The organism is Streptomyces sp. NPDC059009 (assembly GCF_042740175.1).
In the GTDB taxonomy this organism is placed as follows: domain Bacteria; phylum Actinomycetota; class Actinomycetes; order Streptomycetales; family Streptomycetaceae; genus Streptomyces.
On record NZ_JBHYJB010000016.1, the window covers coordinates 56,676 to 111,579 of the forward strand.

General features: G+C 72.3%; 53 protein-coding genes, 1 other RNA gene and 1 pseudogene (1 of these 55 running past the window's edge). 26 read left to right on the forward strand and 29 right to left on the reverse strand.

Annotated elements, in window-relative coordinates; translation table 11 throughout:
- From ACFWYM_RS17895 to ACFWYM_RS17910, 4 genes are all read right to left on the reverse strand, one after another.
- Positions 1–620 carry the 5' portion of an MFS transporter gene (locus ACFWYM_RS17895; RefSeq protein ID WP_384837296.1) on the reverse strand. Its footprint begins 610 nt before the window's first position, so the window shows 620 of its 1,230 coding nt (coding positions 1–620); it begins with the start codon at positions 618–620; the stop codon falls past the left edge of the window.
- A gap of 53 nt (positions 621–673) precedes the next feature.
- Positions 674–1,705, reverse strand: coding sequence for an endonuclease/exonuclease/phosphatase family protein (locus ACFWYM_RS17900; protein WP_384837299.1), 1,032 nt, complete (start codon positions 1,703–1,705; stop codon positions 674–676).
- A gap of 216 nt (positions 1,706–1,921) precedes the next feature.
- On the reverse strand, positions 1,922–2,536 hold the full coding sequence (locus tag ACFWYM_RS17905) for a TetR/AcrR family transcriptional regulator (protein WP_384837302.1): 615 nt from the start codon (positions 2,534–2,536) through the stop codon (positions 1,922–1,924).
- A gap of 88 nt (positions 2,537–2,624) precedes the next feature.
- The gene (locus tag ACFWYM_RS17910; protein WP_384837305.1) at positions 2,625–4,220 is read right to left on the reverse strand and encodes an MFS transporter; all 1,596 of its coding nucleotides are present in this window, start codon (positions 4,218–4,220) and stop codon (positions 2,625–2,627) included.
- A gap of 169 nt (positions 4,221–4,389) precedes the next feature.
- Between ACFWYM_RS17910 and panB the strand changes: the two genes are divergently transcribed.
- From panB to ACFWYM_RS17925, 3 genes are all read left to right on the forward strand, one after another.
- The gene (gene panB / locus ACFWYM_RS17915; RefSeq protein ID WP_384837308.1) at positions 4,390–5,274 is read left to right on the forward strand and encodes a 3-methyl-2-oxobutanoate hydroxymethyltransferase; all 885 of its coding nucleotides are present in this window, start codon (positions 4,390–4,392) and stop codon (positions 5,272–5,274) included.
- Positions 5,275–5,406: 132 nt separating this feature from the next.
- Positions 5,407–6,426, forward strand: a complete 1,020-nt coding sequence (locus tag ACFWYM_RS17920) for an ATP-binding cassette domain-containing protein (protein WP_384837311.1) — start codon at positions 5,407–5,409, stop codon at positions 6,424–6,426.
- The gene (locus tag ACFWYM_RS17925; protein ID WP_384837314.1) at positions 6,423–7,280 is read left to right on the forward strand and encodes an ABC transporter permease; all 858 of its coding nucleotides are present in this window, start codon (positions 6,423–6,425) and stop codon (positions 7,278–7,280) included. The genes ACFWYM_RS17920 and ACFWYM_RS17925 overlap by 4 nt, the downstream gene beginning before the upstream one ends.
- A 66-nt stretch (positions 7,281–7,346) precedes the next feature.
- On the opposite strand, the gene ACFWYM_RS17930 is transcribed toward ACFWYM_RS17925, so the two are convergent.
- Positions 7,347–10,736 (reverse strand): BTAD domain-containing putative transcriptional regulator, encoded by a 3,390-nt coding sequence (locus ACFWYM_RS17930; RefSeq protein WP_384837317.1) that lies wholly within the window; start codon positions 10,734–10,736, stop codon positions 7,347–7,349.
- A 54-nt stretch (positions 10,737–10,790) separates the two neighbouring features.
- Entirely contained in the window at positions 10,791–11,567 is a 777-nt protein-coding gene (locus ACFWYM_RS17935) for a DUF6578 domain-containing protein (RefSeq protein WP_384837320.1), read from the reverse strand.
- 104 nt (positions 11,568–11,671) lie between these two features.
- Between ACFWYM_RS17935 and ACFWYM_RS17940 the strand changes: the two genes are divergently transcribed.
- Positions 11,672–12,475 carry a site-2 protease family protein gene (locus ACFWYM_RS17940; RefSeq protein ID WP_384837323.1) on the forward strand — a complete coding sequence of 268 codons (804 nt, stop codon included), beginning with the start codon at positions 11,672–11,674 and terminating at the stop codon, positions 12,473–12,475.
- Here ACFWYM_RS17940 and ACFWYM_RS17945 read toward each other — a convergent pair.
- From ACFWYM_RS17945 to ACFWYM_RS17955, 3 genes are read right to left on the reverse strand one after another with little or no spacing between them, the layout of a single operon-like run.
- Positions 12,465–12,716 (reverse strand): hypothetical protein, encoded by a 252-nt coding sequence (locus ACFWYM_RS17945; RefSeq protein WP_384837326.1) that lies wholly within the window; start codon positions 12,714–12,716, stop codon positions 12,465–12,467. The two genes, ACFWYM_RS17940 and ACFWYM_RS17945, sit on opposite strands and share 11 nt — an antisense overlap.
- A gap of 12 nt (positions 12,717–12,728) precedes the next feature.
- On the reverse strand, positions 12,729–13,433 hold the full coding sequence (gene npdG, locus ACFWYM_RS17950) for an NADPH-dependent F420 reductase (RefSeq protein WP_384837329.1): 705 nt from the start codon (positions 13,431–13,433) through the stop codon (positions 12,729–12,731).
- A 9-nt stretch (positions 13,434–13,442) separates the two neighbouring features.
- Complete coding sequence (locus ACFWYM_RS17955; protein ID WP_384837332.1) at positions 13,443–14,576, reverse strand: exo-alpha-sialidase; 1,134 nt, start codon at positions 14,574–14,576, stop codon at positions 13,443–13,445.
- 79 nt (positions 14,577–14,655) lie between these two features.
- On the opposite strand from ACFWYM_RS17955, the gene ACFWYM_RS17960 reads away from it, so the two are divergent.
- Together ACFWYM_RS17960 and ACFWYM_RS17965 are read left to right on the forward strand one after the other, a co-directional pair.
- Positions 14,656–15,273: a hypothetical protein gene (locus ACFWYM_RS17960; protein ID WP_384837335.1), complete on the forward strand. Its 618-nt coding sequence runs from the start codon at positions 14,656–14,658 to the stop codon at positions 15,271–15,273.
- An 88-nt stretch (positions 15,274–15,361) separates the two neighbouring features.
- Entirely contained in the window at positions 15,362–16,648 is a 1,287-nt protein-coding gene (locus ACFWYM_RS17965) for an MFS transporter (RefSeq protein ID WP_384837592.1), read from the forward strand.
- 173 nt (positions 16,649–16,821) lie between these two features.
- On the opposite strand, the gene ACFWYM_RS17970 is transcribed toward ACFWYM_RS17965, so the two are convergent.
- Positions 16,822–17,058, reverse strand: a complete 237-nt coding sequence (locus tag ACFWYM_RS17970) for a hypothetical protein (RefSeq protein ID WP_384837338.1) — start codon at positions 17,056–17,058, stop codon at positions 16,822–16,824.
- Positions 17,059–17,138: 80 nt separating this feature from the next.
- Here ACFWYM_RS17970 and map point away from each other — a divergent pair, with 80 nt between their 5' ends.
- Together map and ACFWYM_RS17980 are read left to right on the forward strand one after the other, a co-directional pair.
- The gene (gene map / locus ACFWYM_RS17975) at positions 17,139–17,996 is read left to right on the forward strand and encodes a type I methionyl aminopeptidase (protein ID WP_384837341.1); all 858 of its coding nucleotides are present in this window, start codon (positions 17,139–17,141) and stop codon (positions 17,994–17,996) included.
- 128 nt (positions 17,997–18,124) lie between these two features.
- Positions 18,125–18,784, forward strand: a complete 660-nt coding sequence (locus ACFWYM_RS17980; RefSeq protein WP_384837344.1) for a heme oxygenase (biliverdin-producing) — start codon at positions 18,125–18,127, stop codon at positions 18,782–18,784.
- Between the two features lie 47 nt (positions 18,785–18,831).
- Here ACFWYM_RS17980 and ACFWYM_RS17985 read toward each other — a convergent pair whose 3' ends face one another.
- From ACFWYM_RS17985 to ACFWYM_RS17995, 3 genes are read right to left on the reverse strand one after another with little or no spacing between them, the layout of a single operon-like run.
- Positions 18,832–19,539 carry a PhzF family phenazine biosynthesis protein gene (locus tag ACFWYM_RS17985; RefSeq protein WP_384837347.1) on the reverse strand — a complete coding sequence of 236 codons (708 nt, stop codon included), beginning with the start codon at positions 19,537–19,539 and terminating at the stop codon, positions 18,832–18,834.
- Positions 19,536–21,080 (reverse strand): HtaA domain-containing protein, encoded by a 1,545-nt coding sequence (locus ACFWYM_RS17990; protein WP_384837349.1) that lies wholly within the window; start codon positions 21,078–21,080, stop codon positions 19,536–19,538. The genes ACFWYM_RS17985 and ACFWYM_RS17990 overlap by 4 nt, the downstream gene beginning before the upstream one ends.
- A 55-nt stretch (positions 21,081–21,135) precedes the next feature.
- Positions 21,136–22,623 carry an HtaA domain-containing protein gene (locus tag ACFWYM_RS17995; RefSeq protein WP_384837352.1) on the reverse strand — a complete coding sequence of 496 codons (1,488 nt, stop codon included), beginning with the start codon at positions 22,621–22,623 and terminating at the stop codon, positions 21,136–21,138.
- Positions 22,624–22,778: 155 nt separating this feature from the next.
- On the opposite strand from ACFWYM_RS17995, the gene ACFWYM_RS18000 reads away from it, so the two are divergent.
- From ACFWYM_RS18000 to ACFWYM_RS18035, 8 genes are all read left to right on the forward strand, one after another.
- Positions 22,779–23,840 (forward strand): hemin ABC transporter substrate-binding protein, encoded by a 1,062-nt coding sequence (locus ACFWYM_RS18000; protein WP_384837354.1) that lies wholly within the window; start codon positions 22,779–22,781, stop codon positions 23,838–23,840.
- 32 nt (positions 23,841–23,872) lie between these two features.
- Positions 23,873–24,940 (forward strand): FecCD family ABC transporter permease, encoded by a 1,068-nt coding sequence (locus ACFWYM_RS18005; RefSeq protein WP_384837595.1) that lies wholly within the window; start codon positions 23,873–23,875, stop codon positions 24,938–24,940.
- On the forward strand, positions 24,937–25,806 hold the full coding sequence (locus ACFWYM_RS18010) for a heme ABC transporter ATP-binding protein (protein ID WP_384837357.1): 870 nt from the start codon (positions 24,937–24,939) through the stop codon (positions 25,804–25,806). The genes ACFWYM_RS18005 and ACFWYM_RS18010 overlap by 4 nt, the downstream gene beginning before the upstream one ends.
- Positions 25,807–26,121: 315 nt before the next feature.
- A complete protein-coding gene (gene efeO / locus ACFWYM_RS18015) occupies positions 26,122–27,282 on the forward strand; it encodes an iron uptake system protein EfeO (RefSeq protein WP_384837360.1) in 1,161 nt (386 codons plus the stop codon).
- 42 nt (positions 27,283–27,324) lie between these two features.
- Positions 27,325–28,644 carry an iron uptake transporter deferrochelatase/peroxidase subunit gene (efeB, locus tag ACFWYM_RS18020; RefSeq protein ID WP_384837363.1) on the forward strand — a complete coding sequence of 440 codons (1,320 nt, stop codon included), beginning with the start codon at positions 27,325–27,327 and terminating at the stop codon, positions 28,642–28,644.
- A 7-nt stretch (positions 28,645–28,651) separates the two neighbouring features.
- Entirely contained in the window at positions 28,652–29,503 is an 852-nt protein-coding gene (gene efeU / locus ACFWYM_RS18025; RefSeq protein WP_384837366.1) for an iron uptake transporter permease EfeU, read from the forward strand.
- Positions 29,504–29,573: 70 nt separating this feature from the next.
- The gene (locus ACFWYM_RS18030) at positions 29,574–29,924 is read left to right on the forward strand and encodes a hypothetical protein (protein WP_384837369.1); all 351 of its coding nucleotides are present in this window, start codon (positions 29,574–29,576) and stop codon (positions 29,922–29,924) included.
- Between the two features lie 69 nt (positions 29,925–29,993).
- Positions 29,994–30,980, forward strand: coding sequence for a hypothetical protein (locus ACFWYM_RS18035; RefSeq protein WP_384837372.1), 987 nt, complete (start codon positions 29,994–29,996; stop codon positions 30,978–30,980).
- Positions 30,981–31,012: 32 nt separating this feature from the next.
- On the opposite strand, the gene ACFWYM_RS18040 is transcribed toward ACFWYM_RS18035, so the two are convergent.
- The gene (locus ACFWYM_RS18040) at positions 31,013–31,765 is read right to left on the reverse strand and encodes a bifunctional DNA primase/polymerase (protein WP_384837375.1); all 753 of its coding nucleotides are present in this window, start codon (positions 31,763–31,765) and stop codon (positions 31,013–31,015) included.
- A 197-nt stretch (positions 31,766–31,962) separates the two neighbouring features.
- Between ACFWYM_RS18040 and ACFWYM_RS18045 the strand changes: the two genes are divergently transcribed.
- Positions 31,963–32,862, forward strand: coding sequence for a glycerophosphodiester phosphodiesterase (locus ACFWYM_RS18045; protein WP_384837378.1), 900 nt, complete (start codon positions 31,963–31,965; stop codon positions 32,860–32,862).
- On the opposite strand, the gene ACFWYM_RS18050 is transcribed toward ACFWYM_RS18045, so the two are convergent.
- Positions 32,849–33,481 carry a TetR/AcrR family transcriptional regulator gene (locus ACFWYM_RS18050; protein ID WP_384837381.1) on the reverse strand — a complete coding sequence of 211 codons (633 nt, stop codon included), beginning with the start codon at positions 33,479–33,481 and terminating at the stop codon, positions 32,849–32,851. The genes ACFWYM_RS18045 and ACFWYM_RS18050 overlap by 14 nt on opposite strands.
- A 170-nt stretch (positions 33,482–33,651) precedes the next feature.
- Here ACFWYM_RS18050 and ACFWYM_RS18055 point away from each other — a divergent pair, with 170 nt between their 5' ends.
- The gene (locus ACFWYM_RS18055) at positions 33,652–33,834 is read left to right on the forward strand and encodes a DUF6243 family protein (RefSeq protein WP_384837384.1); all 183 of its coding nucleotides are present in this window, start codon (positions 33,652–33,654) and stop codon (positions 33,832–33,834) included.
- 111 nt (positions 33,835–33,945) lie between these two features.
- Positions 33,946–34,767: a dimethylargininase gene (gene ddaH, locus ACFWYM_RS18060; RefSeq protein ID WP_384837598.1), complete on the forward strand. Its 822-nt coding sequence runs from the start codon at positions 33,946–33,948 to the stop codon at positions 34,765–34,767.
- A gap of 3 nt (positions 34,768–34,770) precedes the next feature.
- Here ddaH and ACFWYM_RS18065 read toward each other — a convergent pair whose 3' ends face one another.
- The 5 genes from ACFWYM_RS18065 to ACFWYM_RS18085 form a co-directional block, all read right to left on the reverse strand.
- A complete protein-coding gene (locus ACFWYM_RS18065; protein WP_384837387.1) occupies positions 34,771–36,855 on the reverse strand; it encodes a glycoside hydrolase in 2,085 nt (694 codons plus the stop codon).
- 135 nt (positions 36,856–36,990) lie between these two features.
- Complete coding sequence (locus ACFWYM_RS18070; RefSeq protein WP_384837390.1) at positions 36,991–37,986, reverse strand: small ribosomal subunit Rsm22 family protein; 996 nt, start codon at positions 37,984–37,986, stop codon at positions 36,991–36,993.
- Complete coding sequence (locus ACFWYM_RS18075) at positions 37,979–39,085, reverse strand: serine hydrolase domain-containing protein (RefSeq protein ID WP_384837393.1); 1,107 nt, start codon at positions 39,083–39,085, stop codon at positions 37,979–37,981. The genes ACFWYM_RS18070 and ACFWYM_RS18075 overlap by 8 nt, the downstream gene beginning before the upstream one ends.
- A gap of 62 nt (positions 39,086–39,147) precedes the next feature.
- Positions 39,148–40,437: a Bcr/CflA family multidrug efflux MFS transporter gene (locus tag ACFWYM_RS18080; RefSeq protein ID WP_384837395.1), complete on the reverse strand. Its 1,290-nt coding sequence runs from the start codon at positions 40,435–40,437 to the stop codon at positions 39,148–39,150.
- Positions 40,438–40,672: 235 nt separating this feature from the next.
- Positions 40,673–42,316 (reverse strand): alkaline phosphatase D family protein, encoded by a 1,644-nt coding sequence (locus ACFWYM_RS18085; protein ID WP_384837398.1) that lies wholly within the window; start codon positions 42,314–42,316, stop codon positions 40,673–40,675.
- A 145-nt stretch (positions 42,317–42,461) separates the two neighbouring features.
- On the opposite strand from ACFWYM_RS18085, the gene ACFWYM_RS18090 reads away from it, so the two are divergent.
- A complete protein-coding gene (locus tag ACFWYM_RS18090; protein WP_384837401.1) occupies positions 42,462–43,286 on the forward strand; it encodes an SDR family oxidoreductase in 825 nt (274 codons plus the stop codon).
- 46 nt (positions 43,287–43,332) lie between these two features.
- Here ACFWYM_RS18090 and ACFWYM_RS18095 read toward each other — a convergent pair whose 3' ends face one another.
- Positions 43,333–43,656 (reverse strand): nuclear transport factor 2 family protein, encoded by a 324-nt coding sequence (locus tag ACFWYM_RS18095; RefSeq protein ID WP_384837404.1) that lies wholly within the window; start codon positions 43,654–43,656, stop codon positions 43,333–43,335.
- Between the two features lie 171 nt (positions 43,657–43,827).
- On the opposite strand from ACFWYM_RS18095, the gene ACFWYM_RS18100 reads away from it, so the two are divergent.
- The gene (locus tag ACFWYM_RS18100; RefSeq protein WP_384837407.1) at positions 43,828–44,658 is read left to right on the forward strand and encodes an SAM-dependent methyltransferase; all 831 of its coding nucleotides are present in this window, start codon (positions 43,828–43,830) and stop codon (positions 44,656–44,658) included.
- Positions 44,659–44,812: 154 nt separating this feature from the next.
- On the opposite strand, the gene ACFWYM_RS18105 is transcribed toward ACFWYM_RS18100, so the two are convergent.
- The gene (locus ACFWYM_RS18105) at positions 44,813–45,289 is read right to left on the reverse strand and encodes a hypothetical protein (protein WP_384837410.1); all 477 of its coding nucleotides are present in this window, start codon (positions 45,287–45,289) and stop codon (positions 44,813–44,815) included.
- A gap of 231 nt (positions 45,290–45,520) precedes the next feature.
- Positions 45,521–46,066: a MarR family winged helix-turn-helix transcriptional regulator gene (locus ACFWYM_RS18110; RefSeq protein ID WP_384837413.1), complete on the reverse strand. Its 546-nt coding sequence runs from the start codon at positions 46,064–46,066 to the stop codon at positions 45,521–45,523.
- A gap of 144 nt (positions 46,067–46,210) precedes the next feature.
- Between ACFWYM_RS18110 and ACFWYM_RS18115 the strand changes: the two genes are divergently transcribed.
- Both ACFWYM_RS18115 and ACFWYM_RS18120 read left to right on the forward strand, forming a co-directional pair.
- Positions 46,211–46,987, forward strand: coding sequence for an SDR family NAD(P)-dependent oxidoreductase (locus ACFWYM_RS18115; RefSeq protein ID WP_384837416.1), 777 nt, complete (start codon positions 46,211–46,213; stop codon positions 46,985–46,987).
- A 38-nt stretch (positions 46,988–47,025) separates the two neighbouring features.
- Positions 47,026–47,535 (forward strand): hypothetical protein, encoded by a 510-nt coding sequence (locus ACFWYM_RS18120; protein WP_384837419.1) that lies wholly within the window; start codon positions 47,026–47,028, stop codon positions 47,533–47,535.
- Between the two features lie 21 nt (positions 47,536–47,556).
- Here the strand turns inward: ACFWYM_RS18120 and rnpB are convergent.
- The 5 genes and pseudogenes from rnpB to ACFWYM_RS18145 form a co-directional block, all read right to left on the reverse strand.
- An RNA gene (rnpB, locus tag ACFWYM_RS18125) (RNase P RNA component class A) lies at positions 47,557–47,971 on the reverse strand.
- 70 nt (positions 47,972–48,041) lie between these two features.
- A pseudogene (locus tag ACFWYM_RS18130) lies at positions 48,042–48,869 on the reverse strand (DMT family transporter); the annotation flags it as partial.
- A gap of 111 nt (positions 48,870–48,980) precedes the next feature.
- Positions 48,981–49,838, reverse strand: a complete 858-nt coding sequence (locus ACFWYM_RS18135) for an AraC family transcriptional regulator (RefSeq protein WP_384837422.1) — start codon at positions 49,836–49,838, stop codon at positions 48,981–48,983.
- Positions 49,839–49,895: 57 nt separating this feature from the next.
- Complete coding sequence (locus ACFWYM_RS18140; protein WP_384837425.1) at positions 49,896–50,450, reverse strand: TetR/AcrR family transcriptional regulator; 555 nt, start codon at positions 50,448–50,450, stop codon at positions 49,896–49,898.
- Positions 50,413–50,859, reverse strand: coding sequence for a DUF4260 family protein (locus ACFWYM_RS18145; protein ID WP_384837427.1), 447 nt, complete (start codon positions 50,857–50,859; stop codon positions 50,413–50,415). Before ACFWYM_RS18145 ends, ACFWYM_RS18140 begins: the two co-directional genes overlap by 38 nt.
- A gap of 153 nt (positions 50,860–51,012) precedes the next feature.
- On the opposite strand from ACFWYM_RS18145, the gene ACFWYM_RS18150 reads away from it, so the two are divergent.
- Entirely contained in the window at positions 51,013–51,795 is a 783-nt protein-coding gene (locus ACFWYM_RS18150) for a MerR family transcriptional regulator (RefSeq protein WP_384837430.1), read from the forward strand.
- Between the two features lie 20 nt (positions 51,796–51,815).
- On the forward strand, positions 51,816–52,457 hold the full coding sequence (locus tag ACFWYM_RS18155; RefSeq protein WP_384837433.1) for a hypothetical protein: 642 nt from the start codon (positions 51,816–51,818) through the stop codon (positions 52,455–52,457).
- On the opposite strand, the gene ACFWYM_RS18160 is transcribed toward ACFWYM_RS18155, so the two are convergent.
- Positions 52,408–53,856 (reverse strand): RNB domain-containing ribonuclease, encoded by a 1,449-nt coding sequence (locus tag ACFWYM_RS18160; RefSeq protein ID WP_384837435.1) that lies wholly within the window; start codon positions 53,854–53,856, stop codon positions 52,408–52,410. The genes ACFWYM_RS18155 and ACFWYM_RS18160 overlap by 50 nt on opposite strands.
- Before the next feature lie 228 nt (positions 53,857–54,084).
- Here ACFWYM_RS18160 and yaaA point away from each other — a divergent pair, with 228 nt between their 5' ends.
- Positions 54,085–54,867, forward strand: coding sequence for a peroxide stress protein YaaA (gene yaaA / locus ACFWYM_RS18165; protein ID WP_384837439.1), 783 nt, complete (start codon positions 54,085–54,087; stop codon positions 54,865–54,867).
- Positions 54,868–54,904 lie beyond the last annotated feature (37 nt).

The window sequence follows — 54,904 nt, forward strand, 5'->3', positions numbered from 1 at the left end:
CCGAGGGCCAGCCACACCGGCACGCTGCCGAGCGCCCGCAGCTCCCCGCGCAGGCCGACGGCCTCGTCGTGGCCGTGGTCGGCGGGGACGAGCAGCGCGAGCGAGGCGATCGCGGCGAGGCCGATGGCGCTGACCGCGAGGAACGTGGCGCGCCAGCCGAGCTGCTGCCCCATGGCGGTGGCCACCGGGACGCCCACGATGTTGGCGACGGTCAGGCCGAGGAACATCAGGGAGACCGAGCGGGCCTTGCGCTCCGGCGCGACGAGCCCGGTGGCGACGACGGCGCCGACGCCGAAGAACGCGCCGTGCGGCAGTCCGCTGAGGAAGCGCGCCGCCATCAGCAGGTGGTAGTCGGGGGCGGCGGCCGAGAGCGCGTTGCCGACGACGAAGAGCACCATCAGGCCGATGAGCACGCGCCGCCGCGGCAGCTTCGCGGTGACGGCGGCGAGCAGCGGGGCGCCGATGACCACGCCGAGGGCGTACGCGGACACCAGGTGTCCGGCGGTGGGCAGGGATATGTGCAGGTCGTCCGCGACGTTGGGCAGCAGGCCCATCATCACGAACTCGGTGGTGCCGATACCGAAAGCGCCCACGGCGAGGGCGAGCAGGGCCAGGGGCATGAGGGAGGGCTTTCCACGGGTGGGGCAGGAGGGGCAGCCCTCAAGGGTACGTCTCAGAGTTTGACGCGCGCCGCGATCGGCAGGTGGTCGCTGCCCGTCTCGGGCAGGGTCCAGGACGAGACCGGCTCGACGCCCTTGACCATGATCTGGTCGATGCGGGCCATCGGGAACGACGCGGGCCAGCTGAAGCCGAAGCCGCTGCCCGCCGCGCCCTGGGTGGAGCGCATCTGCGCGGTGACCGCGTTCAGAGCGCGGTCGTTCATCGTGCCGTTCAGGTCGCCGAGCAGGACGACCTTGCCGGTCGTGTCGTGCGAGATGGCCTTGCCGAGGGCGTCGGCGCTGTTGTCGCGCTGGGTGGCGGTGAAGCCCGCGTCGAGCTTGACCCGCACCGACGGCAGGTGCGCCACGAAGACGGCGACCTCGCCCTTGGGCGTCTCGACCGTGGAGCGCATGGCGCGGACCCAGCCGAGCTTGATGTCGACGGGCTCCGTGCCGGTCAGCGGGTACTTGCTCCACAGGCCGACGGTGCCCTGCACGGAGTGGTACTTGTACGTGTCCTTGAGCGCCTTCTCGTACGTGGGGACGGCCGAGGCGGTGAGCTCCTCCAGGGCCACCACGTCGGCGCCGGACTTGGCGACGTCGCGGGCGGTGCCGGTCGGGTCGGGGTTGTCCGCGTTCACGTTGTGCGTGGCGACGGTGAGGTCGCCGCCGGTGCCCTGCTTGTCGGTGAGCAGGCCGCCGAAGGCGTTCAGCCAGACGATCACCGGGAGCAGCAGCGCGATCAGGGCGGTCGCGGACCTGCGGACCACGCCGATGACGAGGAGCACCGGGATGAAGACGCCGAGCCAGGGCAGGAAGGTCTCGGTGAGGCTGCCGAGGTTGCCGATGTCGTTCGGGATCTGCGCGTGGAACAGCATCACCAGGGCGAGCAGGACCGCGACGGCGGCGGTGGCGATGCCGCGCCGCCAGACGCCGGGGTCGTTGCGCAGGGTGTCCAGCAGGCGCCGGAGCCGACGGCGCCAGGACTGCGGGCCCTCGGGCCCCGAGCCGCCGTTGCCCGTCTCCGTCACATACGCCTGCGCCATAACTGCCGTCGCCTCACTTGCCTGCCGTGCCCGCCGTCTCTCCGCCCTGGAAACCCTAGGCGATGATCCGGCGTCGAACTGCGCCGTCCGTGACGGCCGTACGGGCACGAGGACGAATGAGGCGGCGGCCGGGGTTCCGGCCGGCGGCGGCGCAAGCGTTCTCTGTGACGAAACGCGCACAAACGTCCGGGCCGAACTTCCTGGTGGGAGCCCGGGTCAGGGCCGGTCGGCGGGCTTCGGTCCGAGCCCGTCGAGGACGCAGTCCACCATGCGCTCGGCGAGCCCTGCGTCGAGGGGCGCGTCGTGCCGCATGACCGTGCGCAGGAGCATCGGCCCGGTGAAGAGGTCCGCCGCCATCTCGACGTCGACGTCGGCCCGCAGCTCCCCGTTCGCGGCGCCGCGGCGCAGCACCTCGTGCATGAGGCGGCGGCGCGGGCCGATGACCGTGGTGTGGTAGGCGTCCCACAGCTTGGGCAGGCTCTTCATCTGCGCGAAGACGTTGTGCAGCAGCGCCGACGAGCGCAGGCTGAGGCCGCGTCGGCGCTGCCACTCCAGGAGGCTGACCACGTCGTCGCGCATGGAGGTGCCGGGCAGCTGGGGGTCGGGGTCCTCGAAGCCGCGCAGGACGTCGACGAAGAGGGCCTCCTTGCCGGGCCAGCGCCGGTAGATGGTGGCCTTGCCGACGCCGGCGGTGCGGGCGATCCGCTCGATGGACAGGTCGGTGAGGGGCACCCCGTCCTCCAGGAGCTTCATCACGCCCTCGAGGATGGCCCGCTCGACCGCCTCGCTGCGGGGTCTGCCCCGGGCGCCCGTCCGCACCGTGTCCGTCACGTCAACTCCCGCTTTCTCGCCTGCCCCCGCCACACCGACGATTGTCCCTGGTCAAGGCCCCGGCCCGGACCGCCCGCAGCGGTCCGCCTCAGCTGTCCGCGCCCACCTTCTCCGGCGTGCCCGTCTGCTCGGCGGGTGCCGCGGGGGGCTTGCCCGGCAGGAACAGGGCCGTCACGACGGCGCTGACCAGGGCGACGCCCGCGCCCCACAGGGCGGTGACGTGCATGGCGTGCAGGAACGAGTCGTTGGCCGGGCCGATCAGCGCCTGGCCCTTGGGGCCGAGCTTTTCGGCGACGCCGAGCGTGGCCTCGATGGACGCCCCCGCGGTGTCGCGAAGACCGGGCGGCAGCAGCCCGAGCTTGTCCTCGATGCCGCTGCGGTACGCGGTGGAGAGCACCGAGCCGAGCACGGCGATGCCGAGGGCGCCGCCGACCTGGCGGAAGGTGTTGCTGAGCGCGGACGCCGAACCGGCCTTCTCGCGCGGCAGGGCCTGCATGATCACGACGCTGGTGGGCGTCATGACGTGCGCCATGCCGGTGCCCATCAGGAAGAAGATGACTTCCAGGATCCAGATGGGGGTGTCCGCGTCGAGGAGGGTGAACGCGGCGAGCATGCCCGCGAGCAGCACGAGCCCGCCCGTGGTGGTCGCGCGGACGCCGATCCGGTCGACGACGAGCCGGGCGCGCGGCGCGAAGATCAGCTGGGCGGCGGCGAGCGGCAGCATCAGGGCGCCGGTCTCCAGCGGCGAGTACCCGCGCACGCTCTGGGTGTAGAAGACGGAGAAGAAGGTCACGCCCATCAGCGCGAAGAAGACGAGCGCGATGGCGCCGATCGCGGCCGAGAAGACCTTGTTCTTGAAGTAGTCGATGTCGATCGACGGGTGGTCGCTGCGCTTCTCGTAGACGACGAAGGCGATGAGGACGGCCAGGCCCGCGGCGATGGTGGCGAGCACCTGGGCGCTGGTGAAGTCGCCCTCGTCGCCGCCCTTGATGATCCCGTACACGAGCAGGACGAGGCCGACGACGGACAGGACGACGCCGACGAGGTCGATCCGGCCCGGCTTCGGGTCCTTGGAGTCGGGCACGAGCGCGATCATCAGCACGACGGCGATGATCACGATCGGCACGTTGACCAGGAAGACCGAGCCCCACCAGAAGTGGTCGAGCAGCAGGCCGCCGGTGATGGGGCCGATGGCGATGGCGAGGCCGACGCCGCCCGCCCAGATGCCGATGGCCTTGGGCTGCTCCTCGCGCTCGAAGACGTTCATGAGCACGGCGAGGGTGGCGGGCATCACGAAGGCGGCGCCGAGGCCCATCACGGCGCGGAACGCGATGAGCTGGACCGGCGAGCCGGACTCGGCGGCGAGCGCGGAGCCGATGCCGAAGACGACGAGGCCGCCGATGAGGACCTTCTTGCGGCCGAGCCGGTCACCGAGGAGCCCCGCGGTGAAGAGCAGGCCCGCGAAGACCAGCGTGTAGGAGTTGATGGCCCATTCCAACTCGCCCTGGGTGGCGCCGAGTCCGGTGGGTGCGGGGGTCGAGATGGTCTTGATGGCGACGTTCAGGATCGAGTTGTCGAGCACCACGATGAGCAGGCTCAGCATCAGGACGCCGAGGATCGCCCAGCGGCGGCGGTGCACCGCCTCCGGTATGCGAGGAGGCGTGGGCAGGGCGGGAGTTGTCATGCGTCCCACCCTAAGGTCATTTCGATACGAGACCGTCTCGTATTGGAAAAGACTTTACCGAACGACTGTGCGTGGGCCCCTCTAGCCCCGCGCTGCCCCTCGGTGCGACGATGGACGTGATCCGGGGACGCCGTCAGGGCGCCTCGAGACGACAGAAGGAGCCGTTGCGATGACGCAGCTTTCGGCTGCCCAGAAGCCGGGCCAGAGCTCTGCGCCGACACCCGACAGCAGCAAGGCGCTGTACGGAGGCAAGAGCAACCGCCGCATCACCGTCCGCGACCTCACCGCCGCCAAGGAGCGCGGCGAGAAGTGGCCCATGCTCACCGCGTACGACGCGATGACCGCGTCCGTCTTCGACGAGTCCGGCATCCCCGTGATGCTCGTCGGCGACTCGATGGGCAACTGCCACCTCGGCTACGACACCACCGTGCCCGTCACGCTCGACGAGATGACGCTGCTCGCCGCCGCCGTCGTACGGGGCACCAGGCGGGCCCTGATCGTCGGCGACCTCACCTTCGGTTCCTACCAGGAAGGGCCCGTGCAGGCGCTGCGCTCGGCGACCCGGCTGGTGAAGGAGGCCGGGGTCGGCGCGGTCAAGCTGGAGGGCGGCGAGCGCTCCCACGAGCAGATCAAGCTGATCGTGGACGCCGGGATCCCCGTCATGGGGCACATCGGCCTGACCCCGCAGTCGGTCAACACCATGGGCTACCGCGTGCAGGGCCGCGGCGAGGAGGCCGCCCAGCAGCTGCTCCGGGACGCCAAGGCGGTGCAGGACGCGGGCGCGTTCGCGGTGGTCCTGGAACTCGTACCGGAAGAGCTGGCCGCCGAGGTCACGCGCATCCTGCACATCCCCACCGTCGGCATCGGCGCGGGCGTCGAGTGCGACGCGCAGGTCCTGGTGTGGACGGACATGATGGGCCTCACCCCGGGCAGGATGCCGCGCTTCGTGAAGCAGTACGCGGATCTGCGCGGCGTCATGGGCGACGCGGCGCGGGCATTCGCGGAGGACGTGGTCGGCGGGGCCTTCCCGGCGGCCGAGCACGCCGTCCACTAGCCCGCCGCCGCCCCTGCGAGCAGCACCTCAGGAGCCACTGCGGCACCACGACAGCCCGCCGATCACCCCCTGTCGGCGGGCTGTCGGTCGCTTGTCGGTGGATTGTCGGTGGCGGCTGCTCTCATATGAGGCATGACGCGAATCGACACCAACACCAGCAGCGGCGAGCACGCCGTGGAAGTACGCGGGCTGGTCAAGCACTACGGGGAGACGAAGGCCCTGGACGGCGTGGACCTCGACGTCCGCGAAGGCACCGTCCTCGGCGTGCTCGGCCCCAACGGCGCGGGCAAGACGACGCTCGTGCGGGTCCTGTCCACCCTCATCCAGCCCGACGCGGGCAGCGCCTTCGTGGCCGGCTACGACGTGGTCCGCCAGCCCCGGCAGCTGCGCCGCCAGATAGGTCTCACCGGCCAGTACGCCTCGGTCGACGAGAAGATCTCCGGCTTCGAGAACCTGTACATGATCGGCCGCCTGCTCGACCTGTCGCGCGCCGACTCCAAGCGCCGCGCGGGCGAGCTGCTCGAGCGGTTCTCGCTCACCGAGGCCGCCAAGCGCCCGGCGGGGACGTACTCCGGCGGCATGCGCCGCCGCCTCGACCTCGCGGCGTCCATGATCGGCCAGCCCGCCGTCCTCTACCTGGACGAGCCCACCACGGGCCTCGACCCCCGCACCCGCAACGAGGTGTGGGACGAGGTCAAGCGCATGGTCGGCGAGGGCGTCACCGTGCTGCTCACCACCCAGTACATGGAGGAGGCCGAGCAGCTGGCCTCCGAGCTCACGGTCATCGACCGCGGCCGCATCATCGCCAACGGCGGCATCGACGAGCTCAAGGCCAAGGTCGGCGGCCGCACCCTGCGCATCCGCCCCTCGGACCCGCTGCAGCTGCGCTCCCTCGCCCAGGACCTGGACGATTCGGGCCTGACCGGACTCGCCACCACCACGGTCGACGCCGGGGCGGGCACCGTCCTCGTGCCGGTGCAGAGCGACGAGCAGCTCACCGCGATCATCGGCGCCCTCGCCGCCCGCGGCTACGGCCTCGCCGACGTCAGCACCGAACTGCCCAGCCTGGACGAGGTGTTCCTCTCCATCACCGGCCAGAAGGCCAGCGCTCCGCAGGACGCGGCGCCCGTTCTCGAGGAGGTCGCCGTATGAGCACCGCCACCCTGCAGAAGACCCCGCAGACCCCCACCCCGGCCCCCGCCCTGCGCAAGGGCGAGGCCGACGGCCGCATCGGGCTGCGCGGCAACCTCCGCCACACCGGCGCCCTGGTCCGCCGCAACCTGCTGTGGATCAAGAACGACCCGGAGTCGATGTTCGACGCCGTCCTGATGCCGGTCGTCTTCACCCTGCTGTTCGTGTACGTCTTCGGCGGCTCCATCGGCCAGTCCCTCGGCGGCGGCCAGGACGCCTACGTCCAGTACGTGATACCGGGCATGCTCGCGATGATGAGCATGAACATCGCCCAGGGCGTCGGCACCGGCTTCAACGAGGACTTCCACAAGGGCATCATGGACCGCTTCCGGTCCCTGCCCATCGGGCGCGCCTCCGTGCTGGTCGCCAAGATCTCGGTCGAGCTCCTGCGCATGCTCATCGCCACCACGATCCTGATGATCGTCGCGACGCTCGTCGGCTTCGACATCAACGGCCACTGGGCCGGTCTGCTCGGCGCGGTCGGACTGTCCGTGCTGTTCGGCTCGGCCGTCATGTGGATCTTCCTGGTCCTCGGTGTGACCATGAAGAACGCCCAGTCCGTGCAGGCGATGGGCTTCCTGGTGATGATGCCGCTGCAGTTCGGTTCGTCGATCTTCGCCCCGACCCAGTCGATGCCGGGCTGGCTGGAGAGCTTCACGAAATACAACCCCATGTCGGGTCTCGCGGACGCGGCCCGCGGTCTGATGACGGGCGGCCCGATCGCCCACGGCCTCTGGGTCACCCTGGCCTGGACGGTCGGCCTGACGGTGGTCATGGCCCCGATCGCGATCCACAAGTTCCGCACCAAGAGCTGACGTTCACAGGGACGCACGGCTCGCGTGCGGCCAACGGGGGTGCGTCCCGTCGGTTCGCGCCGGACGTCAGACGAGGGCGGCGGCCTCTTCGAGAGAGAGGTCGCCGCCCTCGGCGTACGCCGACTCATAGCGCGCATCGCCGAGCGCGGCGCGGGCGAAGCGGTCGGCCTCGGCGTGGATCACCCGCTCCATCGAGTTTTGGACATGGCCGGGCGGGGCGTGGCGGTGGGCGGCGCCGACGAGCCGGGCCGCGTCCTCGGCGCGACGGCCACCGTCGAGCGCGGAGAGCGCCCAGGCCGCGATGAGCAGGGTCAGGGCGCGCATGTGCGGCGCGATCACCATCGACACCGGGTCGGCCACGAGATCCAGGGTCCGGCGCGCCTTGTCGAGCCCTTCCTCCCACCGCTCCTCGGTCAAGTCCAGGCAGGCGTACGCGCTCAGCAGGAAGCCCTCGAAGAGCGGGAAGCGCATCACCTTGAACTCGTCGGCCAGCATGTCGAGTTGCTCCCGCGCCTCGGCGGTGCGCCCGGTGATGCCGAGCCACTTGGCGAGATAGAGGCGGGCCGCGGGCCACGCCTCGTTGGCGGGGCGCCGGCCGCCGTCCAGGACGTCCCGGAGGATCTCCTCGCCCTGTGCGCCCTCGCCGGACTCGATGAGCACCTCCGCGCGCCGCGCCTGGAGCAGCGAGATCTGCGACTGCGCCCCGACCACCTCGGCACGCGCGATGGCCTCCTCGAAGTCCCGCGCCGCCAGGGCGTATTCACCGATCCGCTCGCGCGCCTCGCCGCGCACGGCGATCGTCTCGGCCTCGCCGAACACGTCGCCGAGCTCCCGGACGATCCGCAGCGCCTCCTCGGCGTCGCCGAGCGCGTCGCCCGCCCAGTCGCTGCGGTTGGCGAGGATGTTCGCCCGCATCTGCAGGGACATGGCGAGCTCCCAGGTGTAGCCGTGCTCGCGGCAGGCCGCCACCGTCGCGTCGATGAGGCCGCGCACGTCCGCGGCCTCGCCGGTCAGCATCACCGCGTAGAACCAGAGGTTGCCCGGGGCCCAGCAGGTCTGCGGCATGCCGGGCTGGTAGGCGTCCCGGATGCGGCGCAGCTTCGCCTCCCCCTCCTCCGTCTCCCACTGGTCCAACTCCATGTCGATGGTGGCGAGTTGGACGAGGTGCACACCGCGCCGCGCCTCCTGGAGGAGCTCGCCCGACCAGGGCAGCGGGCGGTCCGTGCACCGCTCGTACAGCGGTGCGGCGGGGACGAGGGGCGCCGCGAAGGGGTCGGGGCCGAGGTCCTTGACCAGCTTCGACCAGTGCCGGGCCTCGGTGCGCAGATCGCGGACCTGCCAGAACCAGGCGAGCGAGAGCACCAGGCAGAGCCCCTCCTGCTCCGCCCCGGCGGCGACGGCGTGCCGCAGCGCGGTGCGCAGGTTCTCGTACTCGGTCTGGAGCCGTTCGATGGCGGCGAGCTGGCCGCGGCCGCGCAGCTCGGGGTCGGTGGTGCGGGCCAGCTCGTGGAAGTACGCGAGGTGGGCGCGCTCGGCGAGGCGCCGTTCGGCCGCGTCGCCGAGCCGCCCGGCCGCGTACTCCCCGACGGTCTCCAGGAGCCGGTAGCGCATCTCCCCGTCCGCCGAGGCCGAAGGGGCCGCGACGACAAGGGACTTGTCGACGAGGGAGCCGAGCACGTCGGCCACGTCCAGGACGTCGGGCGCCTTCCCCCCGTACGCCCCGCCGCACACCGCCTCGGCGGCCGCCAGGTCGCAGCCGCCGGAGAAGACCGAGAGGCGGCGCAGCACGGCGCGCTCCGGCTCGTCGAGGAGGTCCCAGGACCAGTCGACGACGGCGCGCAGGGTCTGCTGGCGGGGCAGGACCGTACGGGCTCCGCTGGTCAGGAGGCGGAAGCGGTTGTCGAGACGGTCGGCGATCTGGCGGGGCGTGAGCATCCGCAGGCGGGCCGCGGCCAGCTCGATGGCGAGCGGCAGGCCGTCCAGGCGGCGGCAGATCTCGGCGGCCGCCTCCGGGTCGGCGGTGACCGAGAAGCCGGGGCGCGCCGCCGCGCCGCGCTCGGCGAAGAGGCGCAGCGCGACCGGCGTGGGCAGCGGCTCCACGGGGCGGAGCAACTCCCCCGGTACGCCCAGAGGTTCACGGCTGGTGGCGAGGATCGTGAGCCCCGGACACCGCTCCAGGAGCCGCTCGGCGAGCCGGGCCGCGGTGTCCACGACGTGCTCGCAGTTGTCGAGGATCAGCACCATGCGGCGCGGGACGCAGTACTCGGTGAGCCGGACGAGCGGATCGTCGCCGCCGCGCTCGGCGACCGCGCGCAGCTCGTCGGCGCCCGCGCCCCGCAACAGGGACTCCCGGGCGCCGAGCGCGGTGAGCACGGCCTCGGGCACCGCGTCCGGGTCGGCCGCCGGGTCGACGGGTGCCAGCTCGGCCAGCCACACCCCGTCCGGCGCGGCGTCCCCGAGGGTCTCGGCGGCCTCCTGCGAGAGCCGGGTCTTGCCGGCGCCGCCGGGCCCGAGCAGCGTGACGAGCCGGGCCCGCCCGAGGTCGCCGCGGATGACGTCGATGTCGGACTCGCGGCCGACGAAGGAGGTGAGGCGGGCGCGGAGGTTGCCTCGGCGGGGGGTGGGAGCGGGGGCGGGAGCGGCGGGTTCGGGGGCGACCGGAGGCGGGGGCGCAGGGGCGGCCGGAGCTGGGGCCGGGGCCCGAGTCGGAGTCGGACTCGGAGCCGGACTCGGAGCCGGGTTGAGCAACTCGCGCTGGAGGGCGCGGAGTTCGGGGCCCGGGTCGGTGCCGAGGCGGTCCGCGAGGAGCCGACGCACCTCCTCGTACGCGGCCAGGGCCTCGGCGGGGCGGCCCGCGTCGCGCAGGGCCCGCAGCCGCAGCGCCTGGAGCGGCTCGTCGAGGGGGTGGGTGTCGCAGAGCGCGGTGAGCTCGGGCAGCGCCTGCTCGGCGTCCCCCAGGGCGAGCGCCGCCGTGAGCCGCAGCCTGCGCGCGTCCAGGCGCAGGGCCTCCCACCGGGCCGCGTCCGCCGTCCGGTCCGGCAGATCGGCGAGGGCGGGCCCGGCCCACAGCTCCAGGGCGGCGTCGAGGGCGTCGGCGGCCTTGGCCGGGTCGCCGTCGGCGAGGGCGCGGCCGCCCTCCCCGGTGAGCCGCTCGAAGCGGAAGACGTCCACGTCGTCCCGGTCCGCGCAGAGCCGGTAGCCGCCGCCCTCGGCGGAGGCGACGGCGTCCGCGCCGACGGCCCGGCGCAGCCGTCCGACCAGCGCCTGCAGCGCGCCCGTCGCGTCGGCGGGCGGCTCGTCGCCCCACACCTCGTCGACGAGCACGGACGCCGGTACGGGGCGCCCGGCGCGCAGCGCGAGCACCGTCAGCAGGGCACGCAGCCGCGCCCCGCCGACCGGGACGGAGCTGCCGTCGGGGCGGAGTGCCTGCGTGGTGCCGAGAACGCGATATCGCACGGTGCCATTGTCCCTGGTGGGCTCGGTCGGGTGAGAGTCGGAGAGGGGTCGGGCTCAGCGGCCCGGAGGGGTCACTTCCAGTTCGACGAGAACCCCCGTCTCGCTGTGCCGGTAGCCGCGCCCGTCCCGCACCTGCTGCTCCTCGTGGCTCTTGAACCACTTGGGGCAGGTGTCGACGGAACGCAGCCGACGCTCGCCCGGGACCACCTCGTACGTACGGGAGCCCGGGTGGGTCTCCGCGAAGCCCTGGCTGACCACGTGGATGGCCCGGACCCGCCCGACGGTGTGCGGCCACCGCGCGCCGTGGTCCTCCACTGCGAGCAGGCCGCTGAGGCGGACGCGCTCGGGCAGCGGGTCGTCGGCGCCCCAGCAGACGGTCAGCCCCCGGTCACGGACGACGGCGACCCAGCCGCGATCGCCGCCTTCGTCGTCGTCATAGTCCTCGCCTTCGCCCTCGTCCTCGTCCTCACCGTCTTCGTCATCCTCGTCATGGCCGACGTAGACCGGGGCCCCGCCCTCGTCGTAGCTGCCGAAGAAGAGGACCTCCCCGTCCGAGCCGTCTTCGTCTTCGTCGTCCTCGTCTTCCCCGTCGTCTTCGTCCGGCTCCTCGTCGAGATCCGCCTCGTCTTCGTCGTCCTCGTCGTCCTCCACGTCCTCGACCTTCTCCACCACCCCCTCGACGACGCTCAACTCCCCTTCCCAGCCCGCCGGATCGAAGCCCTCCACCGGCTCCCGCAGGAACAGCTGCCACGCCACCTCGTCCCCCACCGAGAACGGCGTGCCGCAGCACTCCATCTGCCAGTCGTCGTACATCACGTGCCAGAGCGCCATGCCCCTAGCCTCCCCGGAACTCAACGGCGATTGCGAGACGTTTTCCCAGCACGCCCAGTACGGTCGTCGAGCACGCCCCACGACCCGGCAGGACCAGGAGCACCATGACCACCGCCCCCACCCGCCAGAGCGACCGGCGGATCAGCCCCGTCTTTCTCGGGATCGCCGCCGTCACGGCGGTCTCCGGCTGGGCCGCCTGGACGGGGTACGCGTCCCAGCCGGGCTTCGCCGTCTTCCTGTTCGTGACGGCCGCCTGGATCGTCTCGCTCTGTCTGCACGAGTACGCGCACGCGCGCACCGCGCTGCACAGCGGCGACATCTCCATCGGCGCGAAGGGCTATCTGACCCTCAACCCGCTCAAGTACACGCACGCCCTGCTCAGCATCGTGCTGCCCGTGCTCTTCGTGATCATGGGCGGCATCGGTCTGCCCGGCGGCGCCGTCTTCATCGAGCGGGGGCGGATCCGCGGGCGCTGGAAGCACAGCCTGATCTCGGCGGCGGGCCCGCTGACGAACGTGCTGTTCGCGGTCGTCTGCACCGCCCCGTTCTGGCTGCACGCGCTGGACGGGGTGCCGGACACGTTCCGCTACGCGCTCGCGTTCCTCGCGCTGCTCCAGGTGACGGCCGCGATCCTGAACTTCCTGCCGATCCCGGGCCTGGACGGCTACGGGGTGATCGAACCCTGGCTCTCGTACACCATCCGCCGCCAGGTGGAGCCGTTCGCGCCCTTCGGGCTGCTCGCGGTCTTCGGCATCCTGTGGATCCCGGAGGTCAACGGCTGGTTCTTCGACGCGATCGACGCCGTGCTGCGCTCGCTCGGCGTCAGCGACTGGGACACGTACTGGGGCCAGAAGCTCTACCGCTTCTGGGAGGGCACGCAGGAAGTGCCCCCGGCGCTCAACCCGTAGCCTTCGCGGCCCTCGCGGCCTTCTCGACCTTCGCGCGGCGCAGGTAGTACCACGCCATGTTCGAGGAGAGCCCCGCCAGCAGCACCCACACGATGCCGATCAGGCTGCCCTGGGTGAAGGAGACGACGGCCGCGACCGCGGCGAGCAGGCAGACCACGAGGGCGTAGACGGCGAGGCGGGGCATGGGGGTCGGCTCCTGTCGAGGCGTTCCGATACGACGTACGGAACCAGTGTCCCCCATGCCCCGAAGGTCCTAGACGTCGGTCACGCGCAGCCCGGCGTGCGCCTTGTAGCGGCGGTTCACCGAGATCAGGTTGGCGACGAGCGACTCCACCTGGTGGGCATTGCGCAGCCGCCCGGCGAAGACACCGCGCATGCCGGGGATGCGGGCCGCCAGGGCCTGCACCACGTCGGTGTCGGCGCGGCTCTCGCCGAGGACCATCACATCCGTGTCGATCTCCTCGACGGCCTCGTCCTGGAGCAGCACCGCCGACAGGTGGTGGAAGGCGGCCGTCACCCGGGAGTCGGGCAGCAGGGCGGCGGCCTGCTCGGCGGCGCTGCCCTCCTCGGGCTTGAGGGCGTAGGCGCCCTTCTTGTCGAAGCCGAGCGGGTTCACGCAGTCGACGACGAGCTTGCCGCTCAGCTCCTCGCGCAGGGACTCCAGCGTCTTGCCGTGTCCCTCCCACGGCACGGCGACGATCACGATGTCGCTGCGCCGCGAGCACTCCGCGTTGTCGGCACCCTCGACGCCGAGGCCGAGCTCGGCGGCGGCGGCCTCGGCCCGCTCGGCCGCGCGGGAGCCGATGATCACCTTCTGGCCCGCGCGGGCCAGCCGGTAGGCGAGCCCGCGCCCCTGGTCGCCGGTGCCGCCGAGCACGCCGACGACGAGCCCGGACACATCGGGCAGCTCCCAGGGGTCCTTGGCGGGGGCCTTCTGCACACTGTCGGTAGAGGTCATACGGCGACCTTACTCAGGCGTACGCCGGGTCAGCTCACCCACCGGTATCCGCCGGAACGTGATCGTCTCGTACGCGCTGAAGTCCCCCGTCTCGTAGAGCAGTCCCACGGCGCCCGCGTCGGCCCGCACCAGGTCCGAGTAGGCGGCGGGCAGCCCGTCGACGGTGTGCGCGGGCTCCCAGGTGGTGCCGTCGTCGTGGCTGCGGCGGACGGTGAGCAGGGCGCGCAGGCCGCCGGGGTCGGCGGGACCGGAGAAGAGCAGCACGTCCGGGTCGCGCAGCTGCAGGACGCAGCCCTCGACGACGGGGGCGACCAGGCCCGCCTGCGGCCGGAAGGGCTTGAGCAGACTCTCGCCGCCGTCGAGGGAGTGGGCGTCGGCGCGGTTGCCCGGGGCCGGGGAGTCGTTGCGGGTGTTGAAGTAGAGCCGCCCGTCGGGGAGTTCGGCGCCGGTGGTCTCGTTCACGTTGATGTAGCCGTTGACGTTGTCGTCGACGTAGCCGATGCGCCAGGTCTCGCCCCGGTCGTCGCTGAGCAGGCAGTGGCCGCCGTTGTACTTGCCCTCGGTGCCGTTGTCGGAGCCGGTCGGCGGCAGCGAGTGGTTGGCGGGGACGACCACGCGGCCACCGGCCACCTGGAGGGCGTGGCCGGGCGTGGTCGCGTACCAGCGCCAACTCGCCTTCTTCACCTGGGCGGTGATCTCCCGGGGCGCCGACCAGGTGAGCCCGTCGTCGTCGCTGTGCTGGAGCCAGACGCGGCGGCCGTCGGCGGCGGAGACCTGGCCGCGCCGGATGGCGTCCTCCGTCGCGGCGGCGGCGTTCCTGACCTGGACGAGGAGGATCCGTCCGGTGTCGAGGACGACGGGGGCGGGGTTGCCCGCGAGGTCGGCGCCGTTCGCGCCGACGACCTGGAGCGGGCCCCAGGTGCGGCCGCCGTCGGTGGACCGCTTCAGCACGATGTCGATGTTGCCCGCGTCGCTGGAGGAGCCGACCCGCCCCTCGCAGAAGGCAAGGAGGGAGCCGAATGGGGCCTCCCCTGCTCGAGCGGAGCCGAGAGCTTGGGGAACCGTGGCCACGACGGCGGGGATGCGGAAGCTCGCGTACCCCTCGCGGCCCGCCCGGAAGGGAACTGACGTCTCATATGCCATCTCTCTCACTTCCCCTCCCCGGGCGAATTTGAAGTGAACTCGGCCTGACCACTGCACAGTTGGGGCAGGATGCGACTCCATGGACGCCGTACGAGTCGCACTCCTCCGCGAAGTGCTCGCCGGGACCGACTGTCTCGCCGCGACGCGCCGCTTCGCGGGCACGCTGCGCTCGTCCGTCGTGCCGCACGGCGGCGGTCTGCTCCTCGTCGGCACCCCGGCGTACGAGCCCTGGCACCTGGCCGCGCACCTGGTGGACGAGGCGGCCTGGTCCGGCACCCCCGAACTGACCCCCACCCTCGTACGGCACGAGGCGCACCCCGGCGGCCCCGCGCACCTCTCGGTGGGGCTCGGCAGGATCGAGGCGGCCCGGCGCGGCGAGACCCTCCTGGTGGTGGCCCCGGACGCGCCGGGCGCCCGGCTCCTGGAGCGGGTGCACGACGCGCGCACGGCAGGCGCCACGGTGCTCACCCTGGACGGCGGCGACGCGGCCGGCGGCGACCACGACCTGCGCGCGATGGCGCACGAGGCCCTCACGGTGCCCGAGACCCCGGACGTCGACCTGGACACGGTGCAGCACCTGGTGAGCGCGGCGGCGGGCGAGAACTCACTGCCCGCGCCCCGGGGCCGACGCCGCTTCCGGGACCGACTCTCGCGGCTGGCCGACCAGTTGACGGCGCCGCCGCCCGCGCGCTGGTAATTCGGTTGCCGTGGCCACGGTCGGCCGCTGAGCATGGCTGTTCGTGAACGAAGACGACCATCCCTCTCCATCTCACCCCCGGCCCCCGCTGCGGCGGCGGCTCGCCGCGGTCCTGCCCGACCTCTCGCCGTGGCGCTCCACCCGCGACTTCCGGCTCCTCTGGGTGCAGGGACTGGTCACGTACTTCGGCAGCTTCATGGCGATGATCGCGCTGCCGCTGCAGATCAAGGACCTCACGGACTCGCCGCTCGCGGTCGGCGCGATGGGGGCCGTGGAGCTGGTCCCGCTGATCGTCTTCGGCCTGTACGGGGGCGCGCTCGCCGACGCCGTCGACCGCCGCAAGGTGATCCTGCTGAGCGAGGCGGCACTCGGCGTACTGGCCGTGATCCTGCTGGTGAACGCGCTGCTTCCACAGCCGCTGCTCTGGCCCCTGTACGTGGTCGCGGCCGGGGTCTCGGCGCTGTCCGGCCTCCAGCGCCCGGCCCTCGACTCCCTGATGGCCCGCATCGTGCCGCACGACCAGCTCACCGCGGCGGCCGCGCTCAACTCGCTGCGCTGGAACGTCGGAGCGATCGCGGGGCCCTCGCTCGCCGGTGTCGTGGTGGCCTACGCGGGCCACGCCACGGCGTACGCGATCACGGTCACCGGCTTCGCCGCCTCGGTCGCCCTGTGCACCCGGCTCTCCCCCGCCCCCGCCGCGCACGACGCGGAGAAGCCGTCACTGCGGGGCCTTGCGGAGGGCGCCCGCTACGCCTGGTCGCGCCCGGTGCTGCTCGGCACGTACGCCATCGACATGGCGGCCATGTTCTTCGCCTTCCCCAACACGATCTTCCCGTTCCTCGCGGACGACCTGGACGCGGAGTGGTCGCTGGGCCTCATGTACGCGGCGGGCGCGGTGGGTTCGCTCCTGCTGAGCCTCACCAGCGGCTGGACCTCACGGGTGCGGCGGCACGGGCTGCTCGTCGTCTTCGGTGCCGCCGGGTGGGGGCTCGCGATCACGGCGGCGGGGTGGTTCGGGAACGTGTGGGTGGTGCTGTGCTGTCTGGCGCTCGCGGGCGCGGGCGACATGCTCAGCGGACTCGGCCGCTCCACCATCTGGAACCAGACCATCCCCGACGAGCTGCGCGGGCGGCTCGCCGGGATAGAGGTCCTCTCGTACAGCGTCGGCCCCCAGCTCGGCCAGGTCCGGGCGGGCGCCGCCGCGGGCTGGACGGGGACCCGGTCCGCCATCTGGTCGGGTGGGCTCGTGTGCGTGGCCGCGGTGGGTGTGCTCACGGCGACGCTGCCGAAGCTGGTGTCTTACGACGCTTCGACGGACTCCGACGCGGATGCCGTACGGCGGAGTCGGGCCGGTGCGGAAAAGGTTGCCCTCTGAGCGCGTGGCCCTGCCCCGTCGCTCCGCGACGGCAACCACGTCGCTCCGCGACGAAACTCCGCCGCTCCGCGGCGTGACTGCTTCGCCGCTCCGCGGCGGGTCTCCCACCCGCCCACCCGGCACTCTGCGACAGACAGTCGAACCAGGGCAGGTGAAGTGAAGGGCCCCCGGAATCAGGGGCTCTGTTCCTCCTGCTCGCCCTTGCGGTCGTGCCAGCGCGGGTCCGTGTCCCATTCCAGGTTGCGGTCCTGGGCCGTCTGCATCGCGTGTTCCGCCTCCTCGCGGGTCGCGTACGGCCCGAAGCGGTCCTTGGCCGGGCACTCCGGGCCCTCCTCGACCTTCTTGTGCTCCAGGCAGTAGAACCACTCACCCGGCTTACCGACCGGCGTCCGCTTCTTGAACAGGGCCATCGTCGCGCTCCTCTCCGTCCCGTTCACTGTCCCGCTCTCTGAGCCATGCTGCCCCAAGCCTGCTGGTTAGACTCGCTGGCATGTCTGGCCAGTCACTGCTCGTACCAGGGGAGATCTCCCCCACCCGCCCCGTCCCCGGCAACATCAGGCGCCCGGAGTACGTGGGCAAACCGGCACCCACCCCTTACACGGGGCCCGAGGTGCAGTCCCCCGAGACCATCGAGCTGATGCGGACCGCCGGGCGGATCGCCGCGCAGGCGATGGCGGAGGCCGCCAAGCACATCGCGCCCGGAGTCACCACCGACGAGCTGGACCGGGTCGCCCATGAGTACATGTGCGACCACGGCGCCTACCCCTCGACGCTCGGCTACCGCGGCTTCCCCAAGTCGCTGTGCAGCTCCGTCAACGAGGTCATCTGCCACGGCATCCCGGACTCCACCGTCCTCGACGACGGCGACATCATCAACCTCGACGTGACCGCGTACATCGGCGGCGTGCACGGCGACAACAACGCCACGTACCTGGTCGGGGACGTCGACGAGGAGTCGAAGCTCCTGGTCGAGCGGACCCGGGAGGCCACGCACCGCGCGATCAAGGCGGTCAAGCCGGGCCGCCAGATCAACATCATCGGGCGCGTCATCGAGTCGTACGCGAAGCGGTTCGGGTACGGGGTCGTCCGTGACTTCACGGGTCACGGCATCAACACGTCCTTCCACTCCGGCCTGATCGTGCCGCACTACGACAGCCCGCACGCCACCACCGTGATCCAGCCCGGCATGACCTTCACCATCGAGCCGATGCTGACCCTGGGCACGTACGAGTACGACATGTGGGAGGACGGCTGGACCGTGGTCACCAAGGACCGGAAGCGGACCGCGCAGTTCGAGCACACACTGGTGGTGACCGACAGCGGAGCGGAGATCCTTACGCTTCCCTGAACCGACCGCGGGTAGCGTTTTTACCGACAGGGTGTCGGGAACCAGTTGACTTAGGTAAGCCTAACTTGGAATGATCGACCGCGGTTGCACTGGTTCCCGCCTTTCCTCTTCGGCATCGGAGGCCCCCGATGAACACGCCGTTCTCGACGCTGATCCGCACCGCCTCGCACGAACAGCACACGGAGGCGGAGACGTCGACGTTCATGAGCGACCTGCTCGGCGGCAGGCTCGGCGTCGACGCGTACGCGCGCTACACGGAACAGCTGTGGTTCGTCTACCGCGCCCTGGAGGACGGCGCCGACGCCCTGCGGGACGACCCCGTCGCGGGCCCCTTCATACGACCGGAGCTGCTCCGCGTCACCGAACTGGAGCGCGACCTGGCGCACCTGCGCGGCCCGCACTGGCGCGCCCACCTCACGCCCCTGCCGGCCACGGCGGCCTACGCGGCCCGCGTCGAGGAGTGCGCGCGCACCTGGCCGGGCGGCTATGTCGCCCACCACTACACCCGCTACCTGGGCGACCTCTCCGGCGGCCAGATCATCCGCGGCAAGGCCGAGCAGACCTGGGGCTTCGCCCGCAAGGGCGACGGCGTCCGCTTCTACGTCTTCGAGGACATCTCCAACCCGGCCGCGTTCAAGCGCAGTTACCGCGAACTCCTGGACGGCCTCGACGAGGCGGTGCGGGACGACCTGGAGCGCCACCGCATCATCGACGAGTGCAAGAACGCTTTCGCTTTGAACTCGGCGGTCTTTGCTGAGCTGGGATCAGAGTTCCCTCTCACTGCTTGAGGACGAGCCGTTCAGGCGATACCGGCCAACTCAGGGCCGCGGAGCGGCTATTCGGGAAGGGGCTCGGAAAAGGGCTCGGGAAGGAGCGGGGGCGGGGAAAGGGAAACCCGCCCGCCCACCTCGATGACACCCTCCGGCCCCGGCGCGGTCAGGATCTGCGACCCCCGCCCCTGGCGGACGTTCAGCGCGCGCCCCAGCTCCTGCGTGAGCAGCAGCGCCGCCGCCCCCGTCGCCTCGTCCTCGTCGATCCCGTCACCCCGCCCGGGAAACCCGCGCGCCCGCACCCGCCCCGCCGCCTCGTCCTCCCACGCCCACGCGTAGATCCACTCACCGGGCGGCAGGATCCCGAGCGCGTCCACCTCGGCGACGCTCGCGTACTGTCGCGTCGCCTTGCCCGACACCCACTCCGCCCGCCCCGTGATCCACGTGAACTCCCCGTCCTGGCGCGCCTCCACGACGCCCGCCTCGGTGCGGAGTTCCGGCAGGTCGAGGAGCCAGGCGGAGCCCACGCACGGGTGGCCCGCGAAGGGCAGGCGCGCGCTGGGGGTGTAAATGTCGATGACCCCGCGCTCGGGGTCATCGACGAACACCGTCTCGCTGTAGCCGAGTTTGCCCGCGAGGGCCTGCCGGTCCGCGACGTCCGGCAGCAGGGTCCCGTCGCGGACCACTCCCAACTCGTTGCCGTGCCGGCCGTCGGGCCCGCAGAAGACACGCACCACGTCGAGGGAGTCCAGGGCATCGGGGAATTCGCTCATCCCCGCATTGAAGCATCCGTCCGCTGCCGACGCCGCGCCGCGTACATCGCGCCCGCGCCCACCGCCACGACCGCGCCCGCCGCGCCGAGCAGCGCCCCCGACGGAACACCCGCACCGGTGCTGGCCAGCGAGCCGGAGCCGCCGCCGACGGTGTCCGCGCCGTCACCCAGGGAGACCGAACCGCCGCCCGTGGAACCGGAGTTGCCGGAGTTGCCAGAGTTTCCGGAGTCTCCTGATCCGGCGGAGCCGCCCGTCCCACCCGTCCCGGCCGTCCCGCCCGACGGAAGCTTGCCGTCCGCCGTCAGCGTGAGCGCCAGCGTCACCGGGTCGATCGGGTCGCCCTCCTTGTACTGGGAGGGGGCCTGGTCGCTGGCGAACTGCCGCGCGCCCGCCGCCGTGAACGCCGCCGGGACCTTGTCGAGGACCACGACGTCGTCCTTCGGCTCGTACGAGACCTTGGAGAGGTCGAGCGTCGCGAACTTCACGTCGTCGTCGGTGCCCTTGGGCGTGGTCACGTCGACCGTCAGCGTGCCCTTGGCGCCGTCGGCGGCCACCTTGATGTCGCTGAACTTCATGTCGATGCCGTGCGCCTTGTACTGGAAGCGGACGGCGCCGCCGAAGGACGCGGTCAGCTTCTTGGCGTCGGAGTCCAGGTCGGCCTTGGCGTACGGGAAGTCGTAGCCGTTGTCGTTCTTCTGCGCGCCGCCGGAGAGCGCGGCCGTGCCGCCGGACTCGATGTAGCGGCGGAAGGACTCCTTCACGCCCCAGGCGAGGGAGCCGTCGAAGACCGTGCCCTCGGGGCGGCCCTGCGAGGAGCTCGGCTTCGCCGTGGAAGGCGTGGAAGGTGTGGACGACGTGGGCCCGGGGTGTGTGGTCTCTGTCGGGGCGGAGGTGCCCGTCGGCCTCGTGGTCGGGGACGCCGTGCCCGTGGGGGGCTGCGTCGGAGTCTTCGTCGGGGTGGGGGTCGGCGTGGGCTCCGGGGACTTCTGCGCGACCGTCAGCGGGTCGCCGGCCGCGCCGGTGTAGCGGCCGCCCCCGCCGAGCGCCTCGTCGGCCTCCTTGGTCAGCTTGGTCTTCATGTCGGTCATGGAGCGCGTGACCGTGACGTCGGCGAGCGGCACGTCGTCCTGCGCCGCGCCGCCGTCCTTGCTGACGTCGGCCGTGATCCTCGCCTTGGCGCTGTCGAAGCGGACGTCCGACAGCTTGACGTCGAAGCCGTGCAGCTTGGAGGTGAAGTTGACGCTGCCCTTGAAGGCGAGGGAGACGGTGTGCTTGTCGGTGTCGTACGACCCGGTGCCGTCCACGAACGTCAACGGGCCGTTGTCCTTGGCCTGTTCGGCGCCCCCGGCAGGGGTGATCCTGCCCGCCGCCATGCCGGTGACGTAGGTGCGGTAGCTCTCCTTCACGCCCCAGGTCAGCCGGTAGTCCTTCAGCGGGGTGTCCGCCGCGGTGGCGGGGGCGGCCGCGAGGACGGTGGCGCCGAGGGCCACGGCGGTGGCGGCGGCCGAGGCGAGGGCTATGGGGCGGCGGATGGCAGCCATGGTCGGGGGTCTCCTTGAGGGACGTCGAGGGTGATGAAGTGGCGTTCGTCGTAGGTCAGTCGGTGGACTCGGTGGACTCGGTGGCGGCGCTGCGCCTGCGGAGCACCCCGAAGGTGATCCCGGCGGCGAGCAGCACCGCGACGCCCGCGCCGATCCCGATCGGCACGGCCGAGGAGGAGCCGGCGGAGGAGCCGTCCGACGCCTTCGCCGTCCTCTCGGTGTCGGCGGCGGCCTTCTTCGCCTCGGGCTGCGGGCTCGCGGACGAGCCGAGGTCCGGCAGCGCGGGCAGTTGCGCGTCGGCGTCGAGGGCGACCGAGAGGGAGACGGGGTCCATCGCGGTGCCCGCCTTGTACATCGAGCCGAAGGTCCTGGCGCCCTGGGCGGTGAGTTCGGCGGGGGCCTCGGTGAGGGTCACCAGGCCGTCCTTCGGGGCGAGTCGACCGGCCTTGAAGGTGATGAGCGGGGTCTTCTTCGCGGTGAGGTCCTTGCTGTCGACGTCGGCGGACAGGGTGCCCCTGCCGTCCCGCACGGCGACGGTGACCTTGCTGAGCGCGATGTCGAGGCCGTGCTTTCCGGTGAAGCGGATCCCGCCCGCGAAGTCCGCGTCGAGGGTGTGCTTCTTCGGGTCGTACGTGCCTTCGCCGCGCGGGAAGCGGAAGAGCGCGCCGCCGTCCTGGGCGCCGCCGGACAGGGTCCACTTGCCGTGCGCGATGGAGCCGGTGACGTATTCGCGGAAGGTGCGGCGCACGCCCCAGTCGACGGCGGCGTCCTCGATGCGGCCCGCCGCCTTCGCCCCCTTCCTGTCCTTGTCGCCCTTGCCCTTGCCGCCCTTGTCCTTGTCCTTCGCGGGGCTCTCGGCGCCCTTCCCGGACGGGTTCTCGGCCGCGGGCTTCGGTGCGAGGTCCGTGGAGAGGCTCACCGGGTCGAGCCGGGTGCCCGCCGCGTAGTACCCAGCGAACGCCTTGGCGCCCTGTGAAGTGAGCGTGGCGGGAAGGCCGGTGAGGGCGATCGGGCCGCTGCCGCCCTTCATGTCGAGGCCGGACACGTCGAGCGAGGCGAGCGGGACCTGGGCGGCCGTGGTGACCTTGCCGGTGCCCTTCTCCTTGCTGACCATGTCGGCGTAGAGCGTGCCGGAGCCGCCGGAGACCTTCACGGTGGGGCGGCCGATGGTCAGGTCGAGCTCGTAGGAGCCGCCCTTCTTGTGGCCGGTGAAGTGCACGCCGCCGGAGAACGCGGCACGGAAGGCGCCACTGTCCGGGTCGTAGCCGCCGCTCGCGGAGTGGAAGCGGAACTGGCTGTCGCCGACCGTCGCGGCACCGCCCTGAAGGGTCCAACTGCCGTGTGCCACGGGCCCGGTGACGTAGCTCTGGAAGGAGGATTTGATGCCCCAGTCGAGCCGCCCGCCGCGCACCGTGCGCTCCTCGGCGTGCGCGGCCGTCGCCGTGAGCAGCACTCCGGCGAGCACGACGAGCGAGACGAGCGCGGCGATCAGGGTGATGCCCGGCCTGCGGACGGCCGCGCGTATGTGTGCCGACGTGGACATCGGACTCCTCCTGCACCTGTGCACATGCCAGGGCCACCCGGGACCTAGCGATTTAGGTAAGGCTAACCTAAACTACGATCACCGGGGGCGGGAACCCCTCCCGCCCCGGCAACCTCGACCGGCACCCCAACAGCACGACAGGACGGTGGACTTCGGTGCGCACGCAGCGCTCACAGCCGCGCTCACAGCCCCGCGCTCTTCGCCTCGCGGGCACGCTCGCCGCCGCGCTCGCCCTCCTTCTGACGGGGTGCGGCACCTCCGGCGACGGAGGCGGAGGCGGAGGTGGCGGCGGCCAGGGTGGGTCCGGCGCCGCGCATGCGAAGAGCGCGCCCGCCGATCGCGTCGAGCCCCTGAAGTCGACGCCCCGGCCCCAACTGCCCGTCACCGTCCGCTCCGCCGACGGCCACGAGGTGACCGTCGAGGACACCAGCCGGATCGTGCCGCTCACCGGGTCCCTGAACGAGATCGTGTTCACCCTCGGCCTCGGCAAGCACGTGGTGGCCCGCGACATCACCGCCACCTTCGAGCAGGCGAAGAAGCTGCCCGTGGTGACCCGCGCCCACGATGTGTCGGCCGAGAGCGTGCTGTCGCTGAAGCCGACGGTCGTCCTCGCCGACACCACCACGGGCCCCGCCGAGGCCCTCGGCCAGATACGTGACGCGGGCGTCCCCGTCGTCGTGCTCGACCCGGCCAAGAGCCTGGGCGACGTGGACCGGAGGATCGACGCGGTGGCGGGCTCCCTCGGCGTGCAGAAGGCGGGCACGGAGCTCAAGTCCCGTACACAGAAGCGTATTTCGCGGGTGCGGAAGTCCGTCCCCGCGCACACCGACAGGCCCCGGGTGGCCTTCCTCTATCTGCGCGGCTCGGCCTCCGTGTATCTGCTCGGCGGGCGCGCGTCGGGGGCGAGCTCGCTCCTGGAGGCGGCGGGCGCCGTCGACGCGGGCAAGGCGTCGGGCCTGAAGAAGGACTTCACGCCGATCACCAGCGAGGCGCTCGCGGCGGCCGCGCCGGACGCGATCCTCGTCATGACCAAGGGCCTGGAGTCGGTGGACGGCGTCGACGGGCTCGTGCGGATCCCCGGTGTCGCCGAGACCCCGGCGGGCGCCGACCGCCGCGTCGTCGCCATCGACGACGGCACGCTCCTCAACTACGGCCCCCGCACCGACCAGGTCCTGAAGTCCCTGGTGGACCAGTTGTACCGGGCGGACGGAGAGTGACGGCCACACAACCGGCGGACGCCACGGGCGAGTTGACCGCCCAGGAGGCTGCCGCCGCCTCGCAGCCACGCCGTCGCCCCGTCGCCCCCGCCCTCACCCTCGCCCTGATCGCCGCCCTGCTCCTCCTCTGCCTCCTCTCCGCCGGGATCGGCGCCTACGACATCCCGCTCGGGGACGTCCTCGGCTCGGTGCGCCACCGCATCGGGCTCGGCGGCGCCGCCCTGGACCGGGTCGGCGAGAGCGTGCTGTGGAACGTGCGGCTGCCCCGGGTGACGCTCGCGCTGCTCGTGGGCGGGTCGCTGGGGTGCGCGGGGGCGCTGATGCAGGGCGTGTTCGGCAATCCGCTCGCGGAGCCCGGCGTCATCGGGATCTCCTCGGGCGCGGCCGTCGGCGCCGTCGCCTCCATCGCGTTCGGGCTCAGCTTCTTCGGGAACTGGACCGTGACGGTGTGCGCGTTCCTCGCGGGCCTCGCGACGGTGCTCCTCGTGTACGTGCTGTCGCGCAACGGCGGGCGCACCGAGGTCGTCACGCTCATCCTCACCGGGATCGCCGTGAACGCCTTCGCGGGCGCCCTCATCGGCCTGTTCCTCTTCTTCGCCGACAACGCCCAGGTCAGCCAGATCACGTTCTGGCAGCTGGGCTCGCTGGCGCAGGCGACCTGGCCGAAGGTGCTCGCGGTGCTGCCGTGCGCGCTCGCCGGGCTGGTCGTGGCGCCGTGGTACGCACGGAAGCTGGACCTGCTCGCGCTCGGGGAGCGGCCCGCCCGGCACCTCGGAGTCGATGTCGAGCGGCTGCGGATCGTGCTCATCCTCGTCGTCGCGCTGCTCACCGCGGCGGCCGTGGCGGTCGCCGGGATCGTCACGTTCGTGGGGCTGCTCGTGCCGCATCTGCTGCGCATGGCGGCAGGTCCCGGGCACCGATTCCTCATCCCGGGCAGCGCGCTCGGCGGCGCCGTCGTGCTGGTCGGCGCGGACCTCGCGGCCCGCACCGTGGCCGCCCCGGCCGAGCTGCCGCTGGGGGTGCTCACGGCGCTCTTCGGCAGCCCGTTCTTCTTCTGGCTGCTGCGCAGGACCCGTCGCAGGCAAGGGGGTTGGGCATGATCCTCCGGCTGGGCAGACAGCTGACCGGACGGTTGAGCGGACAGCTGAGCGGACACGCGCACGAGCCGCCCGCCCCTGCCGTGCCCGGCGAGCCGCTCGCCGAGGCCGACGGGGTGCGGGTCCAGCTCGGCGGCCGGGACGTCCTCGCCGGGGTCACGCTCGCGGCACGCGCGGGCGAGGTCCTCGCCCTCGTCGGCCCCAACGGAGCGGGCAAGTCGACCCTGTTGGCCGCGCTCGCCGCCGACCTCCCTGCGGACGAGGGGGTCGTACGGGTCTGCGGGCACCCCACCACCGGCTGGTCCGCCCCCGAACTCGCCCTGCGCCGCGCCGTGTTGCCGCAGTCCGCCGCGCTCTCCTTCCCGTTCACGGTGGCGGAGGTCGTCCGGATGGGCCGGGCGCCCTGGGCCGGGACCCCGTACGAGGACGACGACGACCGGGTGGTGGCCGAGTCGCTGGCCGCCACGGAGGTGAGCGCCTTCGCGGCGCGGTCCTTCTCGGCGCTCAGCGGCGGGGAACGGGCGCGCGTCGCCCTGGCCCGCGTACTGGCGCAGCGCGCGCCCCTGCTGCTCCTCGACGAGCCGACCGCCGCGCTCGACCTGCGCCACCAGGAGCTGGTGCTCCGGCTGTGCCGGGAGCGGGCGGCGGCCGGGGACGCGGTCGTCGTGGTGCTGCACGACCTGGGCCTGGCGGCGGCGTACGCGGACCGGGCGGCGGTCCTGCACGACGGGCGGGTGGCGGCGGAGGGGGCGCCCGGCGAGGTGTTCACGGAGGAGCTGCTGTCGCGGGTGTACCGGCAGCGGGTCGAGGTCTTCCCGCACCCCCGGACGGGGACGCCGCTGGTCACCCCGGTCCGGGAGGCGGGCTGACGCCGGAGAACAGCCCGCACCCTCACGCGGGGGCACCCGTGGTGACGTCGGTGCGGGTTGTGCGCCGAGTTGCCCGGCGACGGGGTGCCTGCGCCCACCCGTGCGGCCTGCGGCACGACTGCCCGCAGACCCCCCTTGACCCTCCCTTTGCCTGCCCATGGACGGCCCTTCGCCGGGCCGTGATCTGCCCGTGAGCAGGGCGCGATACGTGAGAGCTGAATCACCGGACGGGTGGGTACTACCGAGGTAAGGCTCGGTTAAGTTAGGTCCGCCTCAGTCGAGCAGCACCCGTCCGTGAACCGCCTTGGAGCCCGTATGCGACCCGCCCGCCTCTCCGTTGTCACCGCCGCAGCGACCGTCGCGGCCCTGGCCGCCGTCACGGGCTGCACCGAGAAGAGCGACGCCAAGGGCGGCGACGGGGCGATCAAGGTCGTCGCGTCCGACAACAAGTGCGAGGTGTCGAAGAAGGAGTTCCCGGCCGGGCACGTCGAGCTGGCCGTGGAGAACAAGGGCTCCAAGGTCACCGAGGTCTACCTCCTCTTCCCCGACGACCGCATCGTCACCGAGCGCGAGAACATCGGCCCGGGCACCAAGCAGACCGTCACGGCCGAGGTGAAGGCAGGCGACTACCGCATCGCCTGCAAGCCCGGCATGAAGGGCAAGGGCATCCGCCAGGACGTCAAGGCGACCGGCGGCGGCAAGACCGCCAAGCGCGACCCCCGCCTGGACAAGGCCGTCGCCGGCTACCGCGCCTACGCGCAGGAGCAGGCCGACCAGACGCTGCCCAAGGTGAAGGTCTTCACCGACGCCGTCCGCAAGGGCGACCTGGAGGCCGCGAAGAAGGCGTACGCCCCCTCCCGCATCGGCTGGGAGCGCACCGAGCCGGTCGCCGAGTCCTTCGGTGACATCGACCCGAAGGTGGACGTCCGCGAGGACGGCCTCGCCAAGGGCCAGAGCGTCGAGAAGGACTGGACCGGCTGGCACCGCCTGGAGCGGGCGCTGTGGAAGGACAAGAAGATCGGCAAGCGCGAGAAGGAGCTCGCCGACCTGCTCGACAAGGACCTCAAGGACTGGCAGAACCGCGTCGGCAAGGCCGTGATCACCCCGACCTCCATGGCCAACGGCGCCAAGGAGCTCCTCGACGAGGTCGCCACCGGCAAGGTCACCGGCGAGGAGGAGCGCTACTCGCACACCGACCTCGTCGACTTCAAGGCCAACGTCGAGGGCGCCGAGAAGTCGTACGAGCTCCTGAAGCCGGTCGCCGCCGAGAACGACCCGGCGCTGGCCAAGGAGCTCGACAAGCAGTTCGCGGCCATGAGCAAGCTCCTCGACAAGTACCGCGAGGACAAGGGCGGTTACGACTTCACCTCGTACGACAAGGTCGGCAAGCCCGAGCAGAAGGAGCTGTCCGACGCCGTCAACGCGCTGGCCGAGCCGCTCTCGAAGCTGGCCGCGGCCGTCGTCAAGAGCAAGTAGCGCAGGCGCAGCAGGAGTTCAGGGAGAGCCGAGGAGCCTGTCATGGCGGACACCGAGACCACCACCGAGTCCGTGCCGGAGCCGGCACCGGACGAGGCCACCAACTCCCCCGCCCCGTCGCGGCGTTCACTGCTCGGCTGGGGCGGCGCGGGGCTCGCGCTCGGCGCCGCCGTGGCGGGCGGCGCGGTGGCGCTCGCCCGGGACGGTGACGACGAGGCGGTGCCCGCCGGTGAGGCGGGCGCGGCCGTCACCTTCCACGGCCGTCACCAGGCGGGCATCGCGACCGCCGTCCAGGACCGGCTGCACTTCGCCGCGTTCGACGTGAAGACCGCCGACCGCGCGGAGTTCGTGCAGCTCCTCAAGGACTGGACGAAGGCGGCCGCCCGCATGACCGCGGGCCACGAGGTCGGCGAGGGCGCCTATGGCTCGCTCGCCGAGGCGCCGCCGGACGACACCGGCGAGGCCCTCGGCCTCAAGCCGTCCCGGCTCACCCTCACCATCGGCTTCGGGCCCTCCCTGTTCGAGAAGTTCGGCCTCGAGGACCGGCGGCCCGAGGCCCTCGTGGACCTGCCGAAGTTCCCCGGCGACAACCTCGACAAGGCCCGCAGCGGCGGCGACCTGTGCATCCAGGCGTGCGCCGACGACCCGCAGGTCGCCGTGCACGCCATCCGCAACCTCGCCCGCATCGGCTTCGGCAAGGTCGCCATCCGCTGGTCCCAGCTGGGCTTCGGCAAGACGTCGTCGACGACGCCGGACGCGCAGACCCCGCGCAACATGATGGGGTTCAAGGACGGCACCCGGAACATCGCGGGCACGGACGCGCCCCGGCTCACCCGGCACGTGTGGGTGGACGAGACGGACACGGACGCGAACTCGGCCTGGATGACCGGGGGTTCGTATCTCGTGGCGCGCCGCATCCGCATGAACATCGAGACCTGGGACCGGACGTCCCTCCAGGAGCAGGAGGACGTCTTCGGCCGCGACAAGGGCGAGGGCGCGCCGGTCGGCAAGGCCAAGGAGCGCGACGAACCGTTCCTGAAGGCGATGAAGCCGGACGCACACGTGCGGCTCGCGCACCCCGACAGCAACGGCGGTGCGACGATCCTGCGCCGCGGCTACTCCTTCACCGACGGCACCGACGGCCTGGGCCGCCTGGACGCGGGCCTGTTCTTCCTCGCGTACCAGCGCGACGTCCGCAAGGGCTTCATCCCGGTGCAGCGCAGCCTGTCGGAGCAGAACGACGCCCTCAACGAGTACATCCAGCACGTGGGTTCCGCGGTCTTCGCGATCCCGCCGGGCGTCCGCGACAAGGGCGACTGGTGGGGCCGGGCGCTGTTCGCCAAGAGCCCCGAGGAGGCGTGAGCAGTCCATGTTCGGCAACTATCTGATCGGCCTGCGCGAGGGCCTCGAGGCCAGCCTCGTCGTCTGCATCCTCATCGCCTACCTGGTGAAGACGGGGCGCCGGGACGCGCTGCGCCCCATCTGGATCGGCATCGGCGTCGCCGTGGCGCTCGCGCTCGGCTTCGGCTGCGCGCTGACCTTCGGCTCGCAGGAGCTGACGTTCCAGGCGCAGGAGGCGCTCGGCGGCTCCCTGTCGATCCTCGCGGTCGGCCTGGTGACGTGGATGGTCTTCTGGATGCGGCGCACCGCGCGGCACTTGAAGGCCGAGCTGCACGGCAAGCTCGACGCGGCGCTGCAGATGGGCACGGGCGCGCTGGTCGCCACCGCGTTCCTCGCCGTGGGCCGCGAGGGCCTGGAGACGGCCCTGTTCGTGTGGGCGTCGGTGCGGGCCTCCAACGACGGCACGCACGGCCCGCTGATCGGCGTGATCCTGGGCCTGCTCACGGCCATTGCGCTCGGCTGGCTGTTCTACCGGGGCGCGGTCCGCATCAACCTCGCGAAGTTCTTCACCTGGACCGGCGGTCTGCTGGTGGTCGTGGCGGCGGGCGTCCTCGCGTACGGCGTTCACGACCTGCAGGAAGCAGAGTTCCTCGGCGGTCTGCAGAACAAGGCGTTCGACATCAGCGGGGCGATCCCGCCGGACAGCTGGTACGGCACGCTCCTGAAGGGCGTCCTCAACTTCCAGCCCGACCCGACGGTGGTCCAGGTCGTGGTCTGGCTCCTGTACCTGGTGCCGACGCTGGCGCTGTTCCTCGCGCCCTCGTTCCGTTCGGGACGCAACATCCGTACCGCTGTCCCCCCGTCGAACTCCCGTGTCTAGGATCAGCCTTGACTCAACGGGCGCTGCCATCGGAGCTCGCCCGACAGGCTATTCAGCGGGGAAGAAACTCATGCGAAACTCCCGTATCGGGACGACCCTTGCCACGGTGACCGCCGCGGCCGCCGTCGCGCTCGGCGGCACGCTCGTCGCGGCCCCCTCCGCCTCGGCGGCGGGCACGGTCGGCGGCAGCGCGTGCAGCAAGAACATCAAGAACCACCAGATGCTCGTCGGCAGCTTCGGCGCCCCGGCGCGCAAGGGCCCGGCCGGCAAGTACGGCGAGATCACGCGTCTGCAGTCCTTCGACGGCTTCTACGTCCGCTGCTACAAGATCAACAGCCACCACAACAAGTGGTTCTACGGCGACCTGCCGCGCTCCAGCAAGCGCGGCTGGGTCTACGAGTCGTACCTCCAGGAGCTCTGACCGGCTGCTCGCTGTCTTCCCGGGCCCGATAAGGTTCGGGCCCGGGAAGGGCTAGGTGAAGGTAATCCGATGAGTAGGGTTCGACGTCTGAGCCGGCTGGGCACGCCGGCGGCCGCGGTGACCGTCCTTGCGCTGGCGGCGAGCGGCTGTGTGACCGTGCACGGCGAGCGGGAGGTCGTGCCGTCGGCCACCAAGGCCGAGGCCGCCGAGGCCCTCCAGTCCTTCCTGACCGCGTACAACAAGGCGGAGAAGGCGTACGACCCGGCCCTGGATGCGGACCGGATCAACGGCCCGCTGGGCGCCATCAACCAGGCGGGCCTGAAGTCGCGGGGCGTGCAGCACCCGGGCGGCAACCCCAACGGGACCCCGCTGAAGCTCACCGACGCCAAGTACTCCATCCCGAAGAAGGCGGGCTGGCCGCGCTGGTTCGTCGCCGACACGAAGGCGACCAACCGCAGGCCGGAGAACATCCGCTGGATCTTCGTCTTCACCAAGAGCGGCCCCGACGAGGTGTGGCGCGCCTCGTATCTGAATCTGGTGGCACCGGAGCGCGTCCCCGCGCTGAAGAAGGACAAGGACGGCTACATCGAACCGGTGCCGGCCGACTCGGCCCGGCTCGCGGTGGCGCCCGCGGACCTCGGCGAGCAGTACACGACGTACCTGAACAAGGGCGGCGACCAGTTCGCGCCGGGCGACCACACGACACGGTGGAAGGCGACCCGCGACAAGAGCAAGAAGAGCCGCGGCGGCATCGGCTACCAGTACATCGACCAGCCGCAGAACGGCGGCGCGTTCGCCCCGGTGGCGATGCGCACCGAGGACGGCGGCGCGCTGGTCTTCTTCTCGACGCACCACTACGAGAAGCAGACGGCGGCCAAGGGACTCGACCTGAACGTGGACGGCGACGCGAAGGCCCTCATGGAGGGCGAGGCGAAGGAGTCGGTGACGCTGGAGCGCGTCTCGAACCAGGTGGTCCTCGACCCGAAGAAGTCCGGCGGCGGCAAGGTGACCTTCCTGGGCCGCATCCAGGGACTCACGGGCGCGAAGGGCTCCTAGCCCCCTCCCGGGGGGGCCGGGATGCGCGGCGGTCAGCCGCGCAACGGCCAGGCGGCGACGTCGTGTTGGGGCTCCCCCGCGACGCGCGCGCACTCGTCGGTGAGGGTCTCCAGGAGCGTCAGCGGGTCCGGCAGCGGATGCTCGGGGCCGCGCACCCAGTCGACGCTCAGCTCGGCGGGCAGCCGCGCGGGCGGCACCAGAACGTACGAACCCCGGCAGTGCCAGCGCAGGCCGGGGTGTTCGTCCATCGTCTCGGGGTGGCAGTCCAGCTCGCAGGGCCACCATTCGTCCTCGTCCTCGGGGGTGCCGCGCGTCGCCGTGTAGAAGAGCATCCGGCCCTGCCCGTCACTGGCGCCGGACTCGGCCACGGGGCCGACCTCGATCCCGGCGTCGAGGAGCCGCTCCAGGGCGGCGCGGCCCGCTTCGAGGGGGACGTCCAGGACGTCGTGGACCATGCCGGTCGCGGTGATGAAGTTGGCCTGCGGCTGGTGCCGGGCCCAGCGCTCGATCTGCGAGCGGTCGGTCGTGGACTGCGTCTGCCAGGCGAAGGAGACGGGGTGCCGGGCCGGGGTGGGACAGCCGATGCGGTCGCAGGAACATCGGTAGCCGCTGGGGTGGGCGGCCGGGGCGAGGGGCAGTCCCGCGGCCGCGGCGGCGAGCAGCAGGCGCTCGCGTCCGCCCGCGCCGTCCGCCTGGTCCGTGGCGTTCTTCGGACGGCGACCGCGGCCGAGCCACTGGGAAAACCTGCTCTGTCCGCCGGTGCGGCGGCCGAACTCCGCGCCCATCTATCCCCTCATCTCGCTCTGGTCACCTCACTGTGATGCCTCACCGTGATGCCCGTCAGCATGACCTATGGTCCCACCATCCTGCTCTCCGGGGGGCCAGAGCCCACATCCGGGGTACGGGGGCGGATGCCAGCCGCTGGGTGACTTAGCGCGTCATTGCGTACTAAGAAGGGATTTACCCCCCTACCGTGGACGCCATGGTCACTCGGACGGTGCTCACCGGTCTCATGACTCTGGCCCTCGCCGGGCCCTCGGGTTTCCTCACCCCCCTGGAGTGGGGCGGCGGCCCCCTCACCGTGGACGCGCTCCCCCGCGTCGTCTACACCGCCCATCGCGGCGGCGCCCTCGAAGTGCCGGAGAACAGCATGTCCGGCCTGGCGGCGGCGTACGAGCGCGGTACGGCCCAGGTCCTCGACTTCGATACGCGGATACTGCGTGACGGCACCCTCGTGGTCATGCACGACGAGATGCTGGACCGCACCACCTACCAGTCCGGCTCGGTGCACCGGCTCGACCGGCGCGACTGGCAGGACGTGCGCCTCCGCCCCGGGACGGAGCTGCCGGGCCGCTGGCGCCCGGAGCGGCCGCCGACGGTGGCGGAGGTCCTGGACCGCTTCGGCGGGCGGATCATGCTGATGCTGGAGGCGAAGGACCCGCGCAGCCTGCGGGCGCTCGGCGCGGCCATCAAGTCCCGGGGCCTCGCCCGCTCGGTCTTCGTGAACTCCAACAAGCCCGCGGTGGCCCACCGCGCGCACCGCATGGGCCTGCTGGCGCAGCTGTGGCGCTCCAAGAAGCAGATGCGCACCGACCAGCCCGAGCAGTGGGCGTCCTTCGTCGACCTTCTGGACGTCGACTACAAGGCGCGCGACCAGGACCTGATCCGCGCGGTCGAATCCGGCATCCCGCGGGTGTGGGCGCACACGGTGACCACCCCGAAGCAGCGCGACCGGGCGCTGCGGCTCGGCTGCAACGGCATCATCACGGACGCCCCGGGGCGGCTCGCACGCACCCCTGCGAAGCGGCTCAAGTCCCCCGAGCGGGACGCCGGTTGGCCGCTGAACGAGGACCCTTTCCGGGAGAGTCCTAGCGCGGCGTGATGCCGTGGAGCGCGTACTCGACGAGCCGGTCGGCGTACTCGTGCGTGAGCGGGCCCGTTCGCTGCAGCCAGCGCTGCGCGACCGGGCCCGTCCACAGTTCCAGGGCGATGCGGGGGTCGACGTCGGGGGCGACCTGACCCGCTTCCTGGGCCGCGCGCAGGCGCTTCACATAGAGCTGGAGCGCGGGCTCCAGGAGCCGCTCCACGAACTCGGCGCCGAGCTGCGGATTGAGCATGCCCTCGGCGGCGAGGGCGCGGTAGGGGGCGTCGTACTTCGGGTTCACGAGCTCGTCGACGGTGGCCCGCAGCACGAACTTGAGGTCGGCCTCCAGATCCCCGGTGTCCGGGATCTCATACGGGGTGTCGGCGCCCTCGCCGTCCTTGTTGGCCTCCGCGTGGGCCTGGCCGCCGAGGTCGAGGAAGGCGTCGAGGAGGACGTCGCCCTTCGAGGGCCACCAGCGGTACACGGTCTGCTTGCCGACGCCCGCGCGCGAGGCGATGGCCTCGATCGTCATCTTGCTGAAGCCGACCTCGCCGACGAGGGCGAGGGCGGCGTCGTAGATCGCGCGGCGCGAACGCTCGCTACGGCGCGTGGAGTCAGGGGCGGTCTTCTGGGCCATGCCGTCGAAGGTAGCACTCGACGAGGCGAGACGTACCGTCTCTTTTGGCATTGACAAGACGCTCCGTCTCGTCCAGGGTGGAGGTCTAGCGAGACGAAACGTCTCGCTACTTCGAAGGCCGGCTTTCGAGTCATCTTTCGAAGGTCGTCTACGGAAAACGGAGGCCGGACATGACCCGAGGCGGATCCGGAAACATGCTGGGCGTCGGCGGCACCCGCAGCAAGCTGTCGCGCAGGGCACTGCGCGGCGGAGGGGGCGCGGGGCGCGTGGGCGGCGGGCTCAGCCCGCAGGCACAGAAGCGAGAGCTGCTGCGCAGATTGCAGGAGGGCCGCTCGGCCGACGGACGGTCGTGAGCGGATGGCGCGGGTGGTGTCCGAACCACCCGTTCAGTTCACTGCGAGAGGGCTCCTCAGACCGCACCATGGGCAGCAACTGCCCCTGCGGTATGTGAGGAGCCCTCCTTGCTGCGAACTGCCCGGCGCGCCACACCCCGGCGCTATCTGATGTGCTCACCGGCACACTTCAAGGTCACGTACTCCATCAACCCCTGGATGGACCCCGCCAAACCCGTGGACGTCCCCCTCGCGGTCGCCCAGTGGGAAGACCTGCGCGACCGCTACCGCTCGCTCGGCCACACCGTCGAGGAGCTCACCCCTCGGACCGGACTGCCGGACATGGTCTTCGCGGCCAACGGCGCCACCGTCATCGGCGGCCGCGTGCTCGGCGCGCGCTTCGCCCACGCCGAGCGGGAGTTGGAGGCCGCGGCCCACCTGGAGTGGTTCCGCGCGCACGGCTACACCGACATGCACGAGCCGGACCACATCAACGAGGGAGAGGGCGACTTCGCCGTCACCTCCTCCTACGTCCTGGCCGGGCGCGGCTTCCGGGCCAGTCCCCTCTCACACGGCGAGGCACAGGAGTTCTTCGGCCGCCCGGTCATCGGGCTCGACCTGGTCGACCCCCGCTACTACCACCTCGATACGGCGCTCGCGGTCCTCGACGACGCGACGGACGAGGTCATGTACCACCCGCCCGCGTTCTCGCCCGGGAGCCGCGCCGTCCTGGAGCGGCTCTTCCCCGACGCACTGATCGCCGAGGAGCCGGACGCCGCGGCCCTCGGCCTCAACGCGGTCTCGGACGGCCTGCACGTGCTGCTTCCGCAGGCCGCCCTCGGCCTCTTCGAGCCGCTCAGGGAGCGCGGCTACGAACCCGTCGGGATGGATCTGAGCGAGCTGCTCAAGGGCGGCGGCAGCGTGAAATGCTGCACGCAGGAGCTGCGTCCGTAGCCGTCACGAAGGGTCACCCGGGAGCTTTCCCGGGCAGAGCCGGCGCGGCTGGTCGTCGCCCTTCAGGCGGGCGTCGACACAGCCGCCCGGCAGCCCCTTGTACGTCTTCTTGCCGAAGTTGGCGGTGACGGTGAGCGTGCCCTTCCCGAAGACGGTGCGCTGGACCAGGCGGTCCGGGGTCAGGTTCCGGAACGAGGTGAGCTCCTCCGCTCCGGCTGCCTTGTGGAGCGGCTCGAAGTACCGCTGCAGAGCGGCGAGTTCGCGCCCGTGCTCCTTCAACGACGGCCCGTCAAGGACATAGTTGAGGGGCGTGTTGTAGAGCATCGCGAGGAGGGCGCGGGTGGTCTTCTGCCGGGGCAGCTTCTCGTACGACAGCTCCCAGCGCTCCGTATTGACCAGGGAGCCGTGCAGCGTGGTCTCGTACAGGGGGACGCGGTAGCGCGGGTCGTACATGGCCTTGGCGACGTCGGCCGGCAGCTCGGCGGGCTTGAAGAACACCTTCGGGGCGTTCTCCGGGTAGTAGCCGCCCCACTTCTCGCGGTCCTTCTGCACCGCCCAGTAGCCGTCCGCGGCCGGGGTCGCCGCGCCGTGGTCGAAGGCGAGGGCCCGGTTGGCCCAGGGCTGGGCGGACTCCGAGCCGAGGACGGGACCGTGACCTCCCTGGCTCCCCTGGCCGCCCTTACTTCCCTTACTTCCCTGGCCGGTGATGCGGTGCATCCGTGCGAGACGGTTCTCGCGGTCCTCGGCCTTGGTCATCGGGTGGCCCTTGGCGTGGTCGCGGAAGAGCTCGCCGGTGGCGTCGACGTCGAGGAAGTAGCTGTTGGAGCCGTTCGCGAGCATGGCACCGGTGCGGTCACGCAGATAGTGGTGCCGGGACTCGGCCCGCTCGAACGCCTCGGAGCTCAGGTAGCAGCCCCGGCCGCCGAACCCGGTCTCCGGCTTCCCGTCCGCGCGGCGCACGCAGAAGTCCGGGTAGACGGTGCCGGGCCAGGTGGAGACCGGCGAGTCGGAGGTCTTCGGGTCCTGGCCGTTGTCGAAGGAGTCGTACGGGCCCACGAGATATCCGGCCTTCTTGGCCTCCCGCACGGCCGCCGCGTCCATGGGGTGCTCGTCGGCGTCGTAGCCGAGCCACATGCGGTCCACGCCGAGGGCACGCAGCTTCTTGACGCCCGCTGCGGTGCGGGCGTCGCCCCAGGTGTAGGCGTGGAAGGCCCCGAGGAGCTTACGGGTCTCCGGGTTCTCCTTCATCTTCCGCTTCAGGGAGCCGAGTTGGCCGCGCTCGGCGAGGTAGGAGCGGTAGTCGGCGGCGGGGGCGACGGGGTTGCCGTCGGTGAGGGCGAGGGTGACGGTGTAGGTGCGGGTGCCGTCGCCGCCGTCGAAGGTGTGGCGGGCGGTGGTGCGGAGGCGGTCGTGGGGGTCCTGGGCGAACTTGAGGGTGGTGCCGAGGTCGGTGGGGGTGAGGTAGCTGACGCCGCGGTCGTGGCCGAGGGAGTAGCCCCAGAGGGGGAGGGTGAGGTCGGCGCCCATGTCGACGGTCGCACCGCTCAGTTGGCCCTTCTTTTCGCCCTCTTTTCCGCCCTTTCCGCTCCAGAAGGCGTCCTTCACCGGGATGTCGAGCCCCTCCCCGCGCGGGAGTTGGAGGCTCGCGGAGTCGTTGCCCGCCTCGGTGACCGGCCAGTCGAGCGTGGTGTCGCGGTGCGACGTGACCGAGAGGGAGAGGCGGCCGTGGTCGGTGCGGGCCGTGACGTCGAGGCCGCGGTCGGGGTAACTCCACTTCTTCGCCCGGCCGTTGTCGGTCGACCTGACGGGGCCCGGCTTGCCGAGGTGGGTGGGCGAGGGGGCGGAGAGGGGGAGTTCGCGGCCGGCGCGGGTGCGGGCGGTGACGGCGAGGGTCGCGGTGTCGACGGTGGCCCGGCCCCCGTCGACGTTCAACTCCACGCGGTTGCCGTGGGGTTGTTCCGCTCCTGCCGTGAAGGCGTAGGTGGTGGCTCCGGCGGCTACGACGGCGAGCGCGATGCTCAGGGTGAGGAACCTGGTCTCCGAGCGTTTGCGGGCGTGGCTCGGGGACTGGGGGTTGGTGGTTGGCATGAGGATGTGGATAGTCGGTGGGGCTAAGAGACTTTTAAGATTCCCCGATCCCGCCCCTTCCCGAATCGCCGCTCCGCGGCCCTGGGGCACCCTGTATCGCCTGAACGGCTCGTCCTCAATCGCCGGACGGGCTGCTCAGTTCCCGGCCGGAGGCCATGCGTCGCCCCAGTCCGCGTCTCTCGCCGCCTTGTACAGGGCCCCGTGCCGCTTCGTGACCGTCTCTCGGGCAAGGCCCGGCTCGGGGGACCCGCACAGGTCCAGGAGCACCTGGCCCTTGCGGATCTGGGGGCGGCGCACCACGCGGGCGGCCGCCGGGGAGCAGTCGAAGCGCGTGGCGGCGACATAGCTGAACTTCTCGTCCTCGTACGCCAGGGAGCCGCCCTTCACCTGGCGGTGCAGGGACGAGCGGCTGACCCGGGCCGAGAAGTGGCACCAGTCCGTGCCGGGGACGATCGGGCAGGGCGCGCCGTGCGGGCAGGGGGCCGCGATGTGGAAGCCCGCCGCGAGCAGGCGGGTCCGGGCCTCGATGATGCGCGTGTAGCCGTCGGGGGTGCCCGGTTCGACGATGACGACGGCCTGTCCGGCGCGGGCGGCCGCGTCCACGACGGCGTGACGGTCGCCCTCGGTGAGCTCGTTCAGGACGTACGAGACCGTCACCAGGTCGGCGGGGTCGAGGGCGAGGGCCGAGCCGATGCGGGCGCGGCGCCAGTCGGTCTCCGTCAACTGGGGCAGGGCGGCGGCCAGTTGGCGGCCGAGGGTGAGTGCGGGGTCGGCCCAGTCCAGGACCGTGACCGGGCGCTTGCCGTCCCACGTCGCGCTCGCCGCCCAGACCGCCGCTCCGGTGCCGCCGCCCACGTCCACGTGGCTTGCGGGGGCCCAGTCGGCGGGTGCCGCGTCGGCGAGGGCGGTGAGGGCCGACCGTACGGCTTCGAAGGTGGCGGGCATGCGGTACGCCGCGTAGGCCGCGACGTCGGCGCGGTCGCGCAGGACCGGGGCGTCGGTGGGGGTGCGTCCCCGGTAGTTCGCGATCAGCCGGTCCACGGCCTGGGCCGCCTGCCGGGGCGGAAGGTCGGCGAGCAGCCCCGCCAGGGCCGTGCGCAGGGTCTCAGCTGGGGAAACGACGTCACTCACCCGGTGATTCTAGGCGTCTGGCGGGGGTGGGTGCCGCGGCCGCCCGGGCCAGCCTGGTGGCCGCCCTGGCCCGTGGTCCGTTGTCCGGCGGGCGCCGCCTCGGGTGCACCGTGTTGGCGAGGAGCACCAGGAACGTGTCGGTGGCCCGGTCCAGGACCAGGGACGTGCCGGTGAACCCGGTGTGGCCCGCCGCGCCGCGCCCCGCGAGCTCGCCCATGAACCACTCCTGGTCGACGCCGAAGCCGAGGCCGGGCGCCGCCAGCATCAGCTCCACGTGGTCGGCGCCGAGGATGCGGGCCCGCCCGTAGGAGCCGCCGCAGAGCAGGGTGCGGCAGAACACGGCGAGGTCGCGGGCGGTGGAGAAGAGACCGGCGTGGCCGGCGACGCCGCCGAGCGCCCAGGCGTTCTCGTCGTGCACCTCGCCGCGCAGCGGCCCCCGGTCGGCCTTGGCCCACGGGGTGCGCTGGTCCTCGGTGGCGGCGGCGTCGGGACGGCGGCCGAAGGCAGTGGCGGTCATGCCGAGGGGGCGGGTGATGCCGTCGCGGACGAGGACGTCGAGGGTGCGGCCGGTGATCCGCTCCAGGACCTGCTGGAGCAGCAGCAGGTTCAGGTCGGAGTAGACGTAGGTGCCGCCCGGCTCGGTGAGCGGGGCCTCGGCGCGCAGGGCGGCGGTGCGGGCGGGGGCGTCCGGGCAGGCGTACAGGGGGAGTTCGGGGCGCAGCCCGGAGGTGTGGGTGAGGAGGTGGCGGACCGTGATGCCGTGCCGGGCGGCGGCGGTGAGCTCGGGGACGTAGGCCGCGGCGCACGCGTCCAGGCGCAGCGCGCCGCGCTCCAGCTGCTGGACGGCGGCGACCGTCGTGAACAGTTTGGTGAGCGAGGCGAGGTCGAAGGGCGTGCCGGTGCGCATCGGGGTGCGCAGTCCCGGCGGCAGCTCGACGCCGCTGTCGGTCTCCTCGTCGTACGCGGTGTAGCGCACCGCCCAGCCCGCCGCCTCCTCGACGGCGATGACCGGGCCGCGGCCGGCGAGCACCACGGCGCCCGCGCACCAGGGGCGCGGGCCGTGGGTCAGCGCGCGGACCTCGCGTACGAGCTGACGCATCTCCTCCGGGTCGAGACCCGCGCGCTCCGGGGTGCCGGGCCGCAGGGAACGGGGTGCTGCGCTCAGTGCTCCGCCTCCTCGCGGGACGTGTGCTGCCAGGGGCGGCACAGTCCCACGAAGCAGGCGATGGCCGCCAGTGCGCAGGCCAACTGGACGACGGCCATCGGCACGGCGGTGTCCTCGCCCGCGATGCCGACGAGCGGCGAAGCGACCGCGCCGACGAGGAAGGAGGTGGTGCCGAGCAGCGCCGACGCGGAGCCGGCGGCGTGCGGGGTGCGGGTCAGGGCGAGGGACTGGGTGTTGGGCATCGCGAGCCCCATGGAGGACATCAGCACGAAGAGCCCGGCCGCGATCGGGAAGAGCCCGATGTCGTCGCCGAACACCCCGCTCGCCATGAGCAGCAGCGCGACGGAGGCGAGGGCGATGAGGGCGAGCCCGAGCCCGAGCACCTTGTCGAGGCTGACCCGGCCGACAAGGACCTTCCCGTTGATCTGCCCGGCGACGATCAGTCCGACGGAGTTGATCCCGAAGAGCAGGCTGAAGGTCTGCGGCGAGGCCCCGTAGATCTCCTGGATGACGAACGGGGAGGCCGAGATGTACGCGAACAGGGCGGCGAAGGCGAAGCCGCCCGCGATCATGTAGCCGCTGAAGACGCGGTCCTTGAGGAGTCCGCCCATGGTGCGCAGGGCGGCGCCGGTGCCGCCGCTGTGCCGCCGCTCCGGGGGCAGCGTCTCGGGCAGGGCCCGCCACACCAGCAGCGTGAGCGCGATGCCGACGCCGGTGAGCACGACGAAGACGCCGCGCCAGTCGGTGACGCGCAGCACCTGCCCGCCGATGAGCGGCGCGACGACGGGCGCGACACCGGAGATCAGCATCAGCGTGGAGAAGAACCGCGCCATCTCCACCCCGTCGTAGAGGTCGCGGACGACGGCGCGCGCGATCACGATCCCGGCGGCTCCGGCCAGGCCCTGGAGGAGGCGGAAGGCGATGAGGAGCTCGGCGTTCGGGGCGAGGGCGCAGATGGCGGTGGCGACGATGTAGACGAGCAGCCCCCCGAGGAGGGGCCTGCGCCTCCCCCACTTGTCGCTCATCGGACCGACCACGAGCTGGCCGAGGGCCATGCCGAGGAGGCAGGCGGTGAGGGTGAGCTGGATGGTGGCGGCGGGGGCGTGCAGTGAGTCGGTGACCTCCGGGAGCGCGGGGAGGTACATGTCCATGGAGAGGGGCGGGGTGGCGGTCAGGCCGCCGAGGACGAGGGTGACGAGGGCGCCGGTCGCCACGCGGCGGGCGGCGACGGGGTTCTTGGCCCCCGTCGCCCTCGCTATCGCCGTCTCTGGTGCACTCTCCGGCATCGTGCGCCCCTCCCTCATGGTTCTGCTTGGTTGGCTCGACCATCCATGGTCGCAGCTGAGGAGGGGTGCTCTTTCCCCGATCCCGCCCTTTCCCGAACCAGCCGACTCCGTCGGCCCTGGGGCACCCCTTGTCGCCGCTGACGCGGCTCGTCCTCGATCGCCGGACGGGCTGTCCCCAGGCCCGCGGGAGCGGGATTTCGGGAAGGGGCGGGGTTGGGGAAAAGACCGCCGGAGGCTACGCGGGGTGCAGCCGGGGGTTGCCCGCCTCCGTCACGAACGACGCCGCCGTCGCGATCGGCGCCCCCGGCGAGGTCACCGCGCTCACCGTCTTGAAGTCGGCCCGCGCCGACTCCCGCCCGAACCCGACCGTCACATAGCCCCGCCGCCCGTTGTAGAACTTCAGATGCGGGTTGGCCTTCATGTACGTGTCCCAGTTCGCGGGCTTGTCCGCCCCGTCCTTCCCGCTCGCGATCGACGTCGCGACGATCTCCGTGCCGACCACCTTCGACGACGGATCGGCGAAGTCCGCCTTCACGTCGAAGGCGTACCCGACGTGCACGTCCCCGGTGAGGACCATCAGGTTCTCCACGTCCGCCGCCCGCGCGCCCGCAAGCACCCGCTGCCGCGACGCCACGTACCCGTCCCAGGCGTCCATCGACACCTTCGCCACCGGGTTCAGGTCCAGCTTCCGCTCGGAGAAGGTGACTTGCTGGGGGACGACGTTCCACAGGGCGTGCGAGCGGCGCCAGCCGTCGATGAGCCAGCGCTCCTGCGTGGCCCCGGTGATGGTCCGCGCCGGGTCGAGGGACTCGGGCCCGGGTATGTGCGCCCCGTCCCCGTACGCCTGGTCCGAGCGGTACTGGCGGGTGTCGAGGATGTCGAACTGCGCGAGGCGGCCCCAGACGAGACGCCGGTAGAGCTGCGCGTCGGGGCCCGAGGGGAGCTGGGCGCGGCGCAGCGGCTGGTTCTCCCAGTACGCGCGGTACGCGGAGGCGCGGCGCAGCAGGAACTCGGCGGGCGGGTCGTCGTTCTCGCTGGTCTCGTCCGCGTAGTTGTTCTCGGTCTCGTGGTCGTCCCAGGTGACGGCGAAGGGGTGCGCGGCGTGCGCGGCCCGCAGGTCCGGGTCGGACTTGTAGAGGGCGTAGCGCAGGCGGTAGTCCGCCAGCGTCAGGGTCTCCTTGTTGAAGTGCGCGGGCAGCGTGCGGTCCGTGTAGTTGCGGGCGCCGCCGACCGCGTTCACCGCGTACTCGTAGAGGTAGTCGCCGAGGTGGAAGACCACGTCGACGTCGTCCTGCGCCAGGTGCTTGTACGCGGTGAAGTAGCCGTCGTGGTACGCCTGGCAGGAGACCGCGGCGAGGGTCAGACCGGCGGGGCGGGACCCGGCGGCGGGCGCGGTGCGGGTGCGGCCCGTCTCGCTCACCCACTTCCCGACGCGGAAGCGGAAGTAGTAGACGCGCCCGGCCTCCAGGTGGTCCACCTCGACGTGCACGGCGTGGTTGAACTCGGGGTGCGCGGTGACGGTCCCTCTGCGGGCCATGCGGCGGAAGCGGGCGTCGTGGGCCAGCTCCCAGTCGACGGTGACGCGCTGCTGCGGCAGCCCGCTGCCCGGCTCGTACGGGTACGGGGCGAGGCGGGTCCACAGGATGACGGAGCCGGGCAGCGGGTCGCCGGACGCGACGCCCAGCGTGAACGGGTCGGCCTTGATGCCCCGCGCGTCCAGCTCGGCGGCGGCCGCGACGCCCGCGGTGGGCAGATTGGTGGCGAAGGCGAGCGCGGCGGCGGCCGCGGTGCCGGTGAGGAACCCGCGGCGGCCCAAGTGGCGCGCGGCGGCGCGGAGTTCGGGTGCGTGCTGTGCTGCGGGCTGACCTGCGTACGTCATGTGCCCCTCCCCTGACGATTGGTGTCAGGGGCAAGTACAGGAGGGCACGGGGTCCTGGGGACGACGGAATTCTGTCACGTACACAACAGCCGGATGGCGGATGGGTGATGCCCGCGGTGTCCAGCCTCCCGTACGCTGCGGGGCCATGAACGCTGAGCGAACTGAGCGAACCGGGCACCCGACCGGAGCCGACGACGGGGCCGCGGGCGCACCCCCGAGGACCGCCGTGGTGACCGGGGCGGGCTCCGGCATCGGCCGCTCCGTCGCCGTCGAACTCCTCCGCTCCGGCTGGTCGGTGGCGCTCGCCGGGCGGCGGGCCGAGACGCTGGAGGAGACGGCGGGCCTCGTGCCGGACGCCGTCGAGAGCGGGCGGGCGCTGTGCGTGCGCACGGACGTGGCGCGGCCGGACGACGTCGAGGGGCTCTTCGCCGCCGTACGCGACGAGTTCGGCCGGCTCGATCTGCTCTTCAACAACGCCGGTACGTTCGGGCCCGGCGGCGTCCCGGTCGAGGAGCTCCCCTACGACGCGTGGCGGCACGTCGTGGACACGAACCTGAACGGCGCGTTCCTGTGCGCGCAGGCCGCGTTCCGGCAGATGAAGGAGCAGGAGCCGCAGGGCGGCCGGATCATCAACAACGGATCGATCTCGGCGCACGTGCCGCGCCCGCACTCGGTCGCCTACACGGCGACGAAGCACGCCCTGACGGGGCTCACCAAGTCCCTGTCCCTGGACGGCCGTCCGTACCGGATCGCCGTCGGCCAGATCGACATCGGCAACGCGGCGACGGACATGACGGAGCGCATGCAGTCCGGAATCCTGCAGGCCAACGGGGAGTTGGCGGTGGAGCCGGTGATGGACGTGGCGGACGTGGCGCGCACGGTGCGGCACATGGCGGAGCTGCCGCTGGGGGCGAACGTGCAGTTCGCGACGGTGCTGGCCACGGCCATGCCGTACGTGGGGAGGGGCTAGCCCTCGTTACGGGGCCGGCCCTCGATACGGGGGCCGCCCCGCCGGGTCACGCCTGGCCGGTCTCGAAGCGGGAGATCTTGTCTCCCTCCACCGTGAACCGCCACTTCGTCCGCATCTCGCCCCATGTGTCGTTCCGGTACGTGACGAGCAGCGCGCGGCCGCCGTCCGACTCGTTCTCGACGTCCATGTGACCGTTGCACGAGAAGATCTCGCGCTCGGTCCAGTCGGCGATGTCGCGGTCGGAGCCGTCGTCGGACATCGTGGCGCCCGGGGTGAGGAGGGCGTGGAAGCCCTCCTGGTCGTGGGCGTTGACCGCGGTGACGAAGGCCCGGACCGCCGGGTCGCTCAGCCGGTTTACCTGGATGCTCATGAGCCCACGCTCACACCGGCCGGGCCGGGCCGCCACCGGGCGTACCCCAACAGGTTGGCGGGAATCGCGCCGGCCTCACCCTGGTGCGACCGGCACGACGGGCGCCCGCGTCGCCCTGCGCCGGGAAAACCAGTGCTCCCCACCGCCCGCCCCGGACTACGGTTCGCCTCCATGACCTCCGACACCACTGGCACCACTGGCACCACTGGCACCTCCGACACCTCTGACGCACCCACGTCCACCGACTCCCCGCCCCGTCTCACCCGCCTCGCCTTCCACGGCCCGCTCTCCGAGGCCCGCGCCACGGGGATCGTGGAGCGGCTCACCGGGGGCGGCCGCGCCCCGCGCACCGTGCTCGATGTGGGCTGCGGCTGGGGCGAGTTGATGCTGCGCGTCCTCGCGGCGGCGCCGGACGCGACCGGGGTGGGCGTCGACCTGAACGGCGAGGACCTGGCCCGCGGCCGTGCGGAGGCCGAGCGGCGCGGGCTCGCGGACCGGGTCGCGTTCGTGGAGGAGTCGGGCCTGGACAGCGCGCGCGGCCCCGCCGACGTCGTGCTGTGCCTGGGCGCGAGCCACGCCCTGAGCGAGGCCGAGCCGCCGCTGCACTCCGCCGCCGCCCTGCGCGCCCTGCGCCGTCTGGTCTCCCCCGGCGGCCGGGTCGTCCTCGGCGAGGGCTTCTGGCAGCGCACCCCGGCCCCGGACGAGCTCGCCCACATGTGGCCGGACGCCCACGCGGGCCAGCACATCTTCCTCGGGGACCTGGTGGACGAGGCCGTCGCGGCGGGATTCAGGCCGCTGTGGGTGGAGACGGCGAGCGGCGCGGAGTGGGAGGAGTTCGAGTCCGGCTACCGCGCCGACGCGGAGGAGTGGCTCGCCGCGCACCCGGACCATCCGCTGGCCGCCGAGACCCGCGCGCGGGTGGACACGCAGCGCTCGAGCTGGCTGCGCGGGTACCGGGACGTGCTCGGCATCGCGTATCTCACGCTGGTCCCGGTGGGCTGAGCCCCACTGCGGACGGCGCCGCCCACGGGTGGTGGACGGCGCCGCCTCACAACTGCCGTGCGCTTCCAGGAAATTGACGGGCCGGCCCCAGCGCTACGGGGCCGGTCCCAGAACCAGGGACCGGACTCAGAACTCCGGACTCAGAACTCCGGACTCAGAACTTGAACGGCCCCGGCGCCTGCGCCGACGTCGCGTTGCAGGTCGCCGTCACGCCGAGGACGGTGACGGTCAGCGACTTGCCCTCCAGGCTGTCCCCCGCGGCGACGGTGCCGGTGAGCGGGCCGGTGGAGACGTCGCCGCCGGAGGGAATGGCCGGGTTGGAGTTGCCGGTGAAGTCCGTGGTGCCGGAGCCGTTCTTGGTGAGGGTCAGCGTCGACTTCACGGAGTTCGCGCCGATGTCGATCGGCGCCTTGATCGCGGAGGTGGACACCTCGATGGTCGCGGAGGTGCCGTCCTGGGTGGCCTTCAGGGTCGCGTTGCCCTTGCCGTAGGTGCCGCAGTCGAAGTCGATGGTCGCGGTCTGGGGGTCGACCGCCTGCGCGGCCGGTGCCAGGACCAGCGCGCCGAGGCTCAGGGCGCCGACGCCCAGAGCCGAACATATGAGCCTTCGGCCGTGCGTGCCATGTCTCATGAGGGGCCTGCCTTCGGTGGGGAGGGATCCCGTCCGTCGGTGGGGGGTGATCCCGTCCTTGGGTGGGGGGGGTGATCCCGTCGAGCGCTAGCGCCGCCTGCATCCCGTCCCTGACGGCCTGTCAGCGACCGGGATCGCGCTCATTGAGGCACAGGTGGCGCAAGGGAGCAAGGCAGACCCCTCCCCTTATTGACATGTCACGACCAATTCCGGCCGCACTCACCACGCGCCTCAGGAATCCCCCGCGACCCGCCGGTGCACATCAGCACTCAACTTCTCCAACACCCCGACCAACAGCCCCCGTTCCTCCTCCGACAGGCAGCTCACGAGGGTGGCCTCCCGCCCGAGCACGACATCGACGGACCGCTCGACGAGCGCATGCCCCTCGCCGGTGAGCGACACCATGACGGTCCGCCGCCCCTCCGCGCCGGGCCCCCGCTCCACCAGCCCCTGCCGCTCGGCGCGGGCGACGCGCTGCGAGACGGCCCCGGCCGTCACCAGGGTGCGGCGCGCGATCTCGCGCGTGCTCAGGGCGTACGGGGATCCGGAGCGGCGGATCACGGACAGCAGGTCGAGGGTGGCGGCGTCGATCCCCGCCACGCGCAGGATCCGCGCCCGGTCGTCGGCGAAGAGCTTCGCGAGGCGCCAGATGGGCGTGACGACCTCGATGGACTCGGTCGGCGTGCCGGGCCGTTCGCGCTGCCAGGCGGCGGCGATCTCCCGTACCGGATAAGGGTGTTGGAGATCACCCACCGGGGGCGGGGCGTCATCCTGCATCCTGCGACCCCTCTCTCGATTCTCTCGGCTCTCTCGACGCTCTTGCACTCTCTCGCGCTCTCTCGTGCTCTCTTGACGCGCGCTACGTTTAGACCTAAACATAGCAGCGAGCGGAAGATCACTACCCACCGCACAGGAGGACCCGTGCCCCGCACCGCACTCATCACCGGAGGCACCAGCGGCATCGGCCGCGCCGTCGCCGCCCGCTTCGCCGCCGACGGCGCGCAGGTCGTCGTCACCGGACGCCACGCGGACACCGTCGAGCTCACCGCCAAGGAGCTGTCCGCTTCGGGCGCCCCGTGCCACGGCATCGTCTGCGACGCGACCGACCCGGCGCAGGTCGCGGCGCTGGCCGCCCGTACCGACGTACTGGAATCGGTGGACGTCCTGGTCCACGCGGCAGGCGGCCTCTTCAACGCCCCCGCGACGCAAGCCACTTCCAGCACTCCCGACACTTCACACACCCCCCACGCCCCCTTGGAGCGCCTGCTCGCCGAGTGGCAGGGCAACCTCGCCCAGAACCTGCTCGGCACGGTCCTCACCACGACGGCGCTGCGCGACCGGCTCGCGGCGGGCGCCTCGGTCATCAGCATCGGCTCGATCGGCGCGGAGCGCGGGGGCGGCTCGTACGGGGCGGCGAAGGCGGCCCTCGCCGCGTGGAACGCCACGCTCTCCGCCGAACTCGCCCCGCACGGCGTGACCGCGAACGTCATCGCGTCCGGCTTTGTCGAGGGAACGGCCTTCTTCGGCGGGAAACTGGCCGACGAGCGCCGTGCCGCACTCATCGAGGAGACCCACAACAAGCGCCCCGGCACCCCCGAGGACATCGCCGAGACGACGTATTTCCTCGCCTCCCCCGGCGCCCGCCACATCACCGGACAGACGATCCACGTCAACGGCGGTGCCCACACGACGCGTTAGGCCGTGCCCGCACGCCCCCGCCGTGCTTCGCTTACGCCATGGAACCGCTCGCCACCAGCGTCATAGCCGTGCTCGGCACCCTCCTCGGCTCGGCCCTGACCCATCTGTTCCAGCGCCGCGCCACGCTGCGCACGGAGGAGTTCACCCGCCGCGAACGCCTCCGCCAGGAACGCATCGACGCCTACTCCTCGTACGGGGGCGCGCTCGCCAACTACCGGCGCGGCCAGGTGGATTACTGGTTCGCCCGGCACGGCGGGCGCGTCTCCGAGGAGTCCGAGCTCCACGAGATGCGCCGCGAGGCCCAGCGCCTGCGGGCGGCGGCGATGGAGGCGATGTTCCGCGCGGAGCTGCTCACGGACTCGGCGGCCCTGCACGCCGTGGGCCGCCGGGCCCTGGAGGCGATCGGCCGGATCGCCACGGCCGAGACCCGCGACGAGCTGGCCCGGGAGCGGGAGGTCTCGCGCGCCCTGATCTACGAATTCATCGGGGCGTCACGGGTGCACATTCCCCCGCATGCCGCACGTCCCACAGGGGCGCCGGGTGCGTGATTCCCTCGGGGGCGGAGGGGGCAGACGAGTCGGGCTGTACGCCGGGTTCTGTGCCGCGGGTCCTCGCGGACGTCGCGGCGACGGCCATCCATCTAGGGCCGGCGTTGCCGCCGGCCTCGTGCGGTCTACCCGCGGACTCGGGCGGGCAGCCCTCGGTCGTCCGCGCAGGAGCCGCCGTCTTACGGGCCGCTCCCTCTTGACCTTGCTCCAGGTGGGGTTTACCTAGCCGCCTGAGTCACCTCAGGCGCTGGTGGTCTCTTACACCACCGTTTCACCCTTACCGAGGACCGGAGCCCTCGGCGGTCTGTTTTCTGTGGCACTGTCCCGCGGGTCACCCCGGGTGGCCGTTAGCCACCACCTTGCCCTGTGGAGCCCGGACGTTCCTCGGGAGGAACCCTGGTGAGAGGGGTCCCCACGCGGCCGTCCGCCCGGCTCGTCTGCCGTGCCGACCATCGTACCCGGCGCGTGGTCCTCCCAGGTCCGGAGGCCGCGGTGGCGAGGAAGGAGCCCGCCAGGATCAGGGCGAAGGACGCCAGGACGGTGGTGGTGAGGGGTTCGGAGAGGAATGCCGCTCCCGCTGCCACCGCCACCGCCGGGTTGACGTAGGTGAAGACGACGGCACGCGTCGGGCCCGCCTCGCGGATCAGTTCGAGGAAGACCACGAAGGCCAGGGCCGTGCACAGGACGCCGAGGCCCGCGAGGGAGAGCAGGACGGTCGGGGTGGGGAGAGTTGTGGGCCAGGTGGCGGCGGCCGCCGGGGCGTAGACCAGGGAGGCGAGGAGGAGGCAGGGGGCGATGAGCTGGAGGGTGGGGACGTTCTTGAGGTGGCGGGCGGCGATCAGCGGGGCGATGGCGTAGCCGAGCGCCGTGAGCAGGACCTCGGTGAGGGAGCGGGCGTCGCCGCCGGTCAGGTGCGGGGCGGTGAGGACGGCGACGCCGGACAGGCCGAGCGCGAGCCCCGCGAGGCGGCGGGCGCCGAGCCGTTCCGTGTCGCCGAAGAAGCGGGCGAGGACGGCGCCGATGATCGGGACGGCGGCGATCAGAAGGCCCGCCGTGGAGCTGGAGAGGTGGCGCTCGGCGTCGGTCAGGGTCCACCAGGGGCCCAGGATCTCGATGCACGCGAAGGCCAGCATGGGGCGCCAGTGCGCGCGCACCACACGGGCAAGGCCGCCCTGGCGCAGGGCGAAGGGGAGCAGCAGGGCCGCGCCGAGCGCGCAGCGCGTGAACACCACCATGGAGGGGGACAGTCCGTCCACCGCCACCTTGATCATCAGGTACGGGATGCCCCACAGGACTCCCATGAGGGAGAAGAGGAGCCAGGCGCGTGCAGTCATGGGGGGAGTGTGGGGCGGGGGGTCGGGGGCGGTCTTGAACGTCGTTGCGGATGGCGGGCCATGGGTTTGCGCCCCGTAAGCGGCGGGGGGGGGAGAGAGCGGTGGCGGGGGTCAGCGGCCTGGCGCGCGCACGCTCGTGCGGTACGCGGCCGGGGTCACCCCCACCACCCGGCGGAACCAGCGCGTCAGGTGCGCCTGGTCCGCGAAGCCCACGAGTGCCGCTGCCTCGGCGGGACGGTGCCCGGCCTCCAGGAGCGCGCGGGCGCGCGTCACCCGGTGCTGGGCCAGCCAGGCGTACGGGGGCAGGCCCACCGTGTCGCGGAAGGCGCGCAGGAGCTGGTAGCGGGAGAGGCCGAGGGGCGCGGCGAGTTCGGCGAGGGTGGGCGGGGCGAGGAGTTCGTCGGCCAGGCGGTCACGGACCTCCAGGGCGATGCGGGCGGCGCCGGGGACCGTCTCGCGCAGGGGGCGGGCGGTGCCGTGGCGGCGGGCGAGGGCCGTGAGCAGCCAGGGCAGGCGTGACTCCGCCTCCAGGGCGTCCAGGACATCCGGGGCGGCGCCGTCCGCGCTGAGTTCGCGGTGGGCCAGGCGGAGCGCCGCGGCCAGTTCCGGGTCGTCGATCACGGGGTCGCGGAAGTGCGGGAGGAGGGCGGTGCCCTCGGTGAGGAGGGAGCTGCCGGGATACAGGGCGCGGTACGCGTAGCCCCCGCCGGGACCCGGGCCTCCCGTGTGCACCTCGCCGGGGGCGAGCACCACGATGGAGCCGGGTCCGAGGTGCAGTCTGCCGCCCCGGTAGTCGATGATCTCGGAGCCGCCGACGCAGACGCCGACGGTGAACTCCTCGTGGAAGTGCGGCGCGTAGCGGTGCCGGTCGAAGCGGGCGGTCAGCAGGTCGAGCGACTGGCACGGGCCGAGCGGCGCACGGGTCCACCGGGCCTCCTCACGTCCGCGCTCCCCCGTACCCGCCGCCACTTGCGCCCCCTTCACGTGTGCGCTGAACTCCGTTGCACCGGCCGTTCGACGGCCTCCTCAGGAGTGCAACGCCTCCGTGCCCTTCTTCCATGCCCCCGTGAGGTCCGCGCCCTCCGGAAAGCGTCCGTTGATCTCCAGGATGACCATGCCGTGCGCGAACGCCCAGGCGGCGCGGGCCAGGTCCCCGTCGCCGTCGCACACCCTCAGCAGGGGCGCGGCGGCGCGGTCCTCGAGGCCCGGCGGGAGGGCGTGGCGCGGCAGGGGGCGCTCGGTGCCCAGGCGGTAGAGGTGGGGGTGGGCGAGGGCGTAGTCGCGGTAGGCCGTGGTGAGCGCCGCGAGGGAGCCGGGCGTCGCGGCCTCCGCCGCCTCGCATGCCTCCGCGGACTCGGTGAGCATCAGGGCGATCAGCTCGACCTCGACGGCCGACTTGTCGGGGAAGTGCTTGTAGAGCGAGGGCGCCTTGATGCCGAGGCGGTCGGCCAGGGAGCGCATCGTCAGGGAGCCGGGGCCGGACTCCTCGAGCACGGCCCTGGCGGCCTCGACGATCTCCCGGGCGCGGGGGGTGAGGCGGTCGTCAGCCACGCTGGAAGCCCTCCTTCGTACGCAGTCCATAGCCGAAGGCGCGATCGTACGAGATGTGGGCCAGCCAGCCGCACAGGGCCGCGAACGCGGGGGCCCAGGTGAAGGGCGCGAAGGAGTACGCGACGATCAGGGCCACGGGGATCAGGGCGCGGTGGGCCGTGTTGTAGAAGGGCACCGCCCTGGGGGCGAGTTGGCCATGCGCCATGCGGGGCGCGTCGCGGAGCGCGACCAGGAAGGTCAGGTCGGGGGCGATGAAGAAGAGGAAGGCGAGGCCGCCCGCGAGCCAGCCGTGGTTCACGCCTTCCAGGACGGCGAACGCGGACCAGAAGAGCGCGTTGGCGAGCCATGCGGATCGGCGGAGCACGACGAGGGGGGTGGTCCTGCGGCGGGTGACGACGACTGTTCCAACTGCTGCGGCTGTTCCGACTGTTCCGCTCATGACGGGCTCCTTCGGACGAGGCGGGCTAACTAAGTTAGCTAGAACGGTATGGCTAACTTAGTTAGCCGTCAAGGGGTGCTCGGCTCACGGGATCCGCCGCCCCGGCGGGACGGCGCTTGACCTTGCCGCAGCGTCAACGTTTCTACTGAAGCCATGCGGATCGGAGAGATCGCCCGGGTCGTCGGCGTGACCACGCGGGCCATCAGGCACTATCACCACCTCGGGCTCCTGCCCGAGCCCGAGCGGCGGCCCAACGGATACCGGGACTACGGGGTGCGCGACGCCCTCGCGCTCGCGCGGATCCGGCGGCTCACCGAGCTCGGACTCGGCCTCGACGAGGTGCGGGACGTGCTCGCGGACGACGCCGGGCGCGAACTCGCCGAGGTCCTGGGCGAGTTGGACGAGGACCTGGCCCGGCAGGAGCGGGCGATCCAGGAGCGGCGGGAGCGGCTGCGTGTGCTCCTGGAGGAGGCGCGGGACGGGCGGCTGCCCGCCGACGGGCCCGTGTCGCCGGGGCTCGCCGAACTGCTCGGCGCCTTCGGGTCCACCGACTCCCCCACCGCCGCCAAGGACCGCGAGCATCTGACACTGCTCGACACCGCCGCCGACCCGGAACAGCGCGACCGGCTCTACGCGGCCCTCGCCCCGCTCGCCGAGAACCCTGAACTCACGGCACGGTTCGGGGAGTTGTATCGGCGGCTCGATGAGCTGGCCGACGCCGATTCCCGTGATCCACGGGTCGCGGCGCTCGGGGCCGAGCTCGCCGCGAGCGTGCCGGACGGGCTGCTCGGGGTCATCGGTCAGGAGGAAGGGGTGCGGGAGGGGCTGGAGAGCGGGTTCGGGGAGGCGTTCCTCGCCGACTTCGCGCCCGCGCAGGCCGCCGCCGTACGGATCATGCTGGACGCCCTCGCGGCCCGGCTGCGGGAGCGGCCGTGAAGCGGGGGGTGCGGAGGACCTTGGGCGGCACCATGCGGGTGGTGCTGCGGCTCGCCGTCCATGAGCTGCGCGGGCTGCACAGCCTCGGGCTCTGGGTGGCGCGGCGGCGGCACGGGGTGCGAACGGCCGGTGACGGCGCGCTCGCCGCCCCGTACACCGGGCCGCAGACCGCCATGCTCTTCGGGCTCGCCTTCGCGGCGGTCGTCGAGACGGTGGTTCTGGCCGTGCTCATCCCCTGGCCCGTCGTGCACGCGGCCCTGCTGTTCCTGGACGCCTACACCGTGGTGCAGATCGTCGCGCTGCACGCCGCGTGTGTGACGCGGCCTCATGTGGCGGGCGCCGACGGCTCGTTGAGGGTGCGGTACGGGCAGTTCCTCGATGTGCGGATACCGGCCGGGGGCGTGTGCGACGCGCGTGTGGAGCGCCGCTACCCGGAGGGCGGACATGTGCAGCTGAGCGCCGACGGGGTCCTCGACGTGGTGGTGGGCGGCCAGACGACGGTCACCGTGGAACTCGACCAACCCCTGGAATTCGTACGGACGTTGGGGCGCCGTGGCACCGCCCGCACCGTGCGGCTGCACGCCGACGACCCGGCCGGGCTCGTGGCCGCGCTCAGGCGGGCGCGAACTGGACCTTCGACGTCAGCGGATCAGCCTGCGTGAGCCGGACCCGCAGGCGCTCGCCGAGCGGGAGCTTCGAGGTGCCGCCGGAGATGCGGGCGACCACCGCCGGGTCCTGGACGTGCACGGTGCCGACGGCCGGTTCGTGCTCCTTCACCTCGATGACCGTCGCGTCGAAGATCTCGCCGACCCGGTCCTTGAGCAGCGCCGCCTCCACGATGTCGACGGACTCGCGCTCCACGGTGCCCGCGCGCCGCGAGCCGTCCGCCATCTCCTTGGGGAGCGAGTCGAGGGCGGCGCGCACCCACTCCGGCGGCTCCTCCCCCGCGACCGCCGCGACGCACAGCTCGCTCGCGTACCGGTCGACGAGGCGGCGCAGCGGCGCGGTGCAGTGCGTGTACTCGTCGGCGACGGCGGCGTGCACGGTCTGCTCGGGGATCTTCCCGTCGGTGAAGACGGTGTAGCCCGCGCCGCGCAGCAGCGTCGTGCACTCCTGGAGGAAGGCGGCGTGCCGGGTGTTGGCCGGGTCGAGGGAGCGCACCACCTCCGCGTACGGGACGTGGTGCGGCCAGTCGACGCCGAGGGCCTTCGCGCAGCGGCGCAGCCGGGCGACCGCCCCGCCGGGTGCGACGGGCAGGGTGCGCAGGATGCCGGTGCCGGCCGCGGTCATGAGGTCGGCGGCGGCCATGCCGGTGAGCAGGGAGATCTGCGCGTTCCAGCCGTCGGCGGGCAGTGGAGCGCGGTATTCGAGGCTGTACGAGCCGTCGCCGCTGGCCACGATCTCCTGCTCGGGGACGTTCAGGGAGATGCCGCCACGCTCCACTTCGAGGCGCTCGCGCAGCTCCCCGATGTCCTTGAGGAGCGCGAGGGCTTCGGGGGCGGTGCCCTCGTCGATCTGCCGCTGCACGCCCGCGTAGTCGAGCTTGGCCCGGCTGCGCACGAGGGCGCGGCGCACGTCGGTGGCGACGCGGCGCCCGTCGGCGTCCAGGTCGATGCGCCACAGGACGGCGGGCGCGACCTGGTCGGGGAGGAGGCTGGCGGCGCCCTCGGAGAGGAGGGCCGGGTGGAGGGGGACCTTGCCGTCGGGGAAGTAGAGGGTGAGGACACGGCGGTGGGCCTCGGCGTCGAGGGCGCCGCCGGGTGTCACGAAGGCCGCCACATCGGCGATGGCGTAGTGCACGCGGTAGCCGCCGTCCGCGCGCCGCGCCAGGTGCATCGCCTGGTCCAGGTCGACCGAGGTGGGCGGGTCGATGGTGAAGAGCGGCAGGTCCGTGGCGTCGTGGCCGGGCAGCCGGGGTGCCTTGGCGGCGGCCTCCGCCTCGGCGAGCACGTCCGCGGGGAAGTCGTCGGGGACCTCGAGGCTCGTCCGCAGCTCACGCAGGGCGTCGCGGAGCGGGGCGGTCTCGGCTGCGGCGGTGACGTGGAGGTGGCGGCGGGGCATGAGACCGAGCGTAGGTCGGGGTGGGGCGGGCGGCACGCCGACGGCCCGTCAAGGGGGTCCCCCTGCTCCTCAAGAGCTTGGGGGAGTTTGAGGACGAGGCCGTTCAGGCCGATGAAGGGGGTCCGGGGGCGGTGCAGGGGGTCCGGGGGCGAAGCCCCCGTGAGGGCGCCCCACGTAAGGTGACCAGGGGCCCGCACGCCCACCCACCCCCCGTAGAAGGAGAACCACGTGCTCACGCTGCTGCCGCCCTCCGAAGGCAAGGCCGCCTCCGGCCGCGGCGCCCCGCTCAAGGCGGAGTCGCTCTCGCTGCCGGGGCTCGCCGAGGCGCGGGCGGCGGTCCTGGACGAGCTGGTGGAGCTGTGCGCCGCCGACGAGGAGAAGGCGCGCGAGGTGCTCGGGCTCAGCGAGGGACTGCGCGGCGAGGTCGCGAAGAACACGGAGCTGCGCACGGCGGGCGCGCGGCCCGCCGGGGAGATCTACACGGGTGTGCTCTACGACGCCCTCGACCTGGCCTCCCTCGACGCCGCCGCCAAGCGCCGCGCGGCCCGGTCCCTCCTGGTGTTCTCCGGGCTGTGGGGCGCCGTCGGCGTGGCCGACCGCATCCCCTCGTACCGCTGCTCGATGGGGGTGAAGCTGCCGGGGCTCGGGGCGCTCGGCGCGTACTGGCGGACGCCGATGGCCGCGGTCATGCCCGACGCGGCGGGCGACGGGCTCGTGCTCGACCTGCGCTCCTCGGCGTACGCGGCCGCGTGGAAGCCGAAGGGCGAGGTGGCCGGGCGGACCGCGACGGTGCGAGTGCTGCACGCGCCGACCCGCAAGGTGGTCAGCCACTTCAACAAGGCCACCAAGGGGCGCATCGTCCGGTCCCTGCTGAGCGCGGGCGCCGTGCCGCGCGACCCCGCCGAACTCGTCGACGCGCTGCGGGACTTGGGCTACGAGGTGGAGGTCGAGGCGCCCGCGAAGGCGGGCCGGGCGTGGAGCCTGGACGTCCTGGTGGACGAGATCCACTGAACCCTCTCCACGAATCCCCGCGAAAGGGCGTTGCGTG

Coding starts and splice junctions, on each gene's coding strand:
- ACFWYM_RS17900 (WP_384837299.1), bottom strand. CDS start 1,705: ATGGCGCAGGCGTATGTGACGGAGACGGGCAACGGCGGCTCGGGGCCC.
- ACFWYM_RS17910 (WP_384837305.1), bottom strand. CDS start 4,220: ATGACAACTCCCGCCCTGCCCACGCCTCCTCGCATACCGGAGGCGGTG.
- panB (WP_384837308.1), top strand. CDS start 4,390: ATGACGCAGCTTTCGGCTGCCCAGAAGCCGGGCCAGAGCTCTGCGCCG.
- ACFWYM_RS17920 (WP_384837311.1), top strand. CDS start 5,407: ATGACGCGAATCGACACCAACACCAGCAGCGGCGAGCACGCCGTGGAA.
- ACFWYM_RS17925 (WP_384837314.1), top strand. CDS start 6,423: ATGAGCACCGCCACCCTGCAGAAGACCCCGCAGACCCCCACCCCGGCC.
- ACFWYM_RS17935 (WP_384837320.1), bottom strand. CDS start 11,567: ATGGCGCTCTGGCACGTGATGTACGACGACTGGCAGATGGAGTGCTGC.
- ACFWYM_RS17940 (WP_384837323.1), top strand. CDS start 11,672: ATGACCACCGCCCCCACCCGCCAGAGCGACCGGCGGATCAGCCCCGTC.
- ACFWYM_RS17945 (WP_384837326.1), bottom strand. CDS start 12,716: ATGGGGGACACTGGTTCCGTACGTCGTATCGGAACGCCTCGACAGGAG.
- npdG (WP_384837329.1), bottom strand. CDS start 13,433: ATGACCTCTACCGACAGTGTGCAGAAGGCCCCCGCCAAGGACCCCTGG.
- ACFWYM_RS17955 (WP_384837332.1), bottom strand. CDS start 14,576: ATGGCATATGAGACGTCAGTTCCCTTCCGGGCGGGCCGCGAGGGGTAC.
- ACFWYM_RS17960 (WP_384837335.1), top strand. CDS start 14,656: ATGGACGCCGTACGAGTCGCACTCCTCCGCGAAGTGCTCGCCGGGACC.
- ACFWYM_RS17970 (WP_384837338.1), bottom strand. CDS start 17,058: ATGGCCCTGTTCAAGAAGCGGACGCCGGTCGGTAAGCCGGGTGAGTGG.
- map (WP_384837341.1), top strand. CDS start 17,139: ATGTCTGGCCAGTCACTGCTCGTACCAGGGGAGATCTCCCCCACCCGC.
- ACFWYM_RS17980 (WP_384837344.1), top strand. CDS start 18,125: ATGAACACGCCGTTCTCGACGCTGATCCGCACCGCCTCGCACGAACAG.
- ACFWYM_RS17985 (WP_384837347.1), bottom strand. CDS start 19,539: ATGAGCGAATTCCCCGATGCCCTGGACTCCCTCGACGTGGTGCGTGTC.
- ACFWYM_RS17990 (WP_384837349.1), bottom strand. CDS start 21,080: ATGGCTGCCATCCGCCGCCCCATAGCCCTCGCCTCGGCCGCCGCCACC.
- ACFWYM_RS17995 (WP_384837352.1), bottom strand. CDS start 22,623: ATGTCCACGTCGGCACACATACGCGCGGCCGTCCGCAGGCCGGGCATC.
- ACFWYM_RS18010 (WP_384837357.1), top strand. CDS start 24,937: ATGATCCTCCGGCTGGGCAGACAGCTGACCGGACGGTTGAGCGGACAG.
- efeO (WP_384837360.1), top strand. CDS start 26,122: ATGCGACCCGCCCGCCTCTCCGTTGTCACCGCCGCAGCGACCGTCGCG.
- efeB (WP_384837363.1), top strand. CDS start 27,325: ATGGCGGACACCGAGACCACCACCGAGTCCGTGCCGGAGCCGGCACCG.
- efeU (WP_384837366.1), top strand. CDS start 28,652: ATGTTCGGCAACTATCTGATCGGCCTGCGCGAGGGCCTCGAGGCCAGC.
- ACFWYM_RS18030 (WP_384837369.1), top strand. CDS start 29,574: ATGCGAAACTCCCGTATCGGGACGACCCTTGCCACGGTGACCGCCGCG.
- ACFWYM_RS18035 (WP_384837372.1), top strand. CDS start 29,994: ATGAGTAGGGTTCGACGTCTGAGCCGGCTGGGCACGCCGGCGGCCGCG.
- ACFWYM_RS18040 (WP_384837375.1), bottom strand. CDS start 31,765: ATGGGCGCGGAGTTCGGCCGCCGCACCGGCGGACAGAGCAGGTTTTCC.
- ACFWYM_RS18045 (WP_384837378.1), top strand. CDS start 31,963: ATGGTCACTCGGACGGTGCTCACCGGTCTCATGACTCTGGCCCTCGCC.
- ACFWYM_RS18050 (WP_384837381.1), bottom strand. CDS start 33,481: ATGGCCCAGAAGACCGCCCCTGACTCCACGCGCCGTAGCGAGCGTTCG.
- ACFWYM_RS18055 (WP_384837384.1), top strand. CDS start 33,652: ATGACCCGAGGCGGATCCGGAAACATGCTGGGCGTCGGCGGCACCCGC.
- ACFWYM_RS18065 (WP_384837387.1), bottom strand. CDS start 36,855: ATGCCAACCACCAACCCCCAGTCCCCGAGCCACGCCCGCAAACGCTCG.
- ACFWYM_RS18075 (WP_384837393.1), bottom strand. CDS start 39,085: ATGCGTCAGCTCGTACGCGAGGTCCGCGCGCTGACCCACGGCCCGCGC.
- ACFWYM_RS18080 (WP_384837395.1), bottom strand. CDS start 40,437: ATGCCGGAGAGTGCACCAGAGACGGCGATAGCGAGGGCGACGGGGGCC.
- ACFWYM_RS18085 (WP_384837398.1), bottom strand. CDS start 42,316: ATGACGTACGCAGGTCAGCCCGCAGCACAGCACGCACCCGAACTCCGC.
- ACFWYM_RS18090 (WP_384837401.1), top strand. CDS start 42,462: ATGAACGCTGAGCGAACTGAGCGAACCGGGCACCCGACCGGAGCCGAC.
- ACFWYM_RS18095 (WP_384837404.1), bottom strand. CDS start 43,656: ATGAGCATCCAGGTAAACCGGCTGAGCGACCCGGCGGTCCGGGCCTTC.
- ACFWYM_RS18100 (WP_384837407.1), top strand. CDS start 43,828: ATGACCTCCGACACCACTGGCACCACTGGCACCACTGGCACCTCCGAC.
- ACFWYM_RS18105 (WP_384837410.1), bottom strand. CDS start 45,289: ATGAGACATGGCACGCACGGCCGAAGGCTCATATGTTCGGCTCTGGGC.
- ACFWYM_RS18110 (WP_384837413.1), bottom strand. CDS start 46,066: ATGCAGGATGACGCCCCGCCCCCGGTGGGTGATCTCCAACACCCTTAT.
- ACFWYM_RS18120 (WP_384837419.1), top strand. CDS start 47,026: ATGGAACCGCTCGCCACCAGCGTCATAGCCGTGCTCGGCACCCTCCTC.
- ACFWYM_RS18140 (WP_384837425.1), bottom strand. CDS start 50,450: ATGGACTGCGTACGAAGGAGGGCTTCCAGCGTGGCTGACGACCGCCTC.
- ACFWYM_RS18145 (WP_384837427.1), bottom strand. CDS start 50,859: ATGAGCGGAACAGTCGGAACAGCCGCAGCAGTTGGAACAGTCGTCGTC.
- ACFWYM_RS18150 (WP_384837430.1), top strand. CDS start 51,013: ATGCGGATCGGAGAGATCGCCCGGGTCGTCGGCGTGACCACGCGGGCC.
- ACFWYM_RS18160 (WP_384837435.1), bottom strand. CDS start 53,856: ATGCCCCGCCGCCACCTCCACGTCACCGCCGCAGCCGAGACCGCCCCG.